The organism is Streptomyces vastus, assembly GCF_039532825.1.
Taxonomy (GTDB): domain Bacteria; phylum Actinomycetota; class Actinomycetes; order Streptomycetales; family Streptomycetaceae; genus Streptomyces; species Streptomyces vastus.
In genome coordinates this window covers 171,183-227,906 of sequence record NZ_BAAASJ010000118.1, presented here as the reverse complement: position 1 = coordinate 227,906, position 56,724 = coordinate 171,183, and the positions used below count along the sequence as shown (strand labels likewise).

Here is a 56,724-nt window from a genome sequence, read left to right as displayed (position 1 = left end):
ACCAGCTCGGAGACGATCAGCAGCAGCCCTTGGACGAGGTCGTCCGAGGCGGGTACGCCCTGGCGGGCCAGCAGATCACGGACGGCGTGCCGCGCCTGTGGCACCGAGGCGTCGACGGAGGGAGCGGTGAACCGCCAGACTCCCTCGTACGGCAGTGGGTCCGACGGTCTGCTGTAGGCGTCCGTGTGCCCGCCGCCTTCAGGGCGTGGGCCGGGCCCCCGCCCATGGTCGTCCATCGTCCGGTCGCCACCCTTGCGCTCGATTGTCACCACATGTCGAGTGTTGGTAACGCAGTGGTGCATATCCCAGAGCTGAACAGAAGTCAGCGAGTATCGCCCCTTTCTGACCGTCCCCGTATGACACCGACGGCCCGCAAGACAGCTCCCTGCCCTTCTTGTGCCGAATTCAGAACTCTTCGGGTTGTACGGGTACGGATAGCATCCGGCGTATGGAGCCGAAGTTGTTGCACAGCGTCACCGACGGGGTCGCCACCGTCGTGATCCACCATCCGGCGAAGCGCAATGCCATGACGGCCGGCATGTGGGCGGCGTTGCCGCCGTTGCTCGACACACTGGCCGCCGACCCCGCCGTACGGACGCTCGTACTCACCGGTGAGGGCGGGACCTTCTGCGCCGGGGCCGACATCTCGACCCTGCGGGGCTCCGCCGACGAGGCGCAGGGTCTTGCGGTACGCGCCGAGGACGCGCTCGCCGCCTTTCCCAAGCCGACGCTCGCCGCGGTGCGCGGCCACTGCGTGGGCGGCGGTTGCCAGTTGGCGGCGGCCTGCGATCTGCGGTTCGCGGACGAGGGCGCGCTGTTCGGGATCACTCCGGCGAAGCTGGGGATCGTGTACGCCGCTTCCTCCACGCGGCGGTTGGTGTCGCTGGTGGGGCCCGCCACCGCCAAGTACCTGCTGTTCTCGGGTGAGTTGATCGACGCGGAGCGCGCGCTGCGGACCTGCCCTGGTGGATGAGGTGTTGCCGGAGGGCGAACTCGACAAGCGGGTCGCGGAGTTCACGCGCGTACTGACCGCGCGCTCGCAACTGACGCAGGCCGCGGCGAAGGAGTTCGCGGACGGCCGCATGGACCGGGACGCGTACTGGGCCGAGCAGGCGCGCGGGAGCGGCGATACCGCGGAGGGCGTCGCCGCTTTTCTGGAGCGCCGTCAGCCGGACTTCACCTGGACTACGTCAGGGTGAAACGGCTCTTCGAGCGAAACTCCTCGACGAGATGCGCGGGCGCCTTCTGCGGGGACCCCACGTCGTAGGGCGGCTGCGGGTCGTACTCCGTCAACAGCTGTACGGCCTGGGCGTGTTCGTCGCCCGCGATCCTGCCGACCAGGGTGAGCCCCATGTCGATGCCGGAGGAGACACCGGCCGCGGTGACGTACTTGCCGTCGGCCACGACCCGCTCCCCCGTCGGCTCGGCACCGAAAGGCTTGAGGAAGTCGAGGGGCCAGCCAGTGGGAGGCCGGTGGCCGTCCAGGAGCCCCGCGGCGGCGAGCAGGAGCGCGCCGGTGCAGACGGACACCAGGCGCTCCGCGCGCGGGCCGTGCTCACGCAGCCAGGCGACGAGGTCCGGGTCCGGGTTCCGGGTGCCGTTGCCGCCCGGCACGAGCAGGGTGTGCGGGGCGGGTGCGTCGGCGAGGGCGTGGTCCGGGACCAGGGTGAGGCCGCTGGTGGCGCGCACGGGGGCGCCGTCCAGGGGTGGCGGTGTGGAGGCGGTACGTACCGGGGTGGCCGGTCTCGGCGCCCGCGAAGACCTCCACGGGGCCCGTGACGTCGAGACTCTGGATGCCCTCGAAGAGGACGACGAGCACGGTTCGGGGTGCCATGTGCTCGATTCTTGGCGCGCGCTGTGACGGCCGCAATGACGAGCACCCCACCTTTCCTGCCATGCCGAGCACCAGCCGAGGGAGCCTGCCGAGGGGATCGACGCCCGGGCATTCCGCTCGTACTGAGCAGTCGGTTAGCCTGCGGCTCATGACCAGTGCTCTGCAGGAGCGCGCCGGGCGGCGCTGCCACAACGTCCTCAATCCGCTTCACTCCGCGCACTACTTCTCGCCGGACCTGGGGCGGGAACTGGCCGCTCTCGGGGTCACCGACCGCGATGCCGCGTACTTCGCGGCGCGGGCCGCGGCCATGGGGGCAGTGGGTGCGGGTGTGGTGACCGCGACGTTCTACAACTTCCGCCATGAGCTGGTGGCGAAGCATGTACCCGAGGTGTGGCGGACGGCGTCGCCGCAGGCCGTGCTCGCGGCACGCGCGCGTGCCGCCGACGCGACGCTGCGGCGGCTGCTCGGTGACGAGGTGATCGGGTCCCCGGAGATGGCCGAGGCGGCTCAGCTCGCGCTGCGGGCGACCGAGGCCTGTGTACGGACCGCGCGCCCCCTGTACGCGGCACACGCGGACCTGCCCGTGCCCGACGAGTCTCATCTCGCTCTCTGGCACGCGGCCACGCTGCTGCGCGAGCACCGCGGAGACGGGCACCTCACGGTGCTGCTCGGCGCGGAACTCGACCCCTTGGAGGCGCTGGTGAGCCACACCGCGACCGGCAAGGGCATGTCTCCGAGGTGGGTCCTCGCCACGCGTGGCTGGCGGCGCGAGGACTGGGACGCCGCGGCCGGCCGGCTCCGGGAACGCGGACTGCTCGACGCCGGGGGCGAGTTGACGGCGGCGGGCGTGGACCTGCGCCGGGAGATCGAGTCGGACACGGACCGCCTGGACCGGGCCCCCTACGAGCATCTGGGCGCGGCGGGCGTGGAGCGCCTGCGGGAGCTGGCGACGGGGTTCCTCACGACGGCGCTGACGGCGGGGGCGTTCCCCGAGGACATGATCGGCAAGAGCTGAGGGCATTTCGGGCGCGCGCGGCGGCCCGCGCATCAGAACTGTTCTCCGAGGTACCCGGACGTCCCCGGCCGCGAACGAACGGGCCGGGAGACGAAAGGAGAAGCACGTGCTCCGTGCGATCGCAGACGTGTTGCGGCAGATTGGCGCGGCGCTCGCCACAGTGGTGACGCTGCCGTTCCGGGCCCTGGCCCGGCTGTTCGGCGGCGCCTCGCACTCCACGCGACGCACCGGGCGGGCCCGCAGGGTGTGACTGCGGGCCGTCTTCGGAGCCGGACCGCCAAGGGCGCGTCCGGCTCTCTCCAGCTCCGGCGCGGCCCTGATCCCCCGTTGTCGGTGTCACCTGCCACAATTGCCGCGCAACCTCAGTGAGAAGGCGGTACGGGATCGTGACGACACCCGGATCCATCGCAGTAGGGTCCATCGAAGGCAGGATCGCCGAGGAGCTCGGCGTACGGGAGCGGCAGGTCAAGGCTGCCGTGGAGCTGCTCGACGGCGGTTCGACGGTGCCCTTCATCGCCCGCTACCGCAAGGAAGCGACCGAGATGCTCGACGATGCGCAGCTGCGCACGCTCGAGGAGCGGTTGCGCTATCTGCGCGAGCTGGAGGAGCGGCGGACCGCGATCCTCGAGTCGGTGCGCGAGCAGGGCAAGCTCACCGAGGAGCTTGAGGCGCGGATCCGCGGAGCCGAGACCAAGGCGCGCTTGGAGGACATCTATCTGCCGTTCAAGCCGAAGCGGCGGACGAAGGCGCAGATCGCGCGCGAGGCGGGGCTGGAGCCGCTGGCCGAGGGCCTGCTCAGTGACCCGTCCGTCGAACCTCTGGCCGCGGCAGCGGCGTTCGTCGACGCCGACAAGGGCGTCGCCGACCCGCAGGCGGCCCTCGACGGTGCCCGCGCGATCCTCACCGAGCGGTTCTCGGAGGACGCCGACCTGATCGGCGAGCTGCGCGAGCGCATGTGGGTGCGCGGGCGGCTGGCTGCCAAGGTGCGGGAGGGCAAGGAGGAGGCGGGCGCCAAGTTCGCCGACTACTTCGACTTCGCCGAGCCCTTCACGGACCTGCCCTCGCACCGCATCCTCGCCATGCTGCGCGGCGAGAAGGAGGAGGTCCTCGACCTCGTCCTGGAGCCTGAGGAGCCGACGGACGGGCCTTCGTCGTACGAGGGGATCGTCGCGCACCGCTTCGGGATCACCGACCGGGGCCGCCCCGCCGACAAGTGGCTGACGGACACGGTCCGTTGGGCCTGGCGCACGCGCATCCTGGTGCATCTCGGCATCGACCTGCGGCTCCGGTTGCGTACGGCGGCCGAGGACGAGGCGGTCAACGTCTTCGCGGCGAACCTGCGCGACCTGCTGCTCGCCGCCCCCGCGGGCACGCGTTCGACGCTGGGGCTCGACCCCGGGTTCCGTACGGGCGTGAAGGTGGCCGTCGTCGACGCGACCGGCAAGGTCGTCGCCACGGACGTCATCTACCCGCACGTCCCGGCCAACAAGTGGGACGAGGCCATCGCCAAGCTCGCGCGGCTCGCCAAGGACCACGCGGTCGAGCTGATCGCGATCGGAAACGGCACGGCGTCCCGCGAGACGGACAAGCTCGCCGGTGAACTCATCACCAAGCACCCGGAGTTGAAGCTCACGAAGGTGATGGTGTCCGAGGCCGGGGCCTCTGTGTACTCGGCGTCGGCCTTCGCCTCGCAGGAGCTGCCCGGCATGGACGTGTCGCTGCGCGGCGCCGTGTCCATCGCGCGGCGCCTGCAGGACCCGCTGGCCGAGCTGGTGAAGATCGACCCGAAATCGATCGGCGTCGGGCAGTACCAGCACGATCTGTCCGAGGTGAAGCTGTCCCGGTCACTGGACGCGGTGGTCGAGGACTGTGTGAACGGCGTCGGAGTGGACGTGAACACGGCGTCCACGCCACTGCTGGCGCGGGTGTCCGGGATCTCGTCCGGGCTCGCGGAGAACATCGTGGCGCACCGGGATGCCAACGGTCCGTTCAAGTCGCGGTCCGAGCTGAAGAGCGTGGCGCGGCTGGGGCCGAAGGCGTACGAGCAGTGCGCGGGCTTCCTGCGGATCCGGGGCGGTGACGACCCGCTGGACGCGTCCAGCGTGCACCCGGAGGCGTATCCCGTGGTGCGGCGGATGGTGAAGACGGCCGGCAGTGAGGTTGCCTCGCTGGTCGGCAACACGAGTGTGCTGCGTTCGCTGAAGCCGACCGACTTCGTGGACGAGACGTTCGGTCTGCCGACGGTGACGGACATCTTGAAGGAGCTGGAGAAGCCGGGGCGTGACCCTCGGCCGGCCTTCAAGACGGCGACCTTCAAGGAGGGTGTGGAGAAGATCTCCGACCTGACGTCCGGAATGATCCTTGAGGGCGTTGTGACGAACGTGGCGGCGTTCGGGGCGTTCGTGGACGTCGGTGTCCACCAGGACGGCTTGGTGCACGTCTCCGCGATGTCCAAGACGTTCGTCAAGGATCCGCGTGACGTCGTGAAGCCCGGCGACATCGTCAAGGTGAAGGTCCTCGAGGTCGACATTCCGCGCAAGCGGATCTCGCTGACGCTGCGGCTGGATGACGAGGCTGCCCCTAAGGAGGCGCGCGGTGGGGGGCGCCCGCAGCGTGGCGGGCGGGCGCCGCAGCAGCAGCGTGGGCAGCAGCAGGGTCGCGGTGGTGGCGGGTCGCGGCAGGCGCAGGCGCCGTCGCCCGGCAACAGTGCGATGGCGGATGCGTTGCGGCGGGCGGGGTTGGTTGACCCCAAGGGGGGTCGGGGACGGTGAGCGTTGTGGGTGGGTGAGGGGTTTTCTTTCCCCAAGCCCGCCCCTTCCCGGAACTGGGGGCTGCTGCGCCCCCAGGCCCCCTTCAGAGGTTGGTTTTCGACTGCCGGTCCGTTGCGGCTGGTCGCGCCCGCGCGGCGGAGCCGCATATGTCACAGCCCCGCGCCCCTGCCGGGGCGCGCCCCGCAGGCCGTTGGGCCGAGTGCAGTAGCACGAGCGGCTGCCTTGATCCGGGCGGGCGAAGCTGGACACCCAGTCCGGGTTCGCGCCGCCGTTCAGGGAGAGCCGATGCCGTGCCCCACTCCACCCTGCCGCCGTTTCCCGCTTGGGCCCCGCCTGGGCGTGGCCTCACTCATCGCTGCCTGTCTGGCCTTGCTGTCCCCTGCCGCCGGTGCTGCCACGCCGGCCGGACCGGACCCTCAAGGCTCACTCCAGGAGCAGCTGGAGGAGCTGGTCCGCACGCCGGGCGGCCCGCCCGGCGTCATCGCCGTCCTCCGCGATGGCAGGAGCAGCCGGGTCGTCCGGGCCGGCGTCGCGTACCTGGCGACCGGCCGCCGACCCGACCCTGACGACCACATGCGCCTCGCCAGTGCGGCCAAGGCGTTCAGCGGCGCGGTGGCGCTGTCACTCGTCGACCGCCACGAACTAGGTCTGGACGACACCTTGCGCGAGCGGCTGCCCCGCCTGCCCGAGGCATGGGGCGCCGTGACGCTGCGCCAGCTGCTGAACCACACCAGCGGCCTGCCCGACTACTCGCAGGCCCCGGCGTTCGTGCAGACCGTTCAGGCCGACCCCCGTCACCGTTTCGACTCCCGACGGCTGCTCGACTACGTCGCCGACCAGCCTCTGCGCTTCCCGCCCGGCTCCCAGTACCAGTACTCCAACTCCGACAACATCGCCGTCGCCCTGATGGCTGAAGCGGCGACCGGTACGCCGTACGAGCGTCTGCTGCACGAGCTGGTGTATCGGCCGCTGGGCCTGCGCGACACGAGCCTGCCGCAGGGCTACCGGATGCCGAGGCCCTATCTGCACGGCTACGACGTGAGCCCGCCCGAGCCGCCGGAGGACGTCAGCGAGGTCCTTGGCATGTCCGGTGTGTGGGCTTCGGGCGGCATCGTCTCCACGCCCGCCGACGCGACCCGCTTCATCCGCGGCTATGCAGGCGGCCGGCTGTACGGCAACGACGTCGTTTCGGAGCAGAGGCGTTGGATCCCCGGGGCGGCGTCCGAGCCCGCCGGGCCGGGGCGTAACGACGCGGGACTCGCCATTTTCCGGTACACGACCCGGTGCGGGGTGGTGCTGGGGCATACCGGCAACACTCTCGGTTACACGCAGCTGATCGCGGCCACGCCGGACGGGCGCCGGTCGCTGACCTTCTCCGCCACCACTCAGATCAACGAGGCCCTGAAGCCCGATCTGCTGCGGAAACTGCGCACCGTCCAGGAGAACTTCGTCTGTGCGGTGCTGCGACACAGGGGCTGACGCCCTAGCGTTCCGTCACCTTGCCGCCGGCGACCTCCAGGCGGCGGGTGACGTGGACCGCGTCCAGCATGCGGCGGTCGTGGGTGACCAGGAGCAGCGTGCCCTCGTATGAGTCGAGCGCTGATTCCAGTTGTTCGATGGCCGGCAGGTCCAGGTGGTTGGTGGGTTCGTCCAGGACCAGGAGGTTGACGCCTCGGCCCTGGAGGAGGGCCAGGGCGGCGCGGGTGCGTTCGCCGGGTGACAGGGTGGCTGCCGGTCGCAGGACGTGGTGCGAGGTGAGGCCGAACTTGGCCAGGAGGGTGCGTACTTCGGCCGGTTCCGTTTCCGGGACCGCCGTGCAGAACGCGTCCAGGACGGCCTCGGAGCCGTAGAACAGTTGGCGGGCCTGGTCGACCTCGCCGACCAGGACGCCGGAGCCCAGGGAGGCGTGGCCCGCGTCCACCGGTACGCGCCCCAGCAGGGCGGCCAGCAGCGTGGACTTGCCCGCGCCGTTGGCGCCGGTGACGGCCACCCGGTCCGCCCAGTCGATCTGCAACGACACCGGTCCGAGCACGAAGCCGCCTCGTCGTACCTCCGCGTCGCGCAGAGTGGCGACCACGGCACCGGAGCGCGGGGCCGCCGCGATCTCCATGCGCAGCTCCCACTCCTTGCGCGGCTCCTCGACGACGTCGAGCCGTTCGATCATGCGCTGGGTCTGCCGGGCCTTCGCGGCCTGCTTCTCACTGGCCTCGCTACGGAACTTGCGGCCGATCTTGTCGTTGTCGTTGCTCGCCTTGCGCCGGGCGTTCTTGACGCCCTTGTCCATCCAGGAGCGCTGCATCTGGGCCCGGTCTGCGAGCGCTGCGCGCTTGTCGGCGTACTCCTCGTAGTCCTCGCGAGCGTGCCTGCGGGCGACGTCCCGTTCCTCCAGATACGCCTCGTATCCGCCGCCGTACAGCCTGATCTGCTGCTGTGCGAGGTCGAGTTCGAGGACCTTGGTGACGGTGCGGGTGAGGAACTCGCGGTCGTGGCTGACGACGACCGTGCCTGCGCGCAGTCCGCTCACGAAGCGTTCCAGGCGTTCGAGGCCGTCCAGGTCGAGGTCGTTGGTGGGCTCGTCGAGGAGGAAGACGTCGTAGCGGGAGAGGAGGAGGGAGGCGAGGCCGGCGCGGGCCGCCTGGCCGCCGGAGAGCGAGGTCATGGGCTGGTTCAGGTCGACGCCGAGGCCGAGCGAGTCCGCGACCTGGTCGGCTCGCTCGTCCAGGTCGGCGCCGCCGAGGTCGAGCCAGCGCTCCAGGCTCGTCGCGTACGCGTCGTCCGCGCCCGGTGCCCCGTCGACGAGCGCCTGGGTCGCCTCGTCCATCACGCGCTGGGCCTCTGCCACACCGGTGCGGCGGGCCAGGAACTCCCGTACGGTCTCGCCCGGCCGGCGTTCCGGCTCCTGCGGCAGATGCCCGACGGTGGCGGTCGGCGGGGAGAGCCGCAGCTCGCCCTGCTCGGGCAACAACTGCCCGGCGAGCATGCGCAGCAGCGTGGACTTGCCCGCGCCATTGGCCCCGACGAGACCGATCACATCGCCGGGCGCGACAACGAGGTCGAGCCCGGAGAAGAGCGAGCGGTCACCGTGACCTGCGGCGAGGTTCTTTGCGACGAGGGTGGCAGTCATCAGGGGCTGATCCTAATCGCCCGTCCAGCGGGCCGGCGCCGGGTTTTCCGCGCCCTCGCTTCCCCGGAACAGCAGCCATCGCCTCCCAGAACCGCGCGCTTCGCGCCGCGCAGCTGCCGCCGGCCGACACGGCAGAAGACCTGGGCAACTTATTCCCTGACACGAAGCAGGCATCGAGATCGGCTTCGGCCAGAGCCTCGACAGACTCGCGGCGACCCTCGCCACGGACTCGCACGACACCGGCACCGAGCACGACACCGACACAGACACAAGGAGCACGAAATGATCGAGCAGACCGGCGGCCGCAGGGTCGTCACCAACATGGCCCTCTCCCCCTGCGGGGCGCAGTCCCTCGCCGAGGACGCCGAGCGCTCCGCCCCCGCCCCCGACCCCGCCGGATGCAGTCACTCAACCCCCATCGCCTCCACCAGCACACCCCCCGAAGTCCGCGCCACGATGAAGGACTCCCCCTTCGTCGCCTTCGCGTCCAGCGCGAGCCGGTGCTCACCCGCTTCCAGCACTCCGTCGAAGACTTCGTAGGCGTGCGTGCGGTACAGGCGGTCCAGGCGGTAAGCGGTCAGTTGGACCCGGCACGGGGACGTGACCTCGACGCCCGCCTCGCCGTCCGCGGCGACCAGGCGGGTGAGGCGGCGCTGCTCCCGTGGGCTGCGGTCCAGGGCGTTTTCGATCTGGGCGACGAGGAGCGGGACGATCGGGGCGAGCCCGTCGACGTACGCGACCTCGACGCCGGCGCTCTCGAAGGACTGGCGTACGGCGGCACGTTCCTGCTCGGTGACGGCGCGGCCGAAGGCGACAGCGCCGTACGTGCGCAGCTCGTCGGCGGGGATATCGGCGGCGTCCTGGGTGGTCTCGGCGCCGATGCCGATGATGCGCAGGGCGGTGGCGAGTTTGGCGAGGACGGCGGCTCGGGTGCCGATGAGCAGGACCCGGCGGCGCTCTCCACCGGCGGCGGTGAGCCCGGGGTTCGTCAGCAGGGAGCCCAGCGCGGCGCGGTACTCGGCGCCACGGAAGCGGAACGGCCCTATTCCGTGGTACCCGTTGAGCTCCAGGTCCGCCCGCTCGTCGGTCTGCCAGGCGAAGTCGCGCCATACATAGTCGTCGCCGCGTCTCTCGATCACGGCGGTGACGGCACCGCAGGCGAGGTCCTCGCACTCGGGGCAGCCGTAGATGACGTACCGGCCGCCCGCCAAGGGGGCGTCGGCTTCCAGGAGGAGACTGTGCACCTGCGCGCTGAAGATCGCGGGCGGTATGTCGGAGGCGAGCGGGGAGACGGCGTCGAGGTCGGAGAGCTGGAACAGCAGCGGCCGTCCGTCGACGATGAAGTCCACGAACTCCCGGTGCACTTGGTAGTCACCGTTGGTGAGGACTCCACCGGCGCGGATGGCCGGTGCCAGGCCGAAATTCGCGTACTCGGCAGACATGCTGTGAGTATCCCCAGACTGGGGGTGATGTGAGCACGGCATGACGGATTCCGTTAACGTCCGGCTGTGAACAGTGAGCGGAACGATGACGTGATCGTGGTCGGCGGCGGTGTCATAGGACTCACGACGGCCGTCGTCCTCGCGGAGAGCGGCAGGCGGGTACGGATCTGGACGCGGGAGCCCGTCGAGCGGACCACCTCTGCCGTTGCCGGCGCGATCTGGTGGCCGTACCGCATCGAGCCGGAGGTGCTCGTCGGTGAGTGGGCGCTGCAATCACTGTCCGTGTACGAGGAGTTGGCGGCGCGGCCCGAGGAGACGGGCGTACGCATGGTCGAGGGCGTACACGGTGAGACGGTGCTGGACGGGCTCGGGTCGTGGGCTGCTCGGGTGCCGGGACTGCGGGCGGCGACGGCGGCGGAGTACACCGGGGTGGGGTTGTGGGCGCGGCTGCCGCTGATCGACATGCCGGTGCATCTGGCCTGGCTGCGCGAGCGGTTCGTCAGGGCCGGCGGGACGGTCGAGGAGCGGAACGTCGCGGATCTCGCGGAGGTCCCGGCGCCGGTTGTCGTCAACTGCACGGGCCTTGGCTCGCGGGAGCTCGTACCGGATCCGGGGATGTGGCCCGTGCGGGGGCAGTTGGTGATCGTGGAGAACCCCGGGGTGACCACGTGGCTGACCTCGGGGGATTCCGGCAACAAGGCGACGTACTTCTTTCCGCAGCCGGGCGGGCTGATCCTCGGCGGGACCGCTCAGGAAGGCGACTGGTCCCTGACGCCCGATCCGGCCGTGGCCGAAGCGATCGTGCGGCGGTGTGCGGCGCTGCGGCCGGAGATCGCCGGAGCTCGGATCATCGATCAACGGGTGGGCCTCAGGCCGGCCCGCGACGCGGTGCGGCTGGAGCGTGAACTCCTGCCCGGCGGCCGGGTGTTGGTGCACAACTACGGGCACGGCGGGGCGGGCGTCACCGTCGCGTGGGGCTGCGCGCGGGAGGCGGCAGGGCTCGCCTCCCGCTGACGCACAGATGCCTGCTAAGCAGATGGTGCGGTACCGCGCCCCTAAAAAAGGAGGCCGCAGGCCTCTTTTTTAGGGGCGCGGGGAACTGCGCGACCAGCCACGACGAACCCGCAGCTTCGAACCGCACTTCAAGCGGAGCTAACGGTGCTCGTGCCCGAGCGGGTCCCCTTCCGTGTCGGTGCCGGGTCCGGGACCGACACGGATCCCGAAGTCGCCGTCGTACTGCTTGTGCCCCTCGATCACGGCGAGTTCGACGGCCTCGGAGCCCATCGCACTGCGCACGATGACCGGGTCCCTGCGCAGATCACGCATGAGGGCGACGCACATACCGGTCATGATGAGGACAAAGGGGGCGGCCGCGAGGATCGTGAGGTTCTGCAAGCCGGTGAGCGCATCGCCCTTGCCGCTGCCGATGAGCAGCATGATCGCGGCCACGGCCCCGGTCACCACGCCCCAGAACACCACGACGAGACGGCCGGGTTCGAGCGCGCCCTTCTGGGAGAGCGTGCCCATCACGATGGACGCGGCGTCGGCTCCCGAGACGAAGAAGATGCCCACCAGGATCATCACGAGCAGGCTGGTGACCGTCGCGATGGGGAACTCCTGCAGGACGCCGAAGAGCTGGCCCTCGGGGGTCGCCTCCTTGGCGAGCCGGTCGCCCTCCTGCAGCTTCATCGCCGAACCGCCGAAGACCGCGAACCAGACGAGACTGACCGTGCTGGGCACGAGGATGACGCCGCCGACGAACTGCCGGATGGTGCGGCCACGGCTGATGCGGGCGATGAACATGCCGACGAACGGCGTCCAGGAGATCCACCACGCCCAGTAGAAGACGGTCCAGCTGCTCAGCCAGTCCGCGACTCCCTCGCCGCCACTGGCCTCGGTACGGCCGGCGAGCTGCGGCAGGTCGCCCAGGAAGGAGAAGACCGAGGTGGGCAGCAGATCGAGCACGATGACAGTCGGGCCGACGATGAACACGAACAGGGCGAGCAGCAGCGCCAGCACCATGTTGATGTTGGAAAGCCACTGGATGCCCCGCTCGATGCCGGAGACGGCCGAGGCGACGAAGGCCAGCGTCAGCACGGCGATGATGGCGACGAGAAGCCCGGTGCTCACGTCGTCCATCCAGTCCAACTCGGTGAAGCCGGAGCCGATCTGGAGCGCGCCGAGGCCCAGCGAGGCCGCGGAGCCGAAGACGGTGGCGACGATCGCGAGGATGTCGATCACGCGACCGGCGGTGCCGTTCGCGTGCTTTTCACCGATAAGCGGGGTGAACACCGCGCTTATCGTCTGACGCCGGCGTTTGCGGAAGGTGCTGTAGGCGATGGCGAGGCCGACCACCGCGTAGATCGCCCAGGGATGCAGCGTCCAGTGGAAGAGGGTGGTGGCCATCGCCGTCTGCATGCGCTCGGCGGAGTCGGCTGGGCTGGTGCCCGGCGGGGGCGTGGTGTAGTGCGAGAGCGGCTCGCTCACGCCGTAGAACATCAGGCCGATGCCCATACCGGCGCTGAACATCATCGCGACCCATGACACGGTGCGGAACTCGGGCTCCTCGCCCTCCGTACCGAGGTGGATCCTCCCGTAGCGGCTGGCCGCAAGCCAGAGCGCGAAGACCACGAAGCCGGAGGCGGCGAGCATGAAGGCCCAACCGCCGTTGTGCATGAGTCCGCCGAGCATGTCGCCGGCAACGCTCTCCAGCGAGTCGGTCGCGACGGCACCCCAAATCACGAAGGCCACGGTGAGCGCGGCCGTGACGCCGAACACGACGCGATCGGTGCTGTGGTCGGGGCCGCCCGGGACGTCCGCTGGACCTCCCAGGCCTCCCCTCTTCTTCAGGTCTTCAGTCATCGGCGGCACCTTCCCCAGGAGGCAGAACGGAAACACTTGTTCCTGATTGCGCCCCTAGGAACTACCACAGGTACCGCCGATCTCAACCCTTTCAGCGGTTGCCTCCCGGCACCCGCTGCGGGGTCCGGGGCTCGGCGACCCCGTCGAGAGTGGCGCCCGGCCTGACGTGCGCGGATCCCGAGGTAGCGCCCGAGAAGGCCTTGGCGCCTCCGACGAACGGGACACGGGCCCACGTACGGGACAGGTCGAGCTTCAGCGTCGGTGTGGTGGACGGCGGGTCGATGAGGTCCTTGTCGGTGCCCGCCACGATCAGTGCGAGACGGTGCCCGGCCGGGACGACGTGATCGCTCGCGTGCAGGTCGAGGCTGATGGTGTACGGCTTGCCCGGCGTGAGCGGGACGCCCTTCAGGTCCGAGGCATGATTGCCGAGGTCGGCCCAGCCCCGGCTGAACACCGTGTAGTCGACGTCCGCGGTCTTGGCCCGCGTCTCCTTGAAGCAGGAGCTGTCACCCGTGGTGCTCGGGCCCCAGCAGGAGCGGTCGGTGAGCGTGGTGATGCCCTCGGCGGCGTCCGCGTAGTCACGGATGGTGTCCGGGCCGAGGTCGACAAGTACCGCGGAGAGATGGGCGGTTGTGGTGCTCGGTGTGGCGGTGACGGTCACCTTGGAGGAGCCGGACAGCCGGAGGTCGCGGGTGAGCGGCTTGGTGATGAAGCCGGCCTTGCCGGCAGTCGACTGGTCGATCTGCGCGGCCCAGTCGGTCTCGTCCTGGCTCGAGTCGTCGGTGAAGGTCTCGGTGCCGGATCCGGTACGCAGTCCAAGGGTGCCCACGCCCGCCTGCTCGCCCTTGCCGGGACGCAGGCTCACGGTGTCCGTGCCGCGCGGCGGCCAGACGCTCGACGTCTCCCACTTGTCGGGGGCCCGCTCGATGTCGGCCATCGGCTCGTCGTCGATGCCGTTGTCGTAGCCGAGGAGTTCGTGGTCGAACCAGCGGTGCAGGGTGTCCACCCATTCGGCTCGGCGGAAGTCGAAGGGGTCGACATGGCCGGTCTGCGACAGCCAGATCTTGCGCTCGACACCGTTCTTCGCGAGGGCGTCCCACCACTGGCCGAAGTGCTTGGGGCGGACGTTGAGGTCCTGCATGCCGTGGATGACGAACACGCTCGCGTCGACCTTGTGGGCGTCCTTCACGTAGTCACGCTCGGTCCACAGCTTCGTCCAGTCGCCGGTGCGCGGGGCCCCTTCGACGAGTTTCTGCTGCACGGCGGCGCACTTGGCGCGGGCGTCGGGGCTCTCGACGTAGTTGGACAGCCAGTCGGGTCCGGAGTCGTACAGCGGGGCGCCCTTGGCGAAGTAGTAGTCGTACCAGGAGGAGATGGCCGCGATCGGGACGATCGTCTCCAGGCCCTCGACTCCGGTCGCGGCGACGCCGTTCGCGACGGTGCCGTCGTAACTCTTGCCGATCATGCCGGTCTTGCCGTTGGTCCAGTCCGCCTTGGCCTTCGCACTGCCCGTCCGGGAGGTGTAGCCCTTGGCGCGGCCGTTCAGCCAGTCGACAACGGCCTTCGCGGACTGGACGTCGGAGCGTCCGCCGACGTCCACGCAGCCGTCGGAGCGGTTGGTGCCGGTGAAGTCGACGCCGACGAACGCGTAGCCGCGCGGCACGAAGTAGTTGTCGTAGAACAGCGGCATCTGGACGACGTTGCCGTTCGCGTCGTACGTCTTCTTCTGGCTCTCGTTGCCGCGCCCGCAGCAGGAGTAGTACGGGCTGGCGTCCATGATCACGGGTATCTTCCGGCCCTGCCGGGCGAGTTCGCGGGGCCGGACGATGTCGACGGCGACGCGGTCGGTCTTCCCGTCCTTGTCGCCGTCGAGTCGGGTGTCCACCCAGACGGACTCGCGTATCGCGTTCTCGTACGAGTACACGGGCTTGCTCTCCCGCGGGGCGCTCTGTGCGGCGGCCGGGGTGAGGAGCGTGGCCATCAGGGCGGCGGTGGCCGCCGTCGCGAGCGTTCTCCAGGTCCTGAAGCGCATGACGCGCGCACGTATCGGCATGGCCGGAAGGTACCCCGGTCAACTCCTGGGCGAAAGGGGGACGTTGGGGGATCCGAGGGGCCGCACGGGTCACACGGGGAGAAGGGTCTTGAAAGGCCCGTGGGATGAATTGGCTCATGTCGGCCGAATGGCGATCGTGTGACGGGGGCGGCCGTGGACACGACAGCGTCTACAGGGACTGAATAGTGTCCGAGCAGACTTCATGCCCCCCACGACTTGGAGCTGAACGTGCACCGCAGAATCATCGCCCCGGGCGCGCTCGCGGCCTCCCTGCTGCTGGCGATCCCGGCATCGGCGGCCGACTACGAGCCCGGAGCGCCGGGCATCGGCGATCCCTACTACCCGGCCTACGGCAACGGTGGATACGACGTCTCGCACTACGACCTCCGGCTCAAGTACCAGCCGGAAACAGACAAGTTGGAGGGCACTGCAACCCTCCTGGCGACCACCACACAGGATCTGTCGCGGTTCAATCTGGACTTTCTGCTCGACGTCAGCGAGGTGCGGGTGAACGGCGCGAAGGCGTCGTTCAAGACCTCCGGCGAGCACGAACTGGAGGTCACGCCGAAGACACCGCTGCCCAAGGGCACGCCCGTCACCGTGGTGGTGCGCTACAGCGGCGTGCCGTCCTCGAAGTCGGCGTACGGCTTCACCAGTTGGCACCGCACGCCGGACGGCGGCGTCGGGGCGAACGAGCCCGAGGCGGCCTGGTGGTGGTTCCCGAGCAATGACCATCCGCTGGACAAGGCCACGTACGACGTGTCGGTGGCGGTTCCGGACGGCTCGCAGGCGGTCTCCAACGGCACACTCCAGTCGACGAGTTCACGGGCCGGCTGGACGCGCTACAACTGGCGGTCCAACAAACCGCAGGCCACATATCTCGCGACGCTGGCGGTCGGGAAGTTCGACATCACGACCGGCAAGTCGGAGAGCGGCATCCCGATCGTCAACGCTTACAGCAAGGATCTCGGCGACAACTACGGGGCGGCGCGCGCGAGCATCGAGCGCACCGGGGAGGTCGCCGACTGGCTGACGGAGTACTTCGGGCCGTATCCCTTCAACGCGCTCGGCGGCTACGTCCCGAACACCGCCGAGACCGGGTACGCGCTGGAGACCCAGACCCGGCCCTTCTACAGTCCGCGCCAGTTCGCGAACGGCACGAACGTGTCCGTGGTCGTCCATGAGCTGGCCCACCAGTGGTACGGCAACCTCGTGTCCGTCGCAGGCTGGAAGGACATCTGGGTCAACGAGGGCTTCGCGCGGTACGCGCAGTGGCTGTGGTCGGAGCACGAGGGCGAGGGGACGGCGCAGGAGCTCGCGGACTACGTGTACGCGTCGGTTGCGGCCGACGACCCGTTCTGGAAGGTCAGGCCCGGGGATCCGGGGCCGGAGAACCAGTTCCATCTCGCGGTGTACGACCGGGGCGCCCTGGCCCTCCAGGCCCTGCGCAACGAGATCGGCGACGAGGACTTCTTCGCCATCCTGAAGGGCTGGCCGAAGGAGCATGCGCACGGCAACGCGACGGTCGGCGACTTCGTGAAGTACGCCGAGCGGATCTCGGACCGGCCGCTCGCCGCCCTCTTCGACACCTGGCTCTACCAGCCCTCGAAGCCGAGTGCGCCCGCCGCCCGGGAGGCCTCGATCGCGCCCCTGGCGGGGAAGACTCCGGTCCAGCCGAAGTCCTGGAAGAAGATCGCCGCGACGAATGGCGTGCACGATCACGAGCACGCTCACGAGAACGGGAACGGGAACGGGAACGAGCACGAGCACGAGCACGAGAAGGGGCACGAGGACGGGCACTGAGGCGGGGTGAGGCGGCGGGCGGGCAGCTCACTGCCCGCCCGCCGCGCTTTCCCACTGCTGGTGAGACAGCAATACTGTTGCACCGCACCGCACCCGGGCGCGGTACCGCAGTACGCGAAGGAGCAGCAGCCATGTCGACTGACATCGAGGAGCCGAAGCTCACGGTCGACGAGCTGGCCGCGCGTGCGGGTGTCACGGTGCGCACGGTGCGCTTCTACAGCACCAAAGGCCTGCTGCCGCCGCCCGTGATCGGTCCGCGTCGCGTCGGGCACTACGGGCAGGCACATCTGTCCAGGCTGGCGCTGATCGAGGAATTGCAGCGCCAGGGGATGACGCTGGCCGCGATCGAGCGCTATCTGGAGCAGCTGCCGAGCGACCTGAGCGCCCATGACCTGGCGATCCACCGTGCCGTGGTGGCCTCGTGGGCGCCCGAGTCGGCTCAGGAGATGAGCCGCGCGGAGCTGGAGCGCCGGGCGGGGCGACCGCTGGGCGAGGAGGACCTGGACCGGCTCGCCGCGATGAACGTCGTCGTACGGACTCCAGACGCGGGGACCTGTCAGGTGGATCCGGGGCTGCTGCGGCTGGGCGTACAGCTGCTCGACGTGCCGATCGCGCACGAGACGATCCTCGCCGCGCGCACGGTCCTGCTGGAGCACACGCGCGCGGCGGTCCGGGAACTGTCCCGGCTGCTGCGCGACGAGGTGTCCGGGACCGAGTCGATGGCGGCGGTGAAGTCCCTGTCGGCGCATATGCAGCCACTGGTGGTGCAGGCACTGCTGACCACGTTCCAGCGCTCCCTGAACGAGGAGCTGCGGGAGTGGCTCAAGAGCCCACGCTGAACGGGGCCGTTCCAGGTCTCCCGAACGGCCCCCGCCCGCACCGTACTCACCTCACGCGTCGCTGAACCGCTCCCCCTTCTCCGCCTTCTGGACGAGCAGCGCCGGTGGCGTGAACCGCTCCCCGTAGCGCTCGGCGAGTTCACGCGCGCGTGCCACGAATCCGGGCAGCCCACCCTCGTAGCCGTTGATGTACTGCAGGACGCCGCCCGTCCAGCCGGGGAAGCCGATCCCGAGGATGGACCCGATGTTGGCGTCGGCGACGGACGTCAGGACGCCCTCCTCCAGGAGCCTGACCGTGTCCAGGGCCTCGGAGAAGAGCATGCGCTCCTGCATGTCCTTGAACGGGATCTCGGCGCCTTCGCGTGTGAAGTGCTCCCGGAGTCCGGGCCAGAGCCCCGTGCGCTTCCCGTCGGCGTACTCGTAGAAGCCCGCGCCGCCGCTGCGGCCCGTACGGCCGAACTCGTCGATCATGCGGTCGACCACCGCCTCGGCGGGGTGCGCCGCCCAGGTGCCGCCGGACTCCTCGACGGCCCGCCTGGTCTCGGTGCGGATCTTGCGTGGCAGGGTGAGCGTCAGCTCGTCCATGAGGGAGAGGACCTTGGCCGGATAGCCCGCCTGGGCCGCGGCCTGCTCGACGGAGGCGGGCTCGATGCCCTCGCCGACCATCGCCACGCCCTCGTTGATGAAGTGCCCGATGGCCCGGGAGGTGAAGAAGCCGCGCGAGTCGTTGACGACGATCGGGGTCTTCTTGATCTGCCGTACCAGGTCGAAGGCCCGCGCGAGGGCTTCCTCACCGGTGCGCTCGCCCTTGATGATCTCGACGAGCGGCATCTTGTCGACGGGTGAGAAGAAGTGCAGCCCGATGAAGTCGGCCTGCCGCTCGACGCCTTCGGCCAGCGCGGTGATCGGCAGCGTCGAGGTGTTGGAGCACAGCAGTGCGTCCGGCTCGACGATGTGCTGGATCTCCTGGAACACCTTGTGCTTGAGCGCCGGGTCCTCGAAGACGGCCTCGATCACGGCGTCGCAGCCGGCGAGGTCCTGCGGGTCGGCGGTGGGCGTGATGCGGGCGAGCAGCGCGTCGGCCTTCTCCTGCGTCGTACGTCCTCGGGAGACGGCTTTGGCGCAGAGCTTCTCGGAGTAGCCCTTGCCCTTGGCCGCCGCCTCGGCCGACACGTCCTTGAGGACGACGTCGATGCCCGCGCGTGCGCACGAGTAGGCGATACCCGCGCCCATCATCCCGGCGCCCAGGACCGCGACCTTGCGGACCTGGCGCGGCTCGATGCCCTTGGGGCGGTTGGCTCCGGAGTTGACGGCCTGGAGGTCGAAGAAGAAGGCCTGGATCATGTTCTTGGAGGTCTGGCCCGCGGCCAGCTCCACGAAGTAGCGCGACTCGATGACCTGCGCGGTCTCGAAGTCCACCTGAGAGCCCTCGACCGCCGCCGCGAGGATGTTGCGCGGGGCCGGGTAGGGCGCGCCGCCCGTCTGCTTGCGCAGGGTCGCCGGGAAGGCGGGCAGGTTCGCCGCGAACTTGGGGCTGGACGGTGTGCCGCCCGGAATGCGGTAGCCGGGCTTGTCCCAGGGCTGCGAGGACTCGGGGTTGGCCTCGATGAAGGCGCGGGCCTTGGCGAGCAACTCCTCCTGCGTGGTGGCCACTTCATGGACGAGGCCGTTCTCCAGCGCGCGCCGCGGGCTGTACTGGGTGCCCTGGAGGAGCACCTTCAGCAGGGCGTCGGCGATGCCCAGGAGGCGTACGGTCCGCACGACGCCGCCGCCTCCGGGCAGCAGGCCGAGGGTGACCTCGGGGCAGCCGGTCTTGGAGCCGGGAGCGTCGAGCGCGACGCGGTGGTGGCAGGCGAGGGCGATCTCGTAACCGCCGCCCAGGGCCGCGCCGTTCATCGCGGCTACGACTGGCTTGCCCAGCGTCTCGATACGGCGGAGGTCGCGCTTGATGGCCATGCCCCGCTCGAAGGCGTACTGGGCGTTCTCAGGGGTGACCGCGATCAGTTCGCGCAGGTCGCCGCCCGCGAAGAAGGTCTTCTTGGCGGAGGTGAAGATGATGCCGCGGATGGAGTCCTTCTCGGCCTCCAGCCGGTCGGTGATCGTGGTGAGCGAGTCCCGGAACGCCTGGTTCATGGTGTTCGCGGACTGGTTCGGGTCGTCTAGGACGAGGGTGACGACGCCGGTCCTGTCCTGTTCCCAGCGGATGGTGCTCTCGGTCATGGCTGCTGCTCCGTAAAGGGGACGCCGCAAGGGCGGTGGGGGCCGTAGGAGGGGGACGGGACGGACGGGATGTTCACAGACGCTCGACGATCGTGGCGATGCCCATCCCGCCGCCGACACACAGCGTGGCGAGGCCGAACCGCTTGTCCTGGCGCTCCAGTTCGTCGACGAGGGTGCCGAGGATCATCGCTCCGGTGGCGCCCAGGGGGTGACCGAGTGCGATGGCTCCGCCGTTGACGTTGACCTTGTCCAGGGACAGGCCCATGTCCTTGACGAAGCGGAGGACGACGGCGGCGAAGGCTTCGTTGATCTCGACCAGGTCGATGTCGTCGATGGTCAGCCCGGCCTTGGCGAGCGCCTTGCGGGTGGCGGGCGCGGGCCCCGTGAGCATGATCGTGGGCTCGGAGCCGGAGACGGCGGCGGCGACGATCCGCGCGCGCGGCGTCAGTCCGTACCGCTCCCCGACCTCGCGCGAACCGATCGCCACCAGCGAGGCGCCGTCCACGATGCCGGAGGAGTTGCCCGCGTGGTGCACGTGGTCGATCTTCTCCACCCAGTGGTACTTCTGCAGCGCCACGGCGTCGAAGCCGCCCAGATCGCCGATGTCCGCGAACGACGGCTTGAGGCCCGCCAGCGAGTCGGCGGTGGTGCCGGGGCGCAGGTGCTCGTCGTGGTCCAGGACCGCGAGTCCGCTGCGGTCCTTCACCGGCACGACGGACCGCTCGAAGCGGCCGTCCTTCCAGGCCGCCGCGGCACGTTCCTGGGACAGAGCCGCGTACTCGTCTACATCCCGGCGGGTGAAGCCCTCGATGGTGGCGATGAGGTCGGCGCCGATGCCCTGGGGGACGAAGTTGGTGGCGATGTTGGTCATCGGGTCGGCGAACCAGGCGCCGCCGTCGGAGGCCATCGGCACCCGCGACATCGACTCGACACCGCCCGCGAGCACGAGGTCCTCCCAGCCCGAACGGACCTTCATCGCGGCGAGGTTGACGGCTTCGAGGCCGGAGGCACAGAAGCGGTTCTCCTGGACGCCGGCCACCGTGTCCGGCAGTCCGGACGCGATGGCGGCGATCCGCGCGATGTCCGAGCCCTGGTCGCCGACCGGGCCGACGACTCCGAGCACGATGTCGTCGATCGCGGCCGGGTCCAGATCCGGGAAACGGCCCCGGAGCTCGTGGATGAGCCCGACGACGAGGTCGATGGGCTTGGTGCCGTGCAGGGCGCCGTTCGCCTTGCCGCGTCCGCGCGGGGTGCGGATCGCGTCGTACACGTACGCTTCGGTGCTCACTGGTCAGCCTTTCGGGGAGGGTTGCTCAGGCGCGGAGGGTTGCTCAGGCGGGACGGTTGCTCAGGCGCGAGGACCTGCCGCTTCGTTGGAGACCGCTTCATTCGGGGGCGCCCTTCAGGAGGCGGGGTACGTTCCAGTCGCGGGCCACGTCTTCGGTGTCGGCGCCCGGCTGCGCGGGCCCGCCGCGGACCGAGGTGGGGGTGGCCGAGAAGCGGGGGGCGGGGGCGGGCTGGGTGATGCCGCCGTGGTCGGTGAAGGTGCCGCGGGCGGCGAGGTGCGGGTGCTGCGGCGCCTCGCTCAGGGAGAGGACCGGCGCCACGCACGCGTCGGAGCCCTCGAAGACCGCGGTCCACTCCTCGCGCGTACGGGTCTTGAAGCGGGCCGCCACCGCCTCGCGCAGTGCGTCCCAGCGCGCCGGGTCCTTGTGGGCCGAGGCGTGTTCCGGGATGCCGAGTAGGTCCACGAACTCCTCGTAGAACTGCTTCTCGAGCGCGCCCACCGCCATGTACTGGCCGTCGGCCGTCTCGTACGTGCCGTAGTACGGGCAGCCTCCGTCGAGGAGGTTGGCGCCGCGCCGGTCCTGCCAGCGGCCGGCGGCCAGCATGCTGTGGATCATCGCGGCAAGGTGGGCGGCACCGTCGACGATGGCCGCGTCCACGACCTGTCCGGAGCCGGTCGTACGGGCATGGTGGAGGGCGGCGAGGACGCCGACTACGAGGTAGAGCGAGCCGCCCGCGAAGTCGCCGAGCAGGTTCGCGGGGACGGCGGGCGGGGCATCCGGGGCGCCGATCATGCCGAGGGTGCCGGTCAGCGCGATGTACGCGATGTCGTGGCCCGCGCGCTGGGCGAGCGGGCCCTGCTGGCCCCAGCCGGTCATCCGTCCGTAGACGAGCTTCGGGTTGCGGGCATGGCAGGTTTCGGGGCCGACGCCGAGGCGCTCGGCGACACCCGGGCGGTAGCCCTCGATGAGGATGTCGGCGCGTTCGGCCAGGTCGAGGACGCGGGCCGGGCCGTCGTCCGCCTTCAGGTCGACGAGCACGGACCGCTTGTTGCGGTTGGTGATGTCGTAGTCCGGGTCGACGGCGAGGCCCGAGCCGCCGGGCCGGTCCACACGGACGACGTCGGCGCCCAGGTCGGCGAGGAGCATGGCGGCGAACGGACCGGGCCCGATGCCGGCCAGCTCGACCACGCGCACCCCGGCGAGCGGGCCGTGCCCTACCGTCCCTGCCACTGTCATCGAGCCCCCTGCACTTTGACACTATTGATGTAACACTCGTGATGCTAAGAACGCGTTCCACTCCGCACAAGACTCTGGCGAGCAAGCGCTTAGCCATATCGCTCGGTCATTCTCGACGCCCGACGCCAACAAGGGAATCGCCGGCGGAATCAGCGCGCGTCCAGCTCCGCTATGAGCTTCTTCGGGGCGATCGTGCGGTAACTCTCCTCGACCCAGTCGCACACCAGCTCGGCAGCCGGGGAGCCCTTCTCGTCCAGCGGGATGCTCACCCAGCCGGCCTTCCCGAGGCCGTACCCGGCGGGCTCGGCGCCCGGCGAAGTCATCGCGTGGGCATGCACCGCCTCGTCCTTGAGCTTCACGGTCACGTACATGGGATAGCTGCCGTCCGTCACACCGAGGAAGACGAACACCTTCTTGTTGACCTTCGCGACGGTCTCGCCCCAGGGGAACTCCTCGGTTGCGCCCGGCAGCCCGAGGGCGAACTCGCGCGCTTTCTCCCACTTCTTCAGGGCGGTCGCGGTCGCGGCCATGGCTGCCTCCGGTTCTTGGGGTAGGGCTCCTCGCAAGGGGTCGTGGTTCGGCTCCTCGTATTTCAAGCTAGCCTCAGCCACCGACAACGGCGCGGGGTGTACGGCAGAGAGGTGCCATGAGCAGCCAGAACGGGACGGAGCGGGCGTACGACGTCGTACTCTTCGGGGCTACGGGGTTCGTCGGAAAGCTCACCGCGGAGTACCTCGCCGCGCATGCGCCCGCGGGGCTGCGCTGGGCGATCGCGGCGCGCGACACCACGAAACTGGAGCGGCTGCGCGAGCGGCTGGCCTCGATCGACCCGGCCTGTGCCGAGCTGCCCGTGCTCCGGGCGGACGCCGGCGATCCGGCCTCCCTGCGCGAACTCGCGGTCCACGCGCGCGTGGTGGCCACCACCGTCGGGCCCTACGTGACGTACGGCGAGGAACTGCTCGCCGCCTGCGCGGACGCCGGCACCGACTACGTCGATCTCTGCGGAGAGCCCGAGTTCGTGGACCTCATGTATGTGCGGCACGACGCACGCGCGCGTGAGACCGGGGCGCGGCTGGTGCACGCGTGCGGTTTCGACTCCATTCCGCACGACCTGGGCGCGTACTTCACCGTCCGTCAGCTTCCCGAAGGGGTGCCGCTGACCGTCGACGGGTTCGTACGCGCCGACGGGATGTTCTCCGGCGGCACATTCGCCTCCGCCCTCAACCAGTTCTCGCGCGGGCCACAGATGGCCGCCGCGGCGCGGGACCGCGGGCAGCACGAGCCGCGGCCGGCCGGCCGACGGGCGTACGCGCCTCTGGGCGCGCCCCGGTATGCCAAGGAGGTGGGCGCGTGGGCGGTGCCGCTGCCCACGATCGACGCGCAGGTCGTGCAGCGCTCGGCCCGCGCCCTGGAGCGGTACGGGCCCGACTTCCGCTACCGGCACTACGCGGCCGCCAAGCGGCTGCCGTTCGCCGTGGGAGGTGTGGCCGCGGCCGGTGCGGCCTTCGCGGCGGCGCAGCTGCCACCGGCCCGGCGCTGGCTCTCGGACCGGCTCAAGCCCGGGGAGGGGCCGAGCGAGGAGAAGCGGGCGAGGAGCTGGTTCTCGGTGCGGTTCGTGGGAGAGGGCGGCGGACGCCGCGTCTTCACGGAGGTCGCGGGCGGCGACCCCGGCTACGGCGAGACCGCCAAGATGCTCGCCGAGTCCGCCCTGTGCCTGGCCTTCGACGAACTCCCGCCGACATCGGGCCAGGTCACGACGGCGGTGGCGATGGGCGACCGGCTCATCGAGCGCCTGCAGGGGGCGGGAATCAGCTTCCGGGTCGCGGCCTCTCGCTAGCCGACCTACCAGCCCATGACCGTGTAGATCATCCCCGCTATCCAGCCGACCCCGGCGAGGGCCGCGAGGATCAGGCCCGCCATCAGGGCGCGCTCGACGGGCTGGCTGGGGGTGGCGGCGGGCTTCGGGGCGCGGTGTGTCGTCATGCGGGCCAGCCTGCCGAGCGGGGCGGGGGCCCGGCATCCGTACAGATACTCAGACGACGTACTCAGTCGCCTTCAGGGCCTTGCGGCACAGCGCGTCAGCGCGGCGGGTCGTCTCCGGGAGGCGGAAGCGGGGCGCGAGTCGCAGCGTGTGGGCGCAGGCGTTGTCCAGGCTCACCCGGTGGCCGACCGAGACGAAGACCGGCTTGACGCCCTGCTGGGTGCGCAGCGCCCGGCCGACCTCCTCCTCGCCCGCGAGCAGCGGGGACGAGGATCCGCGCGGGGCGCCCGGTTCCTCGTGCGTGAAGGTGAACGGGTTCTTGGCGACGCCGATGGCCGGCAGGCCCGTGAGGACGCCGAGGTGGCTGGCCAGTCCGAAGCGCCGGGGGTGGGCGAGTCCGTAGCCGTCGCAGACGACGAGGCCCGGCTCGCAGGGCAGCGCGTCGAGGGCGGCCAGGACGGCCGGGACCTCGCGGAAGGCGAGCAGCCCGGGGACGTAGGGGAAGGACACCCGCCCCACAGCCGTGGACTCGGCCACGATGTCCAGATTCGCCGCGTCCAGGACGACGGCCGCGGCCACGACGACATCACGCTCGTCGTCGTACGCCACGTCCACCCCCGTCACCCGACCGGTCCCCGGCGGCGGCCCCGGCTCGTCAAGTACGACGCGCCCGCGCAACTCGTCCTGCACGGCACGCGCTTGCTCTTCGGTGGTGGGCCAGCCCGCGGGGATGCGTACGGTCGTCATAGTGGAACGAGCGTACGCGGCGGCCCGGTGACGGGGCTGCGATCAGCGGCCGAGGGCCCTCGACAGCTCCTCCTTGTTCATCTTGGAGCGCCCCTCGATGTTGCGGCTCTTCGCCTCCTCGTAGAGCTGGTCGTACGTGGCCCCTCCACGGGACTCACGGCCGCCGCGACGGCCGGTCGAGGTGTCCTGGGCCGACGTGCGGCTCGTGCTCTTCGACTCGCCGCGCTGAGCGCGTTCCTTGTTGGTGGTTCGGGCGGCGATCTCCTCGGCGCGCCGCTCGCTCGCGCCGCGTTCACGCTCGCTTTCCCTGATGTGTTCCTGCTGGCGTTCCCGCTTGGAACTCGAGCCACGTGCCATGGCCAGGACTCCTTGCTGCTAGAAGACTGCTGGAAGCCGCCCCTCTTCCAGCCAAGCACGGCCCGGGCCCACCCGCATCAGCGCTCCAGCCGTGCCACCCGGCCCTGCTCCCCGGAGGCCCAGCAGCCCAGGTCGGGGGTGCAGTCGACGGTGTCGTACGAGCCCGTTTCGAGGGTGCGCCAGGTGCGCCCGCCGTCGGTGGTGAGGTCGGTTCCGGTGGGTCCGACGGCGAGGGCGGCCGAGCGGCTGTGCGGGAGCCAGGTGACGCCGGAGCGGTAGGCGGGCGGCGGCTGCGCGGCGGGCGTCCAGGTGCGGCCGGCGTCGCCGCTGACGGCGGCGGCCCGCGGTGACGGCTGGTCCGCGCGGTAGTCGCCGCCGACCGCGATGCCGTGCGTACGGTCGCGGAAGGCGAGGGCGAAGACACCGCGTGCCGGGTCGCCCGCGGGAATCGTGGTGTCGGTGGCCGTCCAGGTCAGTCCGCGGTCGGAGGAGTGCAGCACGCGCGCGCGTGCGGCCCCGCCCGTGGCCAGCCACACGTCGCGCGGCCCCGAGCTGACGAGGCACTGCCCACTGGCGGCGAAGCCCGCCTCGCCCTCCTGCGCCGCGGGCATCCCGTCGCTGGGCAGCACCTTCCACGAGCGTCCGCCGTCGCTGGTCGACAGGATCCGGAACTTTCCGTCCACGGGGTCGCTCATCGCCAGTCCGTGGCGCCGGTCGAAGAACGTAACGCAGTCGTAGAAGGCCCTCGCGTCGGTGTTGCGGAAGGACTCGGTCCAGGTCTCGCCGCCGTCGTCGGTGCGGAAGATCCGCGAGGCCTCGCCCTCGCCGATGGCCAGCACCACGGCTCGCTTGTGGTCGAACGCCTCGATGTCCCGGAACTCCAACTCGGCGGCCCCGGGCGGCGATACGTTCCGCCAGCTCGCGCCGCCGTCAAAGGTGCGCAGCACGGTGCCGCGGGATCCGGCCAGCCACGCCGTGTTCCGGCTGACGGCGGAAAGCCCGCGGAAGCGTACGTCGGTGCCGCTGTCCTTGAGCTCCCAGTGCGGGGGCCGCCTGTCCGGTTCCTCTGCCCGGGCGGGCGCCGCGAGGGCGGCGGCGAGCGCGGCCCCGCAGACCCCCGCCGCCAGCAGTCGCCTCATGAATCTCTTCGGTCGCGTTGTCCCCAAGCCCCTCATGGCGGGCGAAGCTAGCCCACTCCCCCGGTGGCGTCCAGATGCCCCAACTGACAGCGTTGGCCACTTCGGTGATTAAAGGCGGTGACACAGGTCACTCGAACTTGATGTGCCTTCGTGAGCACGGAATGGCTGATTCTGTCGTCTCTTCAAGTGCACGGCGTCATCCGTTCACCGTTCGTCAAGCCGTCACAAGGGAGCAGGCGTTGTCCACTGTCATCGAGCAGCCTGTCGAGGCCCGCCTCGTCGCCGCCGCGCCGCGGATGCCGAGCATTCCCGCGGCGCTCCACTACGACCCTCGTGAACCGTTCGCCGTCCGTATGACCTTCCCGGCCCCGGCCACCCTCGAAGGCGTGGACGTGTGCTGGACCTTCGCCCGCGAGCTGCTCGTCTCCGGTCTGGAGGAGCCGGTGGGCCGCGGCGACGTACGGGTGCGGCCGTACGGATACGACCGCATCGTTCTGGAGTTCCACGCTCCCGAGGGCACCGCCGTGGTGCACGTCCGCGCGGGTGATCTGCGGCGCTTCCTGCAGAGCACGACGGAGCTGGTGCCGCTCGGCCTGGAGCACCAGCACCAGGACATGGACCACGCCCTCGCCGAACTGCTGCGGGACGCCCACTGATCCCTTCGACCCCTTTCAACTCCTGCGCGCCGCGTCGGACGAGCGCGCGGGCCGGCCGAGGCAGGGGCCCACGTTAATGCGTTGACACGCACCCGGCCCCCTCCTACGGTGTACAGCGGTCCTGTTGCCGTCGATTGGAGAAGGACGTTGCTCGTCTGAGGTCCTGAGACACCGCGTCACACCTGTCTGCGTGTGTGCGCCGCGTGCGACCTCGGCATACGAGCCGTCCTCCGGAGCGGGACCTTCCCCGGACCTCCAGGACTCCTGCCCGCCTTTTCGGCCCTCGTCGCCTCCCCGGTGCCCTGCCGGTGCATGCCGGTGTCTCGATACGCGTTGCCCTGACCGCATCAAGCAACCGCGAGGCCCCATGTCTACCTCCCCCACCGCCATCACCTGCACCTCCCTCCGCTTCTCCTGGCCGGACGGCAGCACCGTCTTCGACGATCTGCAGGTGGCCTTCGGACCCGGCAGAACCGGGCTCGTCGGCGTCAACGGGTCAGGAAAATCAACCCTGTTGAAGCTGATCGCCGGGCAGCTCACACCGAGCGACGGCACCGTCCGGGTGGCAGGCGAGGTCGGCTACCTGCCGCAGAACGTCACCCTCGACACCTCGCTGCGCGTCGACGAGGCACTCGGCATGGCCGAAAAGCGCGCCGCGCTGCACGCCATCGAGGCGGGCGACGTCGCCGAGCACCACTTCGATGTCGTCGGCGACGACTGGGACGTCGAGGAACGCGCCGTCGCAACGATGGGCGAACTCGGCCTCGGCCACATCGAGTTGGACCGCACGATCGGCGAGGTCTCGGGCGGCGAGTCCGTCCTGCTGCGCCTGGCCGCGCTGCTCCTGCGCCGACCCGACGTACTCCTGCTGGACGAGCCCACCAACAACCTTGACCTGTACGCCCGTCGGCGCCTGTACGCGGCGGTAGAGGCCTGGTCGGGAGTGATGGTCGTGGTCAGCCACGACCGCGAGCTCCTCGAACTGGTCGACCAGATCGCGGATCTCCACTCCGGCCAAGTCACTTGGTACGGCGGCAACTACTCGGCGTACGAGGAGGCGCTCGCGACCGAACAGGAGGCGGCCGAGCGCATGGTGCGTGTCGCCGAAGCCGACATGAAGAAGCAGAAGCGTGAACTGACCGAGGCTCAGGTCAAGTTGGCCCGTCGCAAGCGGTTCGCGCAGAAGATGTACGACACCAAGCGCGAACCCCGGGCCGTGATGAAGCTGAAGAGCCGCGCGGCCCAGGTCTCCGCCGGCAAGCACCGCATCATGCACGAGGACAAGCTCGCGGAGGCCAGGGAGCGCCTCGACGAGGCGGTCGACGCCGTACGGGACGACGACGAGATCCGCGTGGACCTGCCGTACACGGCCGTGCCGCCCGGCCGCACCGTACTCACCCTTCAGGACCTGGAATTGAGGTACGGCGCCCGCGTGGCCGGCGGCTTCGAGCTGCGCGGCCCCGAGCGGATCGCGCTGATCGGACGTAACGGCGCGGGCAAGACGACGCTGCTGCGGACGATCTCCGGTGAGCTGGAACCCGTCTCCGGGGAGGCGCTGGCCCACGTACCCCTGCGCTTTCTGCCGCAGCGGCTCGACGTACTGGACGACGACCTGACCGTCGCCGAGAACGTGGCGCGCTTCGCGCCGACCGCCACGAACAACCGGATCCGGGCCCGGATGGCCCGCTTCCTGTTCAAGGGAGCCCGCGCCGACCAGCACGCCGCGACGCTCTCCGGAGGCGAACGTTTCCGGGCGACGCTGGCCGCCCTGATCCTGGCCGAGCCCGCACCCCAGCTGCTCATGCTCGACGAGCCGACGAACAACCTCGACATGGCGAGCGTGCGACAGCTGACGACGGCCCTGGAGTCGTACGAGGGCGCGCTGATCGTGGCGAGCCACGATGTGCCGTTCCTGGAGTCGATCGGGATCACGCGCTGGCTGCTACTGGAAGGAGAACTCAAGGAAATCACGCAAGAAGCTGTCGGGTATCCCGGCTAGCTTCGCCCGTATGAACCAACTGACCAACTGACCACCGACGACGCGGAGGGATCGTTCACGGCCGAACACCTGCGGCGGGCGGTCGGCAGGGGCTGAGTCGCAGGGGTGGGCGGGCCCGGGCGCGGAAGCTCTGGCCAAGGGGGCTGTTGCCGGACGGGGAGCGGGCTGCATGATGTGCGGATACATCCCCTGTTGAACCCCCCTCGATTCGGAGATCCGCGCGTGCCCAGCCAGAAGGCCCTCATCCGCCGACCCAGCCCTCGCCTGGCCGAAGGACTGGTCACGCACATCGAGCGGGAACCGGTCGACGTCGAGCTCGCGATGCGGCAGTGGGAGGCGTACGTCGAGGCGCTGGGCGCGCACGGCTGGGAGACCATCGAGGTGGAGCCCGAGGACGACTGCCCCGACTCGGTGTTCGTGGAGGACACCGTGGTCGTCTTCCGCAACGTGGCGCTCATCGCCCGCCCGGGCGCCGAGTCGCGGCGCGAGGAGACCGCCGGGGTCGAGGAGGCTGTGGCCCGGCTCGGCTGCTCGGTGAACTGGGTGTGGGAGCCGGGCACGCTCGACGGCGGCGACGTCCTGAAGATCGGCGACACCGTGTACGTGGGGCGCGGGGGGCGCACCAACGCGGCGGGCATCCAGCAGCTGCGGGCCGCCTTCGAACCGCTCGGCGCCCGTGTCGTCGCCGTACCGGTGAGCAAGGTGCTGCATCTGAAGTCGGCGGTCACCGCGCTCCCCGACGGCACGGTCGTCGGACACGGGCCGCTGGTGGACACACCTTCGCTGTTCCCGCGGTTCCTGTCGGTGCCGGAGGAGTCCGGCGCCCATGTCGTTCTCCTGGGCGGTGGAAAGCTGCTGATGGCGGCGAGCGCACCCAAGACCGCCGAGCTGTTCGCCGATCTCGGCCACGAACCGGTCCTCGTGGACATCAGCGAGTTCGAGAAGCTCGAAGGCTGTGTGACATGCCTCTCGGTCCGGCTGCGGGAGCTCTACGCCTGACCGGCTGGGCCGGGGCACCCGTCCCGCCGGGGACCTGCGGGTCCGTGTGCGATACGGCTCGCTCTCGAAGATCCCGCTGTTCAGGGGCTGTTCACCCATGTGAGCACCTCTTATAGCGCCCTTAACCTACGGTGTCGTAACCTACGGTCTCGTAGCCTACGATGGCGTAGGTTCGCTTACCTCTGCTCGTACGTCCCCCCTGGAGCACCCATGACGATCACTTCCCCTCACCTCGGCAGCCCGTCCTCCGCCTGGACCGACGCCCGCCTGCTGTACGCGCTGGAGGAAGTTGTCGAGACGGAGCTCAACCGCCACCTCAAGGTGGCCAAGGACTGGATGCCCCACGAGTACGTGCCGTGGAGCGACGCCCGTAACTTCCCCGGCCTCTTCGAGGACGGCGAGGCCTGGGAGAAGGAGCAGTCCAAGGTCACCGAGATCGGCCGGATCGCACTGGTCGTCAACCTCCTCACCGAGGACAACCTGCCCAGCTACCATCACGAGATCGCCTCGCTCTTCGGACGCGACGGCGCGTGGGGCACCTGGGTGCACCGCTGGACGGCGGAAGAAGGCCGGCACGGCATCGTGATGCGCGACTATCTGCTCGCCTCGCGCGCGGTGGACCCGGACAAGCTCGAGGCGTTCCGCATGGCGCACATGAGCGAGGGCTTCGAGTCGGACAACCGCCACTCGATGCTGCACTCCGTCGCGTACGTCGCCTTCCAGGAGCTCGCCACCCGCGTGTCGCACCGCAACACCGGCCACCAGTCCGGTGACCCGGTCTGCGACCGCATGCTGGCGCGCATCGCGACCGACGAGAACCTGCACATGGTCTTCTACCGGAACCTGCTGAAGGCCGCCTTCGAGCTCGCCCCCGACCTGACCATGCAGGCCGTCCGCGACGTCATCGTCAACTTCCGGATGCCCGGCCACGGCATGCCCGGCTTCGAGCGTGCCGCCGCGCAGATGGCGATCGGCGAGGTCTACAACATGCGGATCCACCACGACGACGTGCTGCAGCCGGTGCTGCGCCACCTCAAGGTCATGGAGATCGACGGCCTCGGCCCGGAGGGCCTCAAGGCCCAGGAGGAACTGGGCATGTTCATGGGCGGCCTGGACGCGGAGGCCCTGAAGTTCGACGAGAAGCTGGCGGCGCGTAAGGCGAGGATGGCGGCGCGCGCCAAGGCGTAAGCCCCCCGTACGAGTCCCGCAGGCGCCCGGCCCAACCGCCGGGCGCCTATTCGTGCGCCGTGACCACCGCCAGTGCCGCGTCGCGGACGTCGGGCAGTGCGTGGCGGCGCAGCAGCCTGAGGTGCTCTCGCCAGGGTGCCGGCCAGGCCGTACGGATACCGAGGGCGCCGGTGAGGGCTACGGCGAGCAGGCCCTGGGCGTGGCCGCCGTGGGCGGTCAGGCGGCGGGTCACCTGCAGCAGAACCTCGGGGTCGCCCTCGTGCACCTGGCGGCTCAGCCGCCCGCCGACGTCCTGCGCCATGCGAACCGCGAGCGCCGGGCGGCCCTCGATGAGGGCGGCGAGGTCCTCGAGCCGGGCCGGGTCCGCGTCCAGGTCCAAGTGGAACGCGGCGATTTCGGCGGCCTGCTGAACGAAGTCGTCGTACCCCGCGAGGAGTTCGCTCGCGGCGAGAGCGGCGGGACGGACGGACTGCGGGGCGGTTCTGCCCTGAAGACTGAGGCGCAGGACGAGGTTCTCGATACGGCGGCGGGCTGGGCGGTCGCGATGTTCCTCGGCGTCGTGCAGAGGCTCCACGGCCAGGGCCGCATCCTCGGCATCGTGCGCGTCGTGCGGGTACTCCACCGCCGGGAGCGCACCCTCCGCCTCCGCCAGCGCCCGCAACGCCCGTAGCAGGCCCTCGCCGCCCCGTTCCGATCCCGCCGCGGCCGTCACGAGGCCGTTGGCGGCGGCGTGCCAGGAGACGCGCTCCGCCAGGTTCGCGGCGGCGTCGGCCAGCACCGTCGGCGCGTCCGGCGACCACGGCGCCCAGCGGGCCAGCGCGTCGAAGGCCACCGTCGCCGTCTCCGGGTCGTCGGTCTCGCAGACGTCGCGCACCAGGCGGGCGTACCGCTCGCGGTGGGGCTCGGAGAGGTCCAGCGGCGAGACGCGCAGAACAGCCGTGCGCAGGACGGGTTCCGCACCCGCGGCATCGCCCAGCAGCCCCCACACCGCCTCCTCGGCGAGCAGAGGGCCGGCGAAGGCGACGCAGGCGGCGCGTACGTCGCGATGGGTGCCCGGTCGCGCGTACGTCTCCGTGAGCAGCTCCGCCGCCCGCGGCACCGGGAGGCGTACGGCGGCCAGGCGGGCGGCCTCCTTGCGGCTGGTCACCTTGACGTCCGGCCCCAGCAGCATGGCGCGCAGCTGCTCGGCGAGGAGGGACGGCGCCGCGTGCCGGGACGCCTGCGTGGCCGCGTACACCGCCACGCGCGCGTGCTCGTCGCCCGCGTGCGCAAGCAGTTCGGGCAGGGCCTCGGCGGGCCGGTCGGTGCGGGCGAGGGCGGCCAGGGCCGCCTCGGCCAGAACGACGTCCTCGGAGCCGGTCCAGCGGCGTACGAGACCGGCGCCGATGCCCGGTACGAGCGCGCTCTGCTCGACGGCCGCGGTCCGCTGGTACAGCAGGAGCCCGTCGTCCTCGGCGAGGGCCGCCAACTGCCGGGCCACCGCCTGCTGTTGACGTGGAGCCCAACGCCGGATGTCGCGGTCCACCCATACGGACCAGCGGCTGCCCTTGGTCAGGAACCGGCCGTACGGCGGGGTGTCGGCCAGCAACGGGTCGAGCAGGTCCGTACGGCACCGGGTGACGATCGCCTGGACCGACGGCAGAGCGCCGGCCGACGGCTCCAACGAGAGGATCCGGGCCACGCGGTCACCCCGGGTCACGGGCGGCTCCAGCCACAGGTCGACCGCCTCGCGCGCGGTCGTGTCGGCGCCGTAACGGATCGCCTGCCAGAGGAGTTCTTGCAGCTCGGGCATGCCGGCGGCGCGGCGGCCCACGGCTCGGGTGAGCGCGAAGGTGAGGCTGTAGTCGGACTTCTCGGCGCCTGCTTCGATCCAGGGGCGCAGCGCCTCGTACACCTGGTGTTCCTGGCCGCGCCGCAGTGTGTGGTCGAGGCGGCCGAGATCGGCGTCGCCGGTGTTGCCGGAGATCCGCACCAGCGTGCGCAGCGCCCAGTTCACCAACTCCCGTCGCCCGTTTGCCGCGTGCTCGCGCAGCACACCGAGGGCGAGCCGGCTCAGGTGGTACCGCGTGTCGGAGGAGGAGTCGGGGGCCTGAACGGCGTCGACAGCGATGCGGTCGAGGTGCGGTTCGGCGTCCTCGGTGAACAGCGCGGGCCGGACCCGGCAGAGCGCTCCGAGCGCCGCCTCGCGCACCGGGTCCTGCTCGTTGCGCAGCCGCCCCATCTCTTCCAGTACGGCGATGACGGCTTCGGGGTCGCCGGAGCGGTCCGCGTTGCGGATCAGGAACGGCCAGGCCTCGACGCGGTCTTCTGCGGCCGGACGCCGGGTGGCCTCGATGAGCCGATCGCGGACCTCGGCAACGGGCAGGAAGGACTCGAGGCGCAGAACCTCCATCTCCCGGCTGCCGCCTTCGCGCAGCATCGCGGCCATCTTGTGGGCCTCGTCGGCGACATGGCTGCGGGGCAGCGCTTCGAGCAGGCGCGCGTCGACAGGCCCGGCGCCCCGGCCCTCGTACACCTCCGTGTAGAAGGCATGCCGCTGGGCGGGCGGCAGCGCCTCAAGGAGCGGGGGAAGGCCGCCGTACGGCACCAGCGTCCTCCCGTACGCGATGAGTTCGGGCGCACCGGAGCGGGCCAGCCTGCGCCGCACGGTGGCGCTCATCGAGTGGATGCCGAGGACGCCGAAGACGCCGGACCAGGCGGGCGTGAGGAGCAGCCGCACCATGCGTTGTGGGTCGGCTGCGGCGAACGCGGGTACGTGGGCGCGGAGTTGGTGCGGCAGGGTCGCGGGACCGAGGCGTTCGAGGAGTTCGAGCACGCGCAGGGGCTCGGCGGGCGTTACGGCGGCCACGGCGTCCGCGTAACGGTTCCACCAGGCGCCGCGCATCGCCTCGGGCAGGCCGGTCAACTCCCGTTCCGCCACGTCGAGTAGGGCATCGGGGTGCCGCTTGGCGAGCTGCCGCCATCCGGTGACCGCGTGGAACAGCTCGGGCAGCAGCCGGGCGACCCTGTCCGCCGAACAGCCGGGCAGCAGCCGGGCCGCCTCCGCATCGCCCCAGTCACGTCGCAGTCCGTCGATCAGCCGGTCGGCGAGCGCGGTGCGCCGCCCGGCCACGATCGCCCGAAGCAGTCCGCGGCGGATGGTCTCAGGCGCGTCCGCAAGCACCGACTCGTAGACGGAGTCGGAGACTTGAAGGCTGTCGGCGACACGCAGCGCGTGTCCCCGGATGTACGGATCGGGGTCGGCGACGCGTGCGGCGATCCACTCGGCGTCACGGGCGACGGACGCCGCGACGACGGCGATCCCGCGCTCGTAGGGGCCACGGGCTTCAAGTGCCTCCAGCACGGGCCGCAGCGGGTGGCGCATGTCCCGTACGCGGGCGGCGAGTTCGCGCATGCGCTGCGGATACGAAAGCGGGTCGAGGACGTTCAGCAAGCTGTCGGCCTCGTACTCGGCCTCGTACTGCGGGGTGCTGGGCATGCGCTGGATTCTGCATGCTCATGGCCGCTGCGAGCACTGGATTTCGAGAAACGAAAGCTCCGCCTACTGCTGGTGCGTCCGTCGGAGGCCGAGCCGTTCCTTCTCGGACAGGCCGCCCCAGACGCCGAACCGTTCGTCGTTGGCGAGCGCGTACTGGAGGCAGGCGGACCGCATCTCGCACAGCCCGCAGATGCGCTTCGCCTCACGCACGGAACTGCCCGGTTCGGGAAAGAAGAAGTCGGCCCCGGTCTGCGCGCACAACGCCTGCTCCTGCCAGGAGAGGTCGGGTGCGGCGATGCTTTCGATGTGCATGCCGCAAATGGTGCCGAGCACCGAAAAACGTTCGCTCAACGCGGGATCAACGGGCGCGAGCGGTAGTTTCCCGCTACACAGCGTGACCGCTTGTGCGGTCAGCCCGGCGCTCGCGTCCAGGAGCGATTGTCAGTGGCCGGTGCAAGACTCACCAGAGCAGGCAACGGGATCCCTCAAGGAGGAGGGCATCATGCTCACCACCCGTTTCGTCAACGGCGCCCCGAACTGGGTCGACCTCGGCACACCCGACATCGAAGGGGCCGGCTCGTTCTACCGCGCCCTCTTCGGCTGGGACTTCCAGGCAGGAGGACCGGAAGCCGGCGGTTACGGCTTCTTCCAGCTCGGCGGGCGGATCACCGCGGGCGGCATGCAGACCACCGAGGAGCAGGGCCCGCCGTCCTGGACCGTCTACTTCCAGTGCGCGGAGGCGGAAGCCACGGCCAAGGCAGCGGAGACCGCCGGCGGCAGCGTGCCGATGGCGCCCATGGACGTCATGGACCAGGGCCGGATGGCCATCCTCAGCGACAACGCGGACGTCGCCTTCGGCATCTGGCAGCCGGGCAAACGCAAGGGGGTCGACGTGGCGGGCGACCCGGGGTCCCTGTGCTGGGTCGAGCTTTACACCCCGGATGTCCCCGCGGCTGCCGCCTTCTACCACTCGGTGCTGGGCCTGGAGACCTCGGCGGTGCCGTTCCCCGGCGGCACGTACACCTGCGTCAATCCCGCGGGCACCACGGAGGACGACATGTTCGGCGGTCTGGTGGCGCTGGCCGACGACCCGGCGGAGCAGAGTGCGTACTGGCTGCCGTACTTCGAAGTCACGGACACGGATGCCGTTGTCGTCGAGGCCGAGGGGTTGGGCGGCGTGGTGCGTATGGCTGCGACGAGCGTGGAGGGCGTTGGTCGTATGGCCAAGTTGGCCGATCCGTATGGGGCGCGGTTCGCGGTGATCAAGAGCGAGGGCGCTCCGCCGGGTGCGGTTTGAAGCGGGTTCGCTCCGCTGGGATGCGTTTTTCGGCTGCGGGTTCGTTGTGGCTGGTCGCGCAGTTCCCCGCGCCCCTTAGGTGCGTGTGCGGGTCGGGGCCGTGGGCCGGTGCGTCAGCCCGTCGCAGCGTGGGCATACGGCCCTCCGGCTTCCACAGGCCGCAAGTGACCTGAGACAGAACCTACGCGACGGGCATACGACGCACCGGCCCACGTCCCCTCCGGCCGGTGGGAGAGTGCGGGTAGTTGGGGGTGCGGGCTTTCGGGGTGCGGTCAACTTCTGAACTGATGAAGATTTTGGGAGCGCTCTCAGCCATAACCCTTGACGCCTCAACTCCCCCTGGGGACATTGGTGCAGACCGCAGGAGCCGAGCCCCACCACATCGGCCCTCCCGGCACCCCCCACACCCCAGGAGACCTTCCGTGATCTCACGCAGAACGTTCCTGACCTCGGCCGCCGCCGTCGGAACCGCCGCAAGTTACCCGGTCTGGGGAAGCGCTCTCAGTCCCGGCGCCCTGGCCGCCCCCGCCACCTGCGAACTCGCCCTGCGGAACGCCTCGTTGCCGGGCACGGTGCGCGCGTACGTCACAGGGCACGAGCAGTCCACCGGCAACTGGGTGCTGTTGCGGGCCGACGGCGGTGTATACCGGCCCGAGTCGCCTTCGGCGCCCCAGACTCCGCTGCCCGTCGACTGCGCCATTCCGCTCGGCGCCGCCGGTTCCGCACCGAAGGTGTTGACGCTGCCTCAGATGTACGGCGCCCGCGTCTACTTCGTACGCGACGACACGCTCGACTTCTTCCTCAACCCTGGCCCCGCCCTGGTCGAACCCGCCTTCGCCACGCCCACCGACGCGAACTACGGCAAGACCTGGTCGTTCTGCGAGTTCACGTTCAACACCCAGCAGTTGTACGCCAACATCAGTTACGTCGACCTGGTGACCGCCCTGCCGATCGGTCTGACCCTGGAGGGCGACGCCACGCACACCGTCGCGCCGCTGACCGACGGCGCCGTCGACAAGATCGCGTCTGACCTCGCGGCGCAGGCGACGAAGGACGGACAGCCCTGGGACAAGCTCGTCATCCGGGGCGACGGTGGCGCCGTACTCCGGGTGATCTCCCCGCAGAACCTGATGGCACCCTACTTCGACCGCCCAGCCGAAATGCCGTTTCGCGACGTCTGGGACAGCTATATCGACCAGGTCTGGGAGAAGTACCGTACGACCGACCTCAAGATCGATCTCCAGGGTGGCCGGGGCGTGTTCACCGGTCGGGTCAGCGGCGACACCCTCACCTTCAACGGCGGCCACACCTTCGCCAAGCCCGCGTCGAAGGACATCTTCACCTGCAACCACGGCCCGTTCACCAACAACCCGAACGACCCGGATGAGAAGAAAGGCATCCTCGCCCGCCTCGCCGCCGGCTTCAACCGCTCCATCATGCTCACGCACGCCTCCCAGCCGAACGGTGCGACGGCGGCCGACTACTACAAGGGCGAGGTCACGAACCACTGGTCGCGCGTGGTGCACGCCAACTCGCCCATCGGCTACGCCTTCCCGTACGACGACGTCCGTCCGGACGGCGAGCCCGATGTATCGGGGGCAGCGCATGACGGCAACCCGCGAAGGTTCACGGTGACGGTGGGTTCTTAGCCCTGGTAGGCAACGGTCAGGGGGCGCCCCTTCAGAGGCGCGGGGCTGTGACATATGCGGCTCCGCCGTGTGGGCGCGACCAGCGCCCCGTAAGGGGCGCGGGGAACTGCGCGACCAGCCACAACGGGCCCGCAGCCGCCCTACTACCCTGCGGGGCAGACGCGTTCGCGAAACCCTACGCGGAGGCCCGCCGCACCAACGTCGTCGGCAGGACAACGCTGGAGGGCGCGCCCACACCCCCCTGCGAGCCCGCGCCGGCGGACCCGGCGGCAAGCCCCCGCAACAGCAGCCGAGCCATCAACCGACCCATCTCCTCGATGTCCTGACGGACCGTCGTAAGAGACGGGTCGGTCTGCTCCGCAACCGGCAACATGTCATCGAACCCGATCAGCGCGACATCCTCGGGCACCCGCAGCCCCCGCTCCCGCAGAACCCGCAGAGCGCCCGAGGCCATCAAGTCATTCGCGGCGAACACGCCGTCCAAGTCCGGGCAGCCGTCCAGAAGTTGGCGCATCGCACGCTCACCTCCCGCCGGTGTGAAATCGCCCTCCGCGATCAGCCGGGGGTCGGCGTCCACCATGACGTCCCGGAACCCGTCGAGCCGGTCGACCGCCGAGGTCTGGTCGAGGGCGCCGGTGATGTGGGCGATGCGCGTACGGCCGAGCGTGACGAGATGACGTACGGCCTCGCGGGCGCCACCCCGGTTGTCGCTGTCGACATAGACCGCGCTGCGCGTCCCGTCGCCCCAGCCGGGCCGCCCGCCGAACACGGTCGGCACGCCTGCGCCGTGGATCAGTCCGGGCAGCGGGTCGTCGAGGTGCAGGGAGAAGACCAGGGCCCCGTCGACGTGGCCCCCGGCCAGGTACCGGCCCACCCGCGCATGGTCGTCGCGGCCCTCGGTGAGCAGCAGTACGAGCTGGGAGTCGTGGGCGGTCAACTCCTTGCTGATGCCCCGGAGTTGGAGTGCGAAGAAGGGGTCGGCGAACACCCTGGTCTCGGGTTCGGCGATCACCACGGCGACCGCGTCGTGCCGCCGGGTGACGAGGCTGCGCGCGGCTTGGTTGGGGACGTAACCGAGTTCTTCGACGGCCCGCCTGACCCGCTCGACGAGGGGCTCTCGGACCCCGTCACCACCGTTGACGACCCGCGACGCGGTGGCCCGGGAAACCCCTGCCCGTGCCGCCACCGCCTCCAACGTGGGGCGCGACGCTGTCGACGACTCGGACACCTCGGAACTCCTCAGGGCAGCGGTTCCGGGCCAGGATAACTCCTGGTCGCCGTGCTGCTGAGAGCGCTCCCTGATGCTGTCGGATCCACATCGAGTGGCCCTGTCGGGGGCAGGGTCCAATCATGACTGATGACTGGCGGAGCGACCGGATCGGCAGCGCACTTGAGGGCGGGAATCCCACGGTGCTCCGGAGGCTGGAAGCCGGGTTCGCGGTGATCGGGGACGTCCAGTTCCTCCCGGGATACTCGGTGCTCCTCGGGGACGATCCTGCGGTGCAGCGGCTGTCGGAGCTGCCCCGGAGCAAGCGGCTGGCGTTCCTGTCCGGCATGGACCGGCTGGGTGAGGCCGTCGAACGCGTCTGCAAGCGGCTGGACCCGGCCTTTCGCCGCGTCAACCTGGAGATTCTGGGGAACACCGATCTGTTCCTGCATGCGCATGTGTGGCCGCGGTTCGACTGGGAGCCGGCCGATCTCGTGCGGAGCCCCGTGTGGCTGTATCCGCGGGAGTGGTGGAGCGACGAGCGGTATGCGCTGGGCCCTCAACACGACGCCCTGCGTGAGGTGATCGGCGAGGAACTGGACGGACTGGCGCCCTGACGCGTCGGGATCGCCGCCCGTCCATCCGCTGCGTTTCAGGGTGGTCCGTCGACGTCGAGCCGTTCCACGAGAAGCATCGCCGCATCGTCTGCCAGGTAGCCCCCCGTGTGGCGGATCAAGCCCTGGTGCAATCGATCCAGGAATTCCGGCGTGCTGCACATATGCGCCGCTTCCATGGCCTCGGGGAGGGCGAAGAAGCCGTCGTCAGGGCTGCGAGCTTCGATCACACCGTCGGTGTGCAGCAGCAGACGGTCACCCGGCGTGAACGGAAAGCTCTCCGCCTTGTCGGGATGCACGGTGATGAATTCCTCCAGTCCCAGGGGCGGCAGCGGTGAGGTGGGCATCAAGGCCTCGACCTTGCCGCGGCGCAGCATCAGCGGCGGCGGGTGGCCGCGGTTGATCACCTGGACCACGAAGCTGTCGGACACCTCGACCACGACCGCGGTGACGAAATCCTCGGCCTCGTGTTCCGCGGCGGTCGGATCGATCGCACTCGGCACGGCGCACTCCCGTTCCAGCGCGGCGGCGCAGTGGTTCACCACCTCCACCAGTTCGTCCTCGTAGTGCACGGCCTCGCGGAACGCCCCCAGTACGACCGCGGCCAGGCGCACGGCGGGCAGTCCCTTGCCGCGGACGTCACCCACGATCATCCGGACGCCGTACCGGGTCTGCGACACCGCGTAGAGATCGCCGCCGATCTGGGCCCCGACCTCTGCCGCGTGGTACAGGCTGGCCATCCGCACCGGCCCCAGCCGGGTCGGCACCCGTCTCAGCAGGACCCGCTGTGCCGCCTCGGCGATCCGGCGAAGCTGGTCCAGCTCACTCTGCCTTCGCGCACGTACGGCACTACTCATCGTGACACTGGCCACTGACACCACGATGAGGGACAGGAGGTTGCTGTAGACCTGGCCACCCCAGCTCTGGTGGAGGGTGGCCGTGATCACGGTGACGGAGAAAGCTCCCACGGCCGCCGAGAGGGTGCCTTTCGGGCCCAACGTCAGCGCCGCCAGTGCCGGGATCGCGGCGAGGATGGGACCGGTGATCACATCGTGTGCGGGCGAGAGCTCGATGCCCAGCGCGAACAGTACGATCACGAACGGCAGACACTGCGCGAGCCTGAAGAGGACCCGGCTGTGACCGCCCGCTCCTGAGGGGCCGGATGAGCGGAAGGGTGACCGCATGGCAACCAGCCTGACTCACCGGAGTCGACTGTTCCACTCAACGCCCTCGTCGTGTCCTCAATGCTCGTGCGGCTCGTACCCGGGAATCGTCCCGTCCGCCTTCTTCACGAGGAACAGCCCCACCATCCCCATGTCCGAGTGGCTCTGGACATGGCAGTGGTACATCCACGCCCCCGCCCCGACGCCCTCCCCCGCGATCACCTGGAACCCGAACGAGTCGGCGGGTCCCGTGATCTTGTTGTCCAGCACCTGGCTCGGGTCGTCGGGGCCGGTCAGCATGCCCGTGCGGTTGTCGGCCCAGCGATGACCGTGCATGTGGAAGGTGTGGTAATACTCGCCGTGCGTGATCACCACGAACTCGACGCGGTCGCCCACCGTGGCCTCGAAGTTGGGGCCACTGTGCGCCGGCTTGTTGTTGATCAGCATGTCGTTGAAGACGATCGTGTGGGTCGCGTCCGGGAGGATGTCGCCCTTGCGGCGGACGATCACCGGACCGTACAGCCCTTTGCGGATGCCGCCCGTGCCGTGTTCCGTGCCGACGACATGGTCGTGGTAGTGCCAGTAGCCGGCGCTGCCCGCGCGCCAGGTGCCGTCCTTGCGGCGGCCGGGTGCGTGGGTGCGCCAGGTGTACGTACGTGTCCCGCCCGGCTCGACATCGCTCTTGTTCTGCTTCGTGCCGTCGCTGGTGATCTCGTAGTCGAGGCCGTGGACGTGCAGGCTCACCGCCACGTCCATGGTGTTCTCGAACTCGATGTGCAGGGTGTCGCCCTCGTTGAGTTCGATGAGCGGGCCGGGGATCGACGCCTTGCCCTTCTCGTAGCCGTAGCCCATCTGGCCGTCGGCGAGCTTCTCGGCGTACAGCTTGATGCGCTTGACCTCGCCGCCGGCCGGAGCGGTTTTCGCCGGCTCCGCGGCGCCGGCGGACTCGGGTGCCAGAGACAACGATGTCGCGACGGCCGCACCGCCCAGCAGCACGCGCCTGTTGAAGCCGCGTCTGTCCATGCCGAACTCCCCACCCTGGTACGGAATTTACGGAGATGAACCGCTGAGACGGTAGCGGCACCGCATTCGTTTTTCCACACTCAGGACAAAGTTCGTGCCATTCCGGTCGTACCTATTGGCGAGCCGGGCAAAGAGGTCTAGCTTCCTTGGCGCTGTTGCTGTGACCGACGAGGAGTGGATGACCCCATGCGGTTCGCGTCGCATCAAGAACCCATGCACTTAAGAGAGTTGACCACAAACAGACGGGTGAAGAGACGGGCCTGGGCGGCCGTCCTGACTGCCGGGTTCGTCACCGCGGGGCTGCTCTCGGGCGGTCCCGCGAGTGCGCGCCAGGCCCCCGACCCGCCGCTGACAACGATGTCGATCAAGTCGCCGCCGGGCGGTGCCAACGTACGGGTGCTGCTCTTCCACGGCTCTGCGGCGGGCGGGGACGAGTCGCCCGTCGTCAACGCCGGGATCGAGGCGATCGAGGCGATCGGGCTGACCGGCCCGGCGAACCAGCGTTTCAAGGTGACGGCCACGGACGACGCCTCCGTGTTCGCCAACGAGACGAAGCTCGGCCGCTTCAACGCGGTCGTCTTCCTGACCGGCGGCGGCGACGTCCTCGACGCGGAGCAGGAGGCCGGTCTGGAGGCGTACATGGAGGCGGGCGGCGGCTTCCTCGGCGTCCATGACGCGGCCCGCGCCGAACCGTACTCGGACTGGTTCACCGGCCTGGTAGGCGCCCGCCCGGCCGCATCGAGCCCAACTGCCGTACAGCGGGCGACCGTTGAGGTGGGCGACCGGCAGCACCCGGCCACCAAGGATCTGCCGCTTCAGTGGAAGCGCCCCGACGCCTGGCTGAACTGGGTCAAGAACCCCTCCGGCGACGTGCACACCGTGGCGCGGGTGCGCGAGTCGACGTACCAGCCGGGCGACAGCAAGAACGGCGCCGACCACCCGGTGTCCTGGTGCCGCGACTACGACGGCGGACGCTCCTTCTACACGGGCATGGGCGGCACGGTCGCCTCGTACGACGAAACGGACTTCCGTGCGCATCTGCGCGGGGCGCTGCTGTGGACGACACGGCTCGTGCGGGCCGACTGCAAGGCGGCGATCAACGCCAACTACAAGGCGGAGCGGCTGACGCAGCCCAACCAGCCGGGGCAGAACGACCAGATCGGCGAGCCACACGGCCTGGTCACCGCGCCCGACGGACGCGTGCTCTACATCGGCCGCGGCGGAGCCGACTCCTCGCAGCCCGTCGTCACGGACTGGAACAACCCCGACATCGGCAAGGGCAAGGGCGAGATCCACGTCTACGACCCGAAGACCAAGAAGGTCACCCTGGCCGGCGCGCTCACCGTGTTCGGCAACAAGGGCGGCGGCGGTGAGCTGATCAAGGTCGAAGAGGGACTGCTCGGCATCGAGCTGGACCCGGCGTTCCAGCAGAACGGCTGGGTGTATCTGCATTACACACCGCACGCGCAGATCAACCGCGACACGCGGATGGGCGAGCGCCGCGTCTCCCGTTTCACGCTCGATCTCGCCACGAACAAGCTGGATCTGAGCAGTGAGAAGGTCCTGTTGAAGTGGCCGGTGCAGATCCACAGCTGCTGCCACGCGGGCGGCGGCATGGCGTGGGACTCCAAGGGCAACCTGTACATCGCGACGGGCGACAACAACTCCAGTGGTTTCAGCGACGGTTACTCCGGCAACAACCCGCAGCCCAACCACAAGGGCGTCTCCTTCGCGGACGCGCGCCGGACGTCGGGCAACACCAACAACCTCAACGGCAAGATCCTGCGCATCCACCCGGAGCCGGACGGCACGTACACCCTGCCCCAGGGGAACCTCTTCACCGGCAAGGAGACCGACGAGGGCGGTGGCAAGACGCGCGGCGAGATCTATGTGATGGGCGTCAGGAACCCCGCGCGCATCTCCGTCGACAAGAAGACGGACACGCTGTACGCGGGCTGGGTCGGCCCGGACGCGTCAAACCCGTCGACGACCTGGGGCCCGGCGAAGTACGACACGTTCGCCGCGATCACCAAGCCGGGCAACCACGGCTGGCCGTACTGCATGGGCAACAAGCAGCCCTACCGCGACCGCAATCTGCCGGACCCGACGAAACCGCTCGGCTGGTACGACTGCGACGCCCCGAAGAACGAGTCGCCGAACAACGACGGCCTCGTGAACCTGCCGCCGGTCACCGGGAACACCATCTGGTACTCGCCCCAGGGCGGCGGCCCCGACTTCCCGCGCGACGCGAACGGCATCCCGTCGTACAAGGCGGAGGAGCAGAAGTTCCTGCTGCCGTGGCTGAAGGGCGGCGGGCAGGCGGCGATGAACGGACCCGTCTACCGCTATGACGCGGCGTCCGCGGGTGCGGGGGCATGGCCGTCGTACTGGGACGGCAAGTGGTTCGTCGGCGACTTCTATGACGGCGACCAGCCGCGTCACGCGGTCCTGCTCGACCCCAAGACCGCGGGCCAGGGCGGCATTCCCGTGCACGCCGAGTCCCTGAAGAAGATCATCCCCGTGGGCAATGACGGCATCAAGAACCTCATGGACTGGAAGTTCGGCCCCGACGGCACGCTGTACGCCCTCGACTACGGCCGCGGCTTCTTCACCTCGGACGCCAAGTCGGCGCTGTGGCAGGTCACTTACAAGGGCGGCGCTCCGACGCCGGCCGCCGATCAACTGGCCAGGGAGGCACAGTGACGGGCGTACGCATACGACGGCGAAGAACCGCACGCCTGTGGACGGCGCTTCTGGCGTCGCTGCTGATGGTGCTGGGGCTGACGTCCACGTCGGCTTCGGGACAGACCGAAGGAGCCGGCGCCGCGTCGGCAGCCGCCGGCGCTGCCGCGCAAACGCTTACGTGGACGGCCGGCAACGACATCGACAAGTACACGTCGGCGCCCGCCACCGCGGTCGCGGGCACGACGACGATCGTCTTCGAGAACAGTGTGGCGACCGGCAACACCACAGGTATGCCGCACACGTTGACGTTCGACGTGTCCGACCCGGAGTACAACAACGACGTCCCCCTCAACATCCTGGCCAATCCGAACGACGACCAGGGCGGCAAGTACACGGCCGAGGTGACGCTGACGCCCGGCCGGTACCGCTACTACTGCACCATCCCGGGCCACGGTCAGATGCAGGGCATCCTCGTGGTCAGCGAGGGCACCGGCGAGGACACGACCGCGCCCGAGACCTCGGCGGACGTGAGCGGTACGCAGAACGCGGACGGGGCGTACGTGGGTTCGGCGACCGTGACGCTGAGCGCGACGGACGACGGCTCGGGCGTGGACCGGATCGAGTACGCGATCGGTGACGCGGGTGCCTGGCAGCCGTACACCACGCCCCTGGTGATCGACCAGGTGGGCGACCACAAGGTCCGCTACAGAGCGGTCGACAAGGCCGGGAACGTCGCCGCCGAGAAGGCGGAGGAATTCACGGTGGCGCCGCCGTCGACGGACGACACGACGGCTCCGGAGACGTCGGCTTCGGTGACCGGTGAGCAGAATCCGGAGGGTGCGTACCTCTCCATGGCGACCGTCACCGTGACGGCCTCCGACACCGGTTCCGGCGTCAACACCATCGAGTACGCGCTCGGCGACTCCGGTGCCTGGCAGCCGTACACGGCTCCGGTGATGGTCCACGACGTGGGCACGCACAAGGTGCGGTACCGGGCCACGGACAAGGCGGGCAATGCGGCCGCGGAGAAGTCCGTCTCGTTCACGGTGGTCGCGCCGCCCGCCGAGGACAAGACTCCTCCGGTGACCGGCGTGAGTGTCGAGGGCACGAAGAACTCCTCCGGGGCGTACATCAACGGCGCCAAGGTGACGGTGACCGCGACGGACGAGCACGATGGTTCCGGAGTCGCCACCATCGAGTACTCGCTGGACGGCGGGCCCTATCTCTCGTACACCGCACCCGTCATCGTCGATCGCGCGGGCGCGCACAAGGTGGCGTACCGGGCGAGCGACAAGGCGGGCAACACCTCCGACGCCCGGACCGTGAGCTTCACGGTCGCCTCGGGCGGCGGGGTGCCGGCGCCCGCCTGCGCCGAGTACGACGAGCGGCTGACGGTCATCGTCGGAACGGTCGACACCGGTGTGCCGAACCGGGTCACCAACAACCGGTGCCGCATCAACGAGTTGATCGAGGACGAGAAGGAGTGGACGTCCCACGCGCTGTTCCTGAAGCACGTGAAGACCGTCCTGGACGCGCTCCTCAAGGAAGGCGTCATCGTCCAGCGCGAGTACAACCTGATCAACAAGGCCGCCAAGCAGTCGGGCATCGGCAAGCCGGGCCAGACCGAGGGCTACCGCACGATCTTCGACGGCTCCGAGGAGTCGTTCGCCAAGTGGCAGCAGGTCGGCGGCGGCAGGTTCGCGGTGAACGCGGACGGCTCGATGACCAGCAGCACCACGGTGGCGGGCCTGGGCATGCTGTGGTTCCCGGAGCGCAAGTACGGCGACTTCTCGCTGAAGCTCCAGTGGCGTGACGACGCGCCGGGCACCGGAAACGCCAACGCCGGTGTGTTCGCCCGCTTCCCATGGGTCCACGACCACCCGGAGGAGTCTCGTCCGGAGTGGGTTGCCATCAAGTACGGGCACGAGCTGCAGATCAACGACCGCCCGGACGGCGACATGTACAAGTCCGGCTCGGTCTACGGCTTCGACCGCGTGGGCCTGGCCGGAGCGGGCGTCACCCAGAAGGGCACCTGGAACGACTACGAGATCCGTGTGGTCGACCAGCACTACTCGGTGTACCGCAACGGCGTGCTGATCAACGAGTTCGACAACATCGGCGGCCAGGACTTCACCCCGCCCCGCTCGGACGACCCGGGCACGGACGGGCGACGGTTCGCCTCCGGCTACATCGGGCTCCAGGTGCACGGCACGACGGATGTGATCTCGTACCGGGACATCCGGATCAAGGAGTTGTAGGCCCTTCGGCAGGCCGTGGCTTCTTCGCGCGGCTCGGCTGTACCCGCTTGGGTTCCCCCGGCATCTTCGGATACTCGGGCGGGTACGGCAGGTCCGCGAGGCCGTGGTCGTGTTCGTCGCGGCGGGCCAGTTCCAGCAGGGCCTCGAGGGAGAAGGCGTGATCGTCCATGTCCGCGTGCACGTCGCCGAGTTCGGCGAAGCGCGCGGGCATGGTCGTCACGTCGAAGTCGCGGGGCACGGCGACGTCGACCTCCTCCCAGCGCAGGGGTGCGGACACGGGGGCCTGCGGACGGGGGCGTACGGAGTAGGCGGAGGCGATGGTGCGGTCGCGAGCCGTCTGGTTGTAGTCGACGAAGATCTTCGCGCCGCGCTCCTCCTTCCACCAGGCGATGGTCACGTGGTCGGGCATCCGCCGCTCCAGTTCGCGTCCGGCGGCGATCGCGGCGCGGCGCACCTGGGCGAAGGTCCACCGCGGCTCGATGGGCACGAAGACGTGCAGCCCCCGGCCGCCGGAGGTCTTGGGCCAGCCGCGCAGTCCGCCGAACTCATTCAGCACGGCGCGCAGTTCGTGGGCGGCGCGGACGGCGTCGGCGTAGTCCGTGCCGGGCTGCGGGTCGAGGTCGAGACGGAGTTCGTCGGGGTGGTCGACGTCGTCGCGGCGCACCGGCCACGGGTGAAAGGTGAGCGTGCCGAACTGCGCGGCCCACACCACGGCACCGACCTCAGTGGGGCACATCTCGTCGGCGCTGCGCCCGCTGGGAAAGGTGATGTGGGCGGTCGGGATCCAGTCGGGCATGTTCTTGGGCGCCCGCTTCTGGAAGAACGACTCGCCGGTCACGCCCTCCGGGTAGCGCTCCAGGGTGGTGGGGCGGTTGCGCAGGGCACGCAGGATGCCGGGGCCAACCGCGACGTAGTACTCGGCGACATCGAGCTTCGTCAGGCCACGCTCCGGGAAGAAGACCTTCCCCGGGCTGGACAACCGCACGGTCCGCCCCGCCGCCGCCAGCTCCACCGCATCACCCATGCGAGCCACGGTAGGCGTGCCGGGCTTGCCGCGCATGCGGGCGGACGATTGTGGGAGCGCTCCGGACGAGCAGGATGCTGCGGTGACTCCGACTCCCACCGTGCGCCCGTACCGTCCCGCGGACCGAGAGTCCCTCGAGGACATCTGCGTCCGCACCGCGCACAACGGCCAGGACAGCCGGCCCGTCTACGCGAATTCCGCGATCTTTCCGACGATCTTCGCGGCTCCGTATGTCCATCTCGAGCCGGAGCTGGTCTTCGTGCTGGACAACGGGCAGGGACAGGCGGTCGGCTACATCCTCGGCACCGCGGACACTCCCCGGTTCGCCGAAGCCTTCCGCACGAAGTGGCTGCCCCTGGTCGCGGACCGCTTTCCGGAGCCCATTGGCCCGCCGAGCACCCCCGACGAGGCGATGGTTCGGCTGTTGCACCACCCCGAGCGGATGGTCGTCCCGGAACTCGCCGCGTATCCGGCTCATCTGCACATCGACCTGCTCCCCGAATGGCAGGGCCGCGGCCACGGACGTGCACTGATGCGGAGCTTCCTGCGGGCTCTGCGGGACAGTGGCGTGCAGGCCGTCCATCTGACCATGGTGACGGCCAATACTCCGGCCAGGGCCTTCTACGACCGCCTGGGCTTCCACGAGATCGAGGTGCCGGACCCCGGGCCGGTCACCTGTCTGGGGCGCGCGACGGACGAGATCGACAGGCTTTGACGGCGACGGCAGCCATCCGTTTCTCGGGCTCCACGGCGCGGACGGTCCCGCAGGACATGGCTGGAAGCGATCACCTTGGTTGTCACAAGGCCGGACAACGATCCGGGATGGATTCACCCAACGTTGGTCCATGGGGCGTCAAGAACCGGTTACGTGAACGCTCTTCGGCCAGATTCCGACATACGTTCCTTCCTCCTCGGTGCCGGTCTCGCCGCCAAGGTGGCCACGGGTGACCTGGTCATAGTCGGTGCGCGATACGAACTGACCAGCCAGCTCGTCCACCGGAATTCCTGAGCACACGGCGGGCCGCGCCGGATCAGCCCTCGCTCACGTCCGACTTCTCGACACCACTTCCCTGACCTGGACTTTACGGGCCTGGCGCTCAACGAGCGGGCGCCCAGGACGGCTCCTAGAGTCAAAGCATGGATCTCCCCGTGATGCCACCCGTGAAGCCGATGCTCGCCAAGCCGGTGGCGGCGATTCCGCCGGGCATGCACTACGAGGCGAAGTGGGACGGGTTCCGGGCGATCGTGTTCCGCGACGGGGACGAGGTGGAGTTCGGCAGCCGTACCGGCAAGTCGCTGACCAGGTACTTTCCCGAGCTGGTCGAGGCGGTCCGGGAGCGGGTGCCCGAGCGGTGCGTGCTGGACGGGGAGATCGTGATCGCGCGGGAGGGGCGGCTGGACTTCGACGCGCTCACGGAGCGGATCCACCCGGCCGAGTCACGGGTGAGGCTGCTCGCCGAGCGGACGCCGGCCTCGTTCGTCGCCTTCGATCTGCTCGCGCTCGACGAGGAGTCGCTGGTGGACGTATCCCTGGGCGACCGACGGGCGCTGCTGGAAAGGGCGTTGGCCGAGGTCACAGCTCCCGTCCATGTGGCGCCGGCGACCACCGACATCGAGGTGGCGCAGCGGTGGTTCGAGCAGTACGAAGGCGCGGGCCTCGACGGAGTGATCGCCAAGCCGCTCACACTGCGCTACCGGCAGGACGAGCGCCTGATGTTCAAGGTCAAGCACGAGCGCACGGCTGACGTGGTCGTCGCGGGCTACCGGCTCCACAAGAGCGGGCCCGTCGTCGGCTCACTCCTGCTCGGCCTGTACGACACCCAAGGCGCCCTGCAGCACGTCGGGGTGAGCGCCGCGTTCTCGATGAAGCGTCGCGAGGAGCTGGTCGGGGAGCTGGAGCCGCTGCGAATGGAGTCGGCCGAGGGGCATCCATGGGCGGCCTGGGCGGAGGAGGCGGCCCACGAAACGGCACGGCTGCCTGGTGCGCCCAGCCGCTGGTCGGGCAAGAAGGACCTGTCCTGGGTGCCGCTCAGACCGGAGCGGGTGTGCGAGGTGGCGTACGACCACATGGAGAACGGTCAGCGCTTCAGGCACACGGCCCGCTTCCGCCGCTGGCGCCCCGACCGGACCCCTGAGAGCTGCACGTACGCCCAGCTGGAGGAGCCGGTGCGCTACAACCTGGCGGAGATCCTGGGGCCGTAGAACTGAGCCGCGACTGGCAAGACCGCCCGCCCTCCCCTGTTCCCCGCTACCCGCACGGCCGAGTGAACCGCCTTCGACCTTGGCCGATTGGGTAGGACCTGATTGAATCTCAAAATCAGAAAAGTGGCGAAACGGGGCACAGTGGACATCGAAGGTGCGAGGCGGATGGGGCACAAGGGGCGTACGAGGCGCACCTCGCTGGTGACGGCGCTACTGGCCGCCCTGCTGGCGGGCTCCGCAATGGCGGGCTGCACACCGGAGGAGACCGACGACGGCCGCGCGCCGGGCGACGGCACTCCGGGCGCCGGTTCCGTACTCGCCGTGAAGATCGACAACGCGAGCCGGGCGCGGCCGCACACGGGCATCGACGCGGCGGACATCGTGTACGCCGAGCAGGTGGAGGGCGGTCTCAGCCGGCTGATGGCGGTGTACGCGACCAAGTTCCCGAAGGTGATCGGGCCGGTGCGCAGTGCGCGCGAGTCCGACCTGGAGCTGCTGCGCCAGTTCGACGAGCCGACGCTCGCCTTCTCGGGAGCGCAGGGCAAGTTGCTGCCGCTGATCGACAAGGCCCCGCTGCACGCGGCGCCGCCGGAGAAGAACCCGAAGGCGTACTACCGGGGCACCGACAAACCCGCCCCGTACAACCTGTATCTGCGCCCCGAGCGGCTGCTGAAGTCCGCCCCCGGTGCTGACGCCCTGACCACCGGCTTCGAGTACGGTGCGCTGCCCGCGGGCGGCAAGGCCGAGACCTCGCACACCGTGCGCTTCCCCGCGGCCCGCTTCACCTTCACCTGGTCCGAGAGCCGGGACCGCTGGCTGGTGTCGATGGACGGCAGGCCGGGCGCGACGACCGACGGGCCGCGGATGGCCGCCGCGACGGTGGTCGTGCAGTACGTGAAGATCCGCAAGTCCCAGTTCAAGGACTTCCTGGGCAACAACACGCCGTATACGGAGACCGTGGGGTCGGGGACGGCGAAGGTCTTGCGCGACGGCCGAGCCTTTGACGCCGACTGGAAGCGCGCCTCGGCCGAGGACGGAACCCGGTTCACGACCCAGGACGGCGAGCCGCTGCCGTTCGCTCGCGGGCAGGTTTGGGTTGTTTACGCGAAGGCGTGACGTGGGTGCGCGTGGGAGTTTCTTTCCCCAACCCCGCCCCTTCCCGAAACTGGGGGCTGCGCCCCAGGCCCCCGCAAGGGGGTAGGTAGTGACACTGCGTGTCGCGGCTGCGGGTGCGTTGTGGCTGGTCGCGCCCCGCGGCGGAGCCGCTGATGTCACAGCCCCGCGCCCCTGAATCGTAAATAGATGGCGTCCAAGGTCAACAAGGCTCTGTCGCCATCGATTTACAAGATCACAGGGTGTCGCCGTCAGGCGACCGGACTACTGAAAAAGCCAAAGCCTGCGACTTCCGGCGCCCCGAGCAACCCCGCGCCCGGCAGAAAGCACGCGCCCCGGGAAAGCCCGTACCCCCAACTACTCGCAACTCTCCCACCGGCGGGAGGGGACGTGGCCCGGTGCGTCGTATGCCCGTCGCTCAGGTTCTGTCTCAGGCCACCCGCACCGTGTACCGACACCGGGCCGTACGCCCGGCCTGCGACGGGCTGACGCACCGGCCCACGGCCCCGCACCCACCACGAACCCAGGGGCGCGAGGAACTGCGCGACCAGCCCCAACGAACCCGCGGCTAGCGAACCGCACCCAGCGGAGCGGCACGACGCAGGCCCTCCGCCGCATCCGAGACCCGCTGCAGCAGCTCGAAGAACACGGCCTGCTCCTCCTCGGACAAGGGCGCCAGGAACACCTGGTTCATCCGAGCCGTCCGCACCGTCAGTTTTCGATGCATACGCGCTCCCTCGTCCGTGAGGCGGAGCAGGAAGCGACGCCCGTCCTGCGGGTCGCGCACCTTGTCGAGCAGGCCCCGGCGCCCGAGTCGGCTGATCACCTCGGCGATCGTGGACCGGTCCAGACCCACCCGCTCCCCCACGCTCCGCTGATCCAGCCCCGGCTCGGCGACAAGCACGTTCAGCACCGCGAACTGCGGGGAGGTGATCTCCTCGGAGACCATCGTGTTCCACAGCAGGTGGTGCGCCTGCTGCAGCCGCCGGGCCAGATGCCCGGGGTGGGTGGTGAGGTCCACCGCCGCCATGTGCGCTCCTCGGGTTTGTCGGTGCACTGAACAATACCGCTCGCCACATACCATTGTCTGCATGGAGAGACCCACACCTCACCTGCCATTACGTATGAACTCTTGACGACCGAACCGCCGGATGGCAGCGTGAGGACAACCTCGCAGAAATAGTCAGTGCCCTGAGCAATATGCTCAGCAACAAGGACGCCGGCCGTTCGAAGAGATGGGGCTTCACGGATGGACAAGGTGGTCGCCACAGCCGCCGAGGCGGTGGCCGATGTGCCGGACGGTGCGTCGCTCGCGGTGGGTGGCTTCGGGCTGAGCGGTGTGCCGACGGTGCTGATCCAGGCTCTGTACGAGCGTGAGGTCTCCGGTCTGAGCGTGGTCTCCAACAACTGCGGGGCTATGGAGTCGGGGCTCGCGATACTCCTCGCGGCGGGCCGCATCGCCCGTGTCACCGGGTCGTACATCGGGGGGAACAAGGAGTTCGCCCGGCAGTACCTCGCCGGGGAGCTGGAGGTCGAGATGATCCCGCAGGGCACGCTGGCCGAGCGGCTGAGGGCCGGCGGCGCCGGCATCCCCGCCTTCTACACCCCGGCCGGCGTCGGCACCCAGGTCGCCGACGGCGGACTGCCCTGGCGGTACGACGGTGAGGGCGGCGTCGCGCTCGCCTCGCCGCCGAAGGAGGTGCGGGAGTTCGACGGCACGGAGTACGTGCTGGAGCACGGCATCCGCACCGACTTCGCCTTCGTCCGGGCCGCGAAGGGCGACCCTCACGGGAACCTGGTCTTCAACAAGTCCTCCCGCAACTTCAACCCGCTCGCCGCGATGGCAGGGCGGGTGACGATCGCCGAGGTCGAGGAACTCGTGGAGCCGGGCGGGATCGACCCGGACGCGGTGCATCTGCCGGGGATCTTCGTCCAGCGGGTGATCGCCCTGACCCCCGAGCAGGCGGCAGACAAGAAGATCGAGCAGCGGACGGTGAGTTCCTGATGGCGGCCTGGACACGTGAAGAGATGGCCGCCCGTGCCGCGCGCGAGCTGGAGGACGGCCAGTACGTGAACCTCGGCATCGGACTGCCGACACTGATCCCCAACTACCTCCCGCCCGGCGTCGAGGTGATCCTGGAGTCCGAGAACGGCATCCTCGGCACCGGCCCGTACCCGGCCGAGGACCAGGTCGACCCGGACCTCATCAACGCCGGCAAGGAGACCGTCACGGTCCTGCCCGGCGCCTCGTACTTCGACTCCTCCCTCTCTTTCGGGATGATCCGCGGCGGCCATATCGATGTCGCCGTACTCGGCGCCATGCAGGTGTCCGAGGGCGGGGACCTCGCCAACTGGGCCATCCCCGGCAAGCTGATCACCGGGATCGGCGGCGCCATGGACCTGGTGCACGGCGCCCGCAAGGTGATCGTCGTGATGACGCACACCGCGAAGGACGGCTCGCCGAAGATCCTCCAGGACTGCGCGCTGCCGCTGACCGGCAAGGCGTGCGTCAACCGGATCATCACGGATCTGGGGGTGCTGGACGTGACGGAGGAGGGCCTGGTGCTGGTGGAGACGGCGCCGGGTGTCGAGACCGAGGAGATCATCGCGAAGACCGCCGCGAAGGTTCGCACTCCGGAGGAGATCGTATGAGGGACGTCTACATCGTCGATGCCGTCCGCACCCCGTTCGGCAGGTACAACGGCTCACTGGCAGGCATACGACCCGACGACCTCGGCGCGCACGCCATCCGTGAACTCCTCGCCCGTACGCCCGACTTGGACCCGTCGCGGATCGAGGACGTGTACTTCGGCAACGCGAACGGAGCGGGCGAGGAGAACCGCAACGTGGGCCGTATGGCCGCCCTCCTCGCGGGCCTGCCCACGTCCGTGCCCGGCGTGACCGTCAACCGGCTGTGCGCCTCCGGGCTCGAGGCCGTCATCCAGGCTGCCCGGGCCATCGCGCTCGGCGACGCCTCCATCGCCCTGGCCGGCGGTGTCGAGTCGATGACCCGCGCTCCGTACGTGCTGCCGAAGAGCGACAAGCCCTTCCCGGCCGGGCACACCGAGCTGTACTCGACGACGCTCGGCTGGCGCATGGTCAACCCGAAGATGGACCCGCAGTGGACCGTCCCGCTGGGCGAGAGCGCGGAGTTGATCGCCGAGAAGCACAAGATCGGCCGGGAGCAGCAGGACGAGTTCGCGCTGGCCTCCCATCAGAAGGCGGCCCGTGCCCAGGCGGACGGCTTGTTCGACGCCGAGCTCGCCCCGGTGTCGATCCCGCAGCGCAAGGGCGACCCGGTCGTGTTCGGCGCCGACGAATGCGTACGACCTGATGCGTCCCTCGCCGCGATGGCCAAGCTCAAGCCGTCGTTCCGTAAGGACAGCGGCACGGTGACGGCGGGCAACGCGTCTCCTCTCAACGATGGCGCCGCCGCTCTGCTCCTCGTCGACGAGGACGGCCTGAGGGCCACCGGTCGCGAGCCGCTCGCCCGGGTCTCCGCGTCCGGTGTCTCGGCGATCGACCCGCACTACTTCGGGCTCGCCCCCGTCGAGGCCGTCAACCGTGCACTGGCCAAGGCGGGCAAGGGATTTGACGATCTGTCGACTCTCGAACTCAACGAGGCCTTCGCCGCCCAGGTCCTCGGCTGCGTCGCCGAGTGGCCCGAGTTCGACCCGGCGGTCCTCAACCCGCAGGGCGGCGCGATCGCCCTCGGCCACCCGCTGGGCGCCTCCGGTGCCCGGCTCGCCGGGAGCGTCGCCCACCAACTAGCCCTCCGTGGCTCGGGAGTTGGCGTCGCCACCCTCTGTATCGGCGTCGGCCAGGGTCTGGCCCTCGTCCTCGAACGTTAAGACTTCCCAGGACCCGTAGGAATCGGAATCCTCATGACGCTCACTCAGTCGGACATCGACGTCGAGATCAACGAAGCCCAGAACGCGTACGACAAGGCCGTCGCCGGCGGCGCCCCGGTCCAACACCACCCGCCGCGCGACTACGCCCCGTACCGCAGCTCGGTACTGCGGTACCCCAAGCAACCGCTGGTCGCGGTGAACGGCAGCGATCCGGAGACGGTCGAGCTGTCCGGTCCGGTGTTCGGTCCGACCGACATCACCGGGATCGACAACGACCTCACCGTGCAGCACCAGGGCGAGCCGCTCGGCGAGCGCATCACCGTCTCCGGACGGCTGCTCGACCGCGAAGGGCGCCCGGTACGCGGCCAGCTCATCGAGCTGTGGCAGGCCAACGCCTCGGGCCGGTACGCGCATCTGCGGGACCAGCACCCGGCGCCCCTCGACCCCAACTTCACCGGCGTGGGACGGACGCTGACGGATGATCAGGGCCGGTACTTCTTCCGGACGATCAAGCCGGGCGCGTACCCATGGCGCAATCACACCAACGCCTGGCGCCCCGCGCACATCCACTTCTCCGTCTTCGGTACGGCGTTCACGCAGCGGCTGGTGACGCAGATGTACTTCCCGAACGACCCGCTGTTCCCGTACGACCCGATCCTGCGCTCGGTGACCGACGAGTCGGCCCGTGCCCGCCTGGTCGCGCAGTACAACCACGAGCTGTCGCAGCCGGAGTTCTCGCTCGGCTACGAGTGGGACATCGTTCTCGACGGTCCCTCCGCCACCTGGATCGAGGAAGGTCGCTGAGCATGACCGAGACCACCAGGGGGCACGTCCTCCCCACGCCCTCCCAGACCGTCGGCCCCTTCTACGGGTACGCGCTGCCCTTCCCCGAGGGCGAGCAGATCGCGCCGAAGGGGCACCCCGACCAGATCACGCTGCACGGGTACGTCCTGGACGGAGAGGGCAAGCCGATCCCGGACGCCGTCCTGGAGTTCTGGCAGGCGGCTCCGGACGGCTCCCTCAAGGGCGCCCCCGGTTCGCTGCGCCGCAACCCGGTGACCGGTGGCTACCTCGGCCGCAACGGCACGGACTTCACCGGTTTCGGGCGGGTCGCCACGGACGCCGACGGGCACTACGCGCTGTACACGCTGCCGCCGGGCAACACCGGGCTGCCGTACATCAGCGTGTGCGTCTTCGCGCGCGGTCTGCTGCACCACCTGTACACGCGGGCGTATCTGGCCGACGGCGCCGACCCGTTGCTGGACTCGCTGCCGGACGGGCGCCGGGCCACGCTGGTCGCACAGCCCGGCGAGCGGCGCACGTACCGTTTCGACATCCGCCTTCAGGGCGAAGGCGAAACGGTCTTCCTGGAGTTCCCGTGACCCTCGGCGACACCGACGGCCTGCTCGCCCCCGGGTGGGCAGGCTCCCCCGCCGCGTCCGCGACCGGCGACACCGCCTTTCTCCAGGCGCTGCTGGACTCGGAGGCGGCGCTCACCCGCGCGCAGGCCTCGCTCGGCCTCGCGCCTTCGGAGGCCGCCGCGGCGGTGGACGCGGCGGCCGATGCGGCGCGCTACGACGTCCATGACCTCGCGCTGCGCGCGCGG

General features: G+C 69.8%; 48 protein-coding genes and 2 pseudogenes (2 of these 50 running past the window's edge). 29 read left to right on the top strand and 21 right to left on the bottom strand.

The features are described from left to right. Positions 1–236, bottom strand: partial view of an ATP-binding protein gene (locus ABD357_RS38585; RefSeq protein WP_344396074.1) — the beginning only. Its footprint begins 268 nt before the window's first position; the window shows 236 of its 504 coding nt (coding positions 1–236); it begins with the start codon at positions 234–236; its stop codon lies off the left edge, out of view. Positions 237–448: 212 nt separating this feature from the next. On the opposite strand from ABD357_RS38585, the pseudogene ABD357_RS38580 reads away from it, so the two are divergent. After that, a pseudogene (locus ABD357_RS38580) lies at positions 449–1,199 on the top strand (enoyl-CoA hydratase/isomerase family protein). Positions 1,200–1,299: 100 nt separating this feature from the next. Here ABD357_RS38580 and ABD357_RS38575 read toward each other — a convergent pair. Further along, positions 1,300–1,768, bottom strand: a pseudogene (locus ABD357_RS38575) (DJ-1/PfpI family protein); the annotation flags it as partial. Here ABD357_RS38575 and ABD357_RS38570 point away from each other — a divergent pair. The 5 genes from ABD357_RS38570 to ABD357_RS38550 all read left to right on the top strand — a co-directional run bounded on the left by ABD357_RS38570 (position 1,715) and on the right by ABD357_RS38550 (position 7,099). Then, positions 1,715–1,861 (top strand): hypothetical protein, encoded by a 147-nt coding sequence (locus ABD357_RS38570; protein WP_344396014.1) that lies wholly within the window; start codon positions 1,715–1,717, stop codon positions 1,859–1,861. The pseudogene ABD357_RS38575 and the gene ABD357_RS38570 sit on opposite strands and share 54 nt — an antisense overlap. A gap of 121 nt (positions 1,862–1,982) precedes the next feature. Then, a complete protein-coding gene (locus ABD357_RS38565; RefSeq protein WP_344396013.1) occupies positions 1,983–2,849 on the top strand; it encodes an SCO6745 family protein in 867 nt (288 codons plus the stop codon). A gap of 106 nt (positions 2,850–2,955) precedes the next feature. Further along, positions 2,956–3,099: an LPFR motif small protein gene (locus tag ABD357_RS38560; protein WP_344396012.1), complete on the top strand. Its 144-nt coding sequence runs from the start codon at positions 2,956–2,958 to the stop codon at positions 3,097–3,099. Positions 3,100–3,235: 136 nt separating this feature from the next. Then, on the top strand, positions 3,236–5,620 hold the full coding sequence (locus ABD357_RS38555; RefSeq protein WP_344396011.1) for a Tex family protein: 2,385 nt from the start codon (positions 3,236–3,238) through the stop codon (positions 5,618–5,620). A gap of 285 nt (positions 5,621–5,905) precedes the next feature. Further along, positions 5,906–7,099 carry a serine hydrolase domain-containing protein gene (locus tag ABD357_RS38550; protein WP_344396010.1) on the top strand — a complete coding sequence of 398 codons (1,194 nt, stop codon included), beginning with the start codon at positions 5,906–5,908 and terminating at the stop codon, positions 7,097–7,099. A gap of 4 nt (positions 7,100–7,103) precedes the next feature. Here ABD357_RS38550 and ABD357_RS38545 read toward each other — a convergent pair whose 3' ends face one another. Both ABD357_RS38545 and ABD357_RS38540 read right to left on the bottom strand, forming a co-directional pair. After that, a complete protein-coding gene (locus ABD357_RS38545) occupies positions 7,104–8,744 on the bottom strand; it encodes an ABC-F family ATP-binding cassette domain-containing protein (RefSeq protein WP_344396009.1) in 1,641 nt (546 codons plus the stop codon). Between the two features lie 404 nt (positions 8,745–9,148). Beyond that, positions 9,149–10,186, bottom strand: a complete 1,038-nt coding sequence (locus tag ABD357_RS38540; protein ID WP_344396008.1) for an oxidoreductase — start codon at positions 10,184–10,186, stop codon at positions 9,149–9,151. A 66-nt stretch (positions 10,187–10,252) separates the two neighbouring features. Here ABD357_RS38540 and ABD357_RS38535 point away from each other — a divergent pair, with 66 nt between their 5' ends. Next, a complete protein-coding gene (locus tag ABD357_RS38535; RefSeq protein ID WP_344396007.1) occupies positions 10,253–11,200 on the top strand; it encodes an FAD-dependent oxidoreductase in 948 nt (315 codons plus the stop codon). Between the two features lie 138 nt (positions 11,201–11,338). Here the strand turns inward: ABD357_RS38535 and ABD357_RS38530 are convergent, their stop codons facing one another. Together ABD357_RS38530 and ABD357_RS38525 are read right to left on the bottom strand one after the other, a co-directional pair. Beyond that, a complete protein-coding gene (locus tag ABD357_RS38530) occupies positions 11,339–13,048 on the bottom strand; it encodes a BCCT family transporter (protein WP_344396006.1) in 1,710 nt (569 codons plus the stop codon). Between the two features lie 91 nt (positions 13,049–13,139). Then, positions 13,140–15,101, bottom strand: coding sequence for a Xaa-Pro dipeptidyl-peptidase (locus ABD357_RS38525; protein ID WP_344396004.1), 1,962 nt, complete (start codon positions 15,099–15,101; stop codon positions 13,140–13,142). Between the two features lie 228 nt (positions 15,102–15,329). On the opposite strand from ABD357_RS38525, the gene ABD357_RS38520 reads away from it, so the two are divergent. Together ABD357_RS38520 and ABD357_RS38515 are read left to right on the top strand one after the other, a co-directional pair. After that, positions 15,330–16,904: a M1 family metallopeptidase gene (locus ABD357_RS38520; RefSeq protein ID WP_344396002.1), complete on the top strand. Its 1,575-nt coding sequence runs from the start codon at positions 15,330–15,332 to the stop codon at positions 16,902–16,904. Between the two features lie 131 nt (positions 16,905–17,035). After that, a complete protein-coding gene (locus ABD357_RS38515; RefSeq protein ID WP_344396001.1) occupies positions 17,036–17,743 on the top strand; it encodes a MerR family transcriptional regulator in 708 nt (235 codons plus the stop codon). 51 nt (positions 17,744–17,794) lie between these two features. On the opposite strand, the gene ABD357_RS38510 is transcribed toward ABD357_RS38515, so the two are convergent. From ABD357_RS38510 to ABD357_RS38495, 4 genes are all read right to left on the bottom strand, one after another. After that, positions 17,795–19,963: a 3-hydroxyacyl-CoA dehydrogenase NAD-binding domain-containing protein gene (locus ABD357_RS38510; protein WP_344395999.1), complete on the bottom strand. Its 2,169-nt coding sequence runs from the start codon at positions 19,961–19,963 to the stop codon at positions 17,795–17,797. Between the two features lie 73 nt (positions 19,964–20,036). Next, positions 20,037–21,251, bottom strand: coding sequence for an acetyl-CoA C-acetyltransferase (locus tag ABD357_RS38505; RefSeq protein WP_344395998.1), 1,215 nt, complete (start codon positions 21,249–21,251; stop codon positions 20,037–20,039). Positions 21,252–21,348: 97 nt separating this feature from the next. Beyond that, complete coding sequence (locus ABD357_RS38500) at positions 21,349–22,488, bottom strand: CaiB/BaiF CoA transferase family protein (RefSeq protein WP_344395997.1); 1,140 nt, start codon at positions 22,486–22,488, stop codon at positions 21,349–21,351. 149 nt (positions 22,489–22,637) lie between these two features. Beyond that, positions 22,638–23,018, bottom strand: a complete 381-nt coding sequence (locus ABD357_RS38495; protein WP_344395996.1) for an MmcQ/YjbR family DNA-binding protein — start codon at positions 23,016–23,018, stop codon at positions 22,638–22,640. A gap of 116 nt (positions 23,019–23,134) precedes the next feature. Between ABD357_RS38495 and ABD357_RS38490 the strand changes: the two genes are divergently transcribed. Continuing rightward, entirely contained in the window at positions 23,135–24,325 is a 1,191-nt protein-coding gene (locus ABD357_RS38490) for a saccharopine dehydrogenase family protein (RefSeq protein ID WP_344395995.1), read from the top strand. A 5-nt stretch (positions 24,326–24,330) separates the two neighbouring features. Here the strand turns inward: ABD357_RS38490 and mmpA are convergent, their stop codons facing one another. From mmpA to ABD357_RS38470, 4 genes are all read right to left on the bottom strand, one after another. Beyond that, entirely contained in the window at positions 24,331–24,471 is a 141-nt protein-coding gene (gene mmpA / locus ABD357_RS38485) for a morphogenic membrane protein MmpA (protein ID WP_344395993.1), read from the bottom strand. Positions 24,472–24,520: 49 nt separating this feature from the next. Then, positions 24,521–25,216, bottom strand: a complete 696-nt coding sequence (locus tag ABD357_RS38480; RefSeq protein ID WP_344395991.1) for an endonuclease V — start codon at positions 25,214–25,216, stop codon at positions 24,521–24,523. A gap of 42 nt (positions 25,217–25,258) precedes the next feature. Continuing rightward, entirely contained in the window at positions 25,259–25,573 is a 315-nt protein-coding gene (locus ABD357_RS38475) for a plasmid stabilization protein (protein ID WP_344395990.1), read from the bottom strand. 77 nt (positions 25,574–25,650) lie between these two features. Beyond that, entirely contained in the window at positions 25,651–26,712 is a 1,062-nt protein-coding gene (locus ABD357_RS38470; RefSeq protein ID WP_344395989.1) for a WD40/YVTN/BNR-like repeat-containing protein, read from the bottom strand. 239 nt (positions 26,713–26,951) lie between these two features. Between ABD357_RS38470 and ssgD the strand changes: the two genes are divergently transcribed. The 4 genes from ssgD (at position 26,952) to ABD357_RS38450 (ending at position 31,554) form a co-directional block, all read left to right on the top strand. Then, a complete protein-coding gene (gene ssgD, locus ABD357_RS38465; protein ID WP_344395988.1) occupies positions 26,952–27,368 on the top strand; it encodes a spore wall synthesis regulator SsgD in 417 nt (138 codons plus the stop codon). A 367-nt stretch (positions 27,369–27,735) separates the two neighbouring features. Beyond that, entirely contained in the window at positions 27,736–29,367 is a 1,632-nt protein-coding gene (locus ABD357_RS38460) for an ABC-F family ATP-binding cassette domain-containing protein (RefSeq protein ID WP_344395987.1), read from the top strand. A 222-nt stretch (positions 29,368–29,589) separates the two neighbouring features. Beyond that, positions 29,590–30,366 (top strand): dimethylargininase, encoded by a 777-nt coding sequence (gene ddaH / locus ABD357_RS38455; protein WP_344395986.1) that lies wholly within the window; start codon positions 29,590–29,592, stop codon positions 30,364–30,366. Between the two features lie 210 nt (positions 30,367–30,576). Beyond that, positions 30,577–31,554, top strand: a complete 978-nt coding sequence (locus tag ABD357_RS38450) for an acyl-ACP desaturase (protein ID WP_344395985.1) — start codon at positions 30,577–30,579, stop codon at positions 31,552–31,554. 46 nt (positions 31,555–31,600) lie between these two features. Here ABD357_RS38450 and ABD357_RS38445 read toward each other — a convergent pair whose 3' ends face one another. Next, positions 31,601–35,032: a hypothetical protein gene (locus ABD357_RS38445; protein ID WP_344395984.1), complete on the bottom strand. Its 3,432-nt coding sequence runs from the start codon at positions 35,030–35,032 to the stop codon at positions 31,601–31,603. Positions 35,033–35,095: 63 nt separating this feature from the next. Continuing rightward, entirely contained in the window at positions 35,096–35,344 is a 249-nt protein-coding gene (locus ABD357_RS38440; protein WP_344395983.1) for a WhiB family transcriptional regulator, read from the bottom strand. 190 nt (positions 35,345–35,534) lie between these two features. Between ABD357_RS38440 and ABD357_RS38435 the strand changes: the two genes are divergently transcribed. Together ABD357_RS38435 and ABD357_RS38430 are read left to right on the top strand one after the other, a co-directional pair. Further along, positions 35,535–36,329, top strand: a complete 795-nt coding sequence (locus ABD357_RS38435; RefSeq protein ID WP_344395982.1) for a VOC family protein — start codon at positions 35,535–35,537, stop codon at positions 36,327–36,329. Between the two features lie 422 nt (positions 36,330–36,751). Further along, positions 36,752–37,978, top strand: a complete 1,227-nt coding sequence (locus tag ABD357_RS38430; protein ID WP_344395981.1) for a glycoside hydrolase family 64 protein — start codon at positions 36,752–36,754, stop codon at positions 37,976–37,978. A 175-nt stretch (positions 37,979–38,153) separates the two neighbouring features. Here the strand turns inward: ABD357_RS38430 and ABD357_RS38425 are convergent, their stop codons facing one another. Continuing rightward, on the bottom strand, positions 38,154–39,206 hold the full coding sequence (locus ABD357_RS38425; protein ID WP_344395980.1) for a LacI family DNA-binding transcriptional regulator: 1,053 nt from the start codon (positions 39,204–39,206) through the stop codon (positions 38,154–38,156). A gap of 122 nt (positions 39,207–39,328) precedes the next feature. Between ABD357_RS38425 and ABD357_RS38420 the strand changes: the two genes are divergently transcribed. Next, complete coding sequence (locus tag ABD357_RS38420) at positions 39,329–39,802, top strand: HIT family protein (RefSeq protein WP_344395979.1); 474 nt, start codon at positions 39,329–39,331, stop codon at positions 39,800–39,802. Between the two features lie 35 nt (positions 39,803–39,837). Here ABD357_RS38420 and ABD357_RS38415 read toward each other — a convergent pair whose 3' ends face one another. Together ABD357_RS38415 and ABD357_RS38410 are read right to left on the bottom strand one after the other, a co-directional pair. Continuing rightward, on the bottom strand, positions 39,838–40,983 hold the full coding sequence (locus tag ABD357_RS38415; RefSeq protein WP_344395978.1) for a PP2C family protein-serine/threonine phosphatase: 1,146 nt from the start codon (positions 40,981–40,983) through the stop codon (positions 39,838–39,840). A 57-nt stretch (positions 40,984–41,040) separates the two neighbouring features. Next, positions 41,041–41,985, bottom strand: a complete 945-nt coding sequence (locus ABD357_RS38410) for a multicopper oxidase domain-containing protein (RefSeq protein ID WP_344395977.1) — start codon at positions 41,983–41,985, stop codon at positions 41,041–41,043. Between the two features lie 213 nt (positions 41,986–42,198). On the opposite strand from ABD357_RS38410, the gene ABD357_RS38405 reads away from it, so the two are divergent. Together ABD357_RS38405 and ABD357_RS38400 are read left to right on the top strand one after the other, a co-directional pair. Next, positions 42,199–44,688, top strand: coding sequence for a ThuA domain-containing protein (locus ABD357_RS38405; RefSeq protein ID WP_344396072.1), 2,490 nt, complete (start codon positions 42,199–42,201; stop codon positions 44,686–44,688). Between the two features lie 35 nt (positions 44,689–44,723). Further along, on the top strand, positions 44,724–46,928 hold the full coding sequence (locus ABD357_RS38400; RefSeq protein ID WP_344396071.1) for an OmpL47-type beta-barrel domain-containing protein: 2,205 nt from the start codon (positions 44,724–44,726) through the stop codon (positions 46,926–46,928). On the opposite strand, the gene ligD is transcribed toward ABD357_RS38400, so the two are convergent. Beyond that, positions 46,915–47,952 carry a non-homologous end-joining DNA ligase gene (gene ligD, locus ABD357_RS38395; protein WP_344395976.1) on the bottom strand — a complete coding sequence of 346 codons (1,038 nt, stop codon included), beginning with the start codon at positions 47,950–47,952 and terminating at the stop codon, positions 46,915–46,917. The two genes, ABD357_RS38400 and ligD, sit on opposite strands and share 14 nt — an antisense overlap. A gap of 82 nt (positions 47,953–48,034) precedes the next feature. On the opposite strand from ligD, the gene ABD357_RS38390 reads away from it, so the two are divergent. The 4 genes from ABD357_RS38390 (at position 48,035) to ABD357_RS38375 (ending at position 51,270) form a co-directional block, all read left to right on the top strand. Continuing rightward, positions 48,035–48,667, top strand: a complete 633-nt coding sequence (locus tag ABD357_RS38390; protein ID WP_344395975.1) for a GNAT family N-acetyltransferase — start codon at positions 48,035–48,037, stop codon at positions 48,665–48,667. 153 nt (positions 48,668–48,820) lie between these two features. After that, positions 48,821–48,961, top strand: coding sequence for a hypothetical protein (locus tag ABD357_RS38385; RefSeq protein WP_344395974.1), 141 nt, complete (start codon positions 48,821–48,823; stop codon positions 48,959–48,961). A 128-nt stretch (positions 48,962–49,089) separates the two neighbouring features. Beyond that, a complete protein-coding gene (locus ABD357_RS38380) occupies positions 49,090–50,154 on the top strand; it encodes an ATP-dependent DNA ligase (RefSeq protein WP_344395973.1) in 1,065 nt (354 codons plus the stop codon). A 165-nt stretch (positions 50,155–50,319) separates the two neighbouring features. Beyond that, positions 50,320–51,270, top strand: a complete 951-nt coding sequence (locus tag ABD357_RS38375; RefSeq protein ID WP_344395971.1) for a DUF3048 domain-containing protein — start codon at positions 50,320–50,322, stop codon at positions 51,268–51,270. Between the two features lie 565 nt (positions 51,271–51,835). On the opposite strand, the gene ABD357_RS38370 is transcribed toward ABD357_RS38375, so the two are convergent. After that, the gene (locus tag ABD357_RS38370) at positions 51,836–52,297 is read right to left on the bottom strand and encodes a MarR family winged helix-turn-helix transcriptional regulator (RefSeq protein WP_344395970.1); all 462 of its coding nucleotides are present in this window, start codon (positions 52,295–52,297) and stop codon (positions 51,836–51,838) included. Between the two features lie 219 nt (positions 52,298–52,516). Between ABD357_RS38370 and ABD357_RS38365 the strand changes: the two genes are divergently transcribed. The 6 genes in view from ABD357_RS38365 to pcaB are tightly spaced (at most 33 nt apart) and all read left to right on the top strand, a layout consistent with a single transcriptional unit that may run on beyond the window. Further along, entirely contained in the window at positions 52,517–53,272 is a 756-nt protein-coding gene (locus tag ABD357_RS38365) for a CoA transferase subunit A (RefSeq protein ID WP_344395969.1), read from the top strand. Further along, positions 53,272–53,919 carry a CoA transferase subunit B gene (locus ABD357_RS38360; RefSeq protein ID WP_344395968.1) on the top strand — a complete coding sequence of 216 codons (648 nt, stop codon included), beginning with the start codon at positions 53,272–53,274 and terminating at the stop codon, positions 53,917–53,919. The genes ABD357_RS38365 and ABD357_RS38360 overlap by 1 nt, the downstream gene beginning before the upstream one ends. Then, entirely contained in the window at positions 53,916–55,118 is a 1,203-nt protein-coding gene (locus ABD357_RS38355; RefSeq protein WP_344395967.1) for a thiolase family protein, read from the top strand. Before ABD357_RS38360 ends, ABD357_RS38355 begins: the two co-directional genes overlap by 4 nt. Positions 55,119–55,151: 33 nt before the next feature. Continuing rightward, positions 55,152–55,922 (top strand): protocatechuate 3,4-dioxygenase subunit beta, encoded by a 771-nt coding sequence (gene pcaH, locus ABD357_RS38350; RefSeq protein WP_344395966.1) that lies wholly within the window; start codon positions 55,152–55,154, stop codon positions 55,920–55,922. A 2-nt stretch (positions 55,923–55,924) separates the two neighbouring features. Further along, positions 55,925–56,500 (top strand): protocatechuate 3,4-dioxygenase subunit alpha, encoded by a 576-nt coding sequence (gene pcaG, locus ABD357_RS38345; protein ID WP_344395964.1) that lies wholly within the window; start codon positions 55,925–55,927, stop codon positions 56,498–56,500. Beyond that, positions 56,497–56,724 carry the 5' portion of a 3-carboxy-cis,cis-muconate cycloisomerase gene (gene pcaB, locus ABD357_RS38340; protein ID WP_344395963.1) on the top strand. 1,110 nt of this gene lie beyond the right edge of the window, so the window shows 228 of its 1,338 coding nt (coding positions 1–228); the start codon lies at positions 56,497–56,499; its stop codon lies off the right edge, out of view. The genes pcaG and pcaB overlap by 4 nt, the downstream gene beginning before the upstream one ends.

Excerpts from the sequence above, each read along its gene's own strand:
- ABD357_RS38565 (WP_344396013.1), top strand. The coding sequence starts at position 1,983 with ATGACCAGTGCTCTGCAGGAGCGCGCCGGGCGGCGCTGCCACAACGTC.
- ABD357_RS38550 (WP_344396010.1), top strand. The coding sequence starts at position 5,906 with ATGCCGTGCCCCACTCCACCCTGCCGCCGTTTCCCGCTTGGGCCCCGC.
- ABD357_RS38545 (WP_344396009.1), bottom strand. The coding sequence starts at position 8,744 with ATGACTGCCACCCTCGTCGCAAAGAACCTCGCCGCAGGTCACGGTGAC.
- ABD357_RS38540 (WP_344396008.1), bottom strand. The coding sequence starts at position 10,186 with ATGTCTGCCGAGTACGCGAATTTCGGCCTGGCACCGGCCATCCGCGCC.
- ABD357_RS38530 (WP_344396006.1), bottom strand. The coding sequence starts at position 13,048 with ATGACTGAAGACCTGAAGAAGAGGGGAGGCCTGGGAGGTCCAGCGGAC.
- ABD357_RS38525 (WP_344396004.1), bottom strand. The coding sequence starts at position 15,101 with ATGCCGATACGTGCGCGCGTCATGCGCTTCAGGACCTGGAGAACGCTC.
- ABD357_RS38515 (WP_344396001.1), top strand. The coding sequence starts at position 17,036 with ATGTCGACTGACATCGAGGAGCCGAAGCTCACGGTCGACGAGCTGGCC.
- ABD357_RS38510 (WP_344395999.1), bottom strand. The coding sequence starts at position 19,963 with ATGACCGAGAGCACCATCCGCTGGGAACAGGACAGGACCGGCGTCGTC.
- ABD357_RS38500 (WP_344395997.1), bottom strand. The coding sequence starts at position 22,488 with ATGACAGTGGCAGGGACGGTAGGGCACGGCCCGCTCGCCGGGGTGCGC.
- ABD357_RS38495 (WP_344395996.1), bottom strand. The coding sequence starts at position 23,018 with ATGGCCGCGACCGCGACCGCCCTGAAGAAGTGGGAGAAAGCGCGCGAG.
- ABD357_RS38490 (WP_344395995.1), top strand. The coding sequence starts at position 23,135 with ATGAGCAGCCAGAACGGGACGGAGCGGGCGTACGACGTCGTACTCTTC.
- mmpA (WP_344395993.1), bottom strand. The coding sequence starts at position 24,471 with ATGACGACACACCGCGCCCCGAAGCCCGCCGCCACCCCCAGCCAGCCC.
- ABD357_RS38480 (WP_344395991.1), bottom strand. The coding sequence starts at position 25,216 with ATGACGACCGTACGCATCCCCGCGGGCTGGCCCACCACCGAAGAGCAA.
- ABD357_RS38475 (WP_344395990.1), bottom strand. The coding sequence starts at position 25,573 with ATGGCACGTGGCTCGAGTTCCAAGCGGGAACGCCAGCAGGAACACATC.
- ABD357_RS38470 (WP_344395989.1), bottom strand. The coding sequence starts at position 26,712 with ATGAGGCGACTGCTGGCGGCGGGGGTCTGCGGGGCCGCGCTCGCCGCC.
- ABD357_RS38460 (WP_344395987.1), top strand. The coding sequence starts at position 27,736 with ATGTCTACCTCCCCCACCGCCATCACCTGCACCTCCCTCCGCTTCTCC.
- ABD357_RS38450 (WP_344395985.1), top strand. The coding sequence starts at position 30,577 with ATGACGATCACTTCCCCTCACCTCGGCAGCCCGTCCTCCGCCTGGACC.
- ABD357_RS38445 (WP_344395984.1), bottom strand. The coding sequence starts at position 35,032 with ATGCCCAGCACCCCGCAGTACGAGGCCGAGTACGAGGCCGACAGCTTG.
- ABD357_RS38440 (WP_344395983.1), bottom strand. The coding sequence starts at position 35,344 with ATGCACATCGAAAGCATCGCCGCACCCGACCTCTCCTGGCAGGAGCAG.
- ABD357_RS38435 (WP_344395982.1), top strand. The coding sequence starts at position 35,535 with ATGCTCACCACCCGTTTCGTCAACGGCGCCCCGAACTGGGTCGACCTC.
- ABD357_RS38420 (WP_344395979.1), top strand. The coding sequence starts at position 39,329 with ATGACTGATGACTGGCGGAGCGACCGGATCGGCAGCGCACTTGAGGGC.
- ABD357_RS38415 (WP_344395978.1), bottom strand. The coding sequence starts at position 40,983 with ATGCGGTCACCCTTCCGCTCATCCGGCCCCTCAGGAGCGGGCGGTCAC.
- ABD357_RS38410 (WP_344395977.1), bottom strand. The coding sequence starts at position 41,985 with ATGGACAGACGCGGCTTCAACAGGCGCGTGCTGCTGGGCGGTGCGGCC.
- ABD357_RS38405 (WP_344396072.1), top strand. The coding sequence starts at position 42,199 with ATGCACTTAAGAGAGTTGACCACAAACAGACGGGTGAAGAGACGGGCC.
- ligD (WP_344395976.1), bottom strand. The coding sequence starts at position 47,952 with ATGGGTGATGCGGTGGAGCTGGCGGCGGCGGGGCGGACCGTGCGGTTG.
- ABD357_RS38380 (WP_344395973.1), top strand. The coding sequence starts at position 49,090 with ATGGATCTCCCCGTGATGCCACCCGTGAAGCCGATGCTCGCCAAGCCG.
- ABD357_RS38375 (WP_344395971.1), top strand. The coding sequence starts at position 50,320 with ATGGGGCACAAGGGGCGTACGAGGCGCACCTCGCTGGTGACGGCGCTA.
- ABD357_RS38370 (WP_344395970.1), bottom strand. The coding sequence starts at position 52,297 with ATGGCGGCGGTGGACCTCACCACCCACCCCGGGCATCTGGCCCGGCGG.
- ABD357_RS38365 (WP_344395969.1), top strand. The coding sequence starts at position 52,517 with ATGGACAAGGTGGTCGCCACAGCCGCCGAGGCGGTGGCCGATGTGCCG.
- ABD357_RS38360 (WP_344395968.1), top strand. The coding sequence starts at position 53,272 with ATGGCGGCCTGGACACGTGAAGAGATGGCCGCCCGTGCCGCGCGCGAG.
- ABD357_RS38355 (WP_344395967.1), top strand. The coding sequence starts at position 53,916 with ATGAGGGACGTCTACATCGTCGATGCCGTCCGCACCCCGTTCGGCAGG.
- pcaH (WP_344395966.1), top strand. The coding sequence starts at position 55,152 with ATGACGCTCACTCAGTCGGACATCGACGTCGAGATCAACGAAGCCCAG.
- pcaG (WP_344395964.1), top strand. The coding sequence starts at position 55,925 with ATGACCGAGACCACCAGGGGGCACGTCCTCCCCACGCCCTCCCAGACC.